The organism is Pseudomonas simiae, assembly GCF_900111895.1.
Taxonomy (GTDB): Bacteria; Pseudomonadota; Gammaproteobacteria; order Pseudomonadales; family Pseudomonadaceae; genus Aquipseudomonas; species Aquipseudomonas simiae.
This window is the reverse complement of the sequence record NZ_FOKB01000013.1, coordinates 57672-105725: the sequence shown is the minus strand read 5'-3', so window position 1 is coordinate 105725 and position 48054 is coordinate 57672. Positions and strand designations below refer to the sequence as shown.

Below are 48054 nucleotides of genomic sequence, written 5' to 3'. Positions count from 1 at the left end.
GCGGTCAGCTATTACAAGCTCGAAGTCGCCGGTCGGCTGATGTACGAGATCGATCCGGTCAACTGCGTCCGGGTCATCAACGGTGTCGATCAACTTGCCAGCGTCCGTCGCGACCTGGGTCTGTAACGGAAAGGTATCTCATGAAAAAGCTGAAACAACTTCCATCCTGGCTCACGGTCACCTCCGATAGTGCAACGGTCGTCCTCACTCGTCCAGCCGATATCAACGGCGAGAGGCTCGAGCAGTTGAGCCTACGCGCACCGACTTTGCGGGAAGTACGCGCCTCGGACGCGATAGGCGGCGATGACGCGGTATTGCGTGAAGTGACCTTGTTCGCCTCGCTGACTAATGCGGGCACCAAGGACATTGATGGTCTCACGTTGGTTGACTACGGACGGGTGCAGTCGGCCTATTCCCGCATACTTCAGGACAGTGGTATTCCTGAGAGGAAGGATGAAACACCTGGCTGGTTGGCCGTTGATCTTGAGCGGGCGGTGGTGACGTTGTCCAAACCCTGCGAGATCAAAGAGGTGAAGGTAGACCGCCTGATTCTGCGCGCACCCACGGTTCGCGACGTGCGCGCTGCAGCTTCCGCCTCTAATGGCGATGACGAACAGCGCGAGACCATCCTCCTGGCCAACCTTACTGAAACCGACATCAAGGATCTGGAGGGGCTCAAGCTGACGGACTACCAGCGGCTACAAGCCGCCTACTTTCGCCTGGTGCAGGATGACGGGGTTTAACGCCTCCCTGCAGAAGCGGGCCGCGAAACGCCTGGCTGCGGAGTTCTCCTTCGCGGCCAGCGAAATCGAGACCATGCCCTTTTCCACGATGATCTGGTGGCTCACGGACTGAGCCCCGCATCCCTGCCCGGAGTAATCCCATGGCAAACAACCTGGCGCTCGGCCTGGTCATCGGCGGCGCCGTCAGCTCCACAGTCGGCGCCGCCTTCAAGGACGTTGAAGGCCGTATCAAGAAACTCGGCGAAACCGGCACCAAGGCCCGCGTGCTGCAGAGCACCATCGGCGACACTATCCGCCTGCGGGACGAATGGAAAAAGGCCCACGACACCGGCGCCGCGTCAGCTGACGGCCTGCTGCGAAAGCTGGAAGGCAACCTCAAAACCCTGAAAGAGCAAGGTATTGAAGTTGGCAAACTGCGCAAGGAATACCAAGCCCTCGGCCAGGTAGCGCGTGGCGCGGAACTCAAGGCGCTGGGCCATACACAGATCCAGCAAGGCAAAGAGGGGATGAAGAACTCCCTCGGCAAAGCTGCGGCATTGACGGCATCGCTGGCGATTCCGACCAAGGTCTCCGGCGATTACCAGGCGCAGATCCGCCAGATGTCGTTGTGGGCCCACACCGCCGGTACCGACGATGAGGCCGAACTGGCAGCGAGCATCAGCAAGGTCGCGGCGGAGAAGGGCATGAGCCAGCAACTGCTGGCGAAGTCGGTCGGCGCCTTGATCGAAAAGGGCGTGGATTGGGATGTGGCCACCGCCTATGCGGGGCAGATCGCCGACCTGATCGACGGCCAGGGCATGGAGCCTGAAACCATCGCGACCCTGATCAACTCCTTCAAGGAGGCGGGGGTCAAGCAGGGGGATATGGCGGCGATGTTGGGCCAGGTTGCAGCGGCCGGTGACATTGGCGCGTTCGGTCCCAAGGAGATGGCGCGGTATCTGCCGTCCATGCTCGGCAACATCAAGCGCCTGGGCATGGAGGGCCCTGAGGCGGTGCGCTTCCTCGGTGCCAGCCTGCAGTCGCAGTTCTCGCAAACCCAGGATGCGGCGGCGGCGGCCACCAATATGGACAACTTGCTCAACGCCGTGATCAGCAGTACCAGCCAGGAACGGTTTGCCAAGGAAGGTTACGACCTGGCCGGCTCGATTCTCGCCGCGACCAAAAGCGGTAAGGCGGCGAACCCGGTTGATGCTTTTATCATGCTCAGCGAGCAGTTGATCAGAAAGCAGGACCCGGCCAAGGCCAAGAAAATCGAGGTGCTCAAGGCCAAGATCAAGGCCTCGGCGGATGGCAGTGCCGAAGAGGAGCAGGCCATGATCGCCCTGACCGAAGCTGCCGGGTTGGCGAACATCGTCAGCGATCAAAGCGCCAGTGCGGGTCTGCTCGCGCAGATCAAATATGGCGACAAAATCAAAGCGGATATGTCGACCATCAAGGACACGGATGGCAAGGCCAAGATCGAGGCAGACGCGGCGAAAGCGCGAGAAACGTCCAACCGGAAGTGGGCCTCCGCGACTGCCGGCATTGAATCATCGATGACGCGTATCGGTGATGCGGTGCGGCCGCTGACGGACATTGCGGCAGACGGTCTGGCGAAAGTGGCGTATTGGCTTGGGGAGTTGGCAGGGAAGTTTCCGACCGTGATCAGCGGGGCTACGGTGCTGGCGGCTGGTGTTATCAGCCTCGGTGCTGCGATCAATGCGATCAAGATCGGTAAAGGTCTGCTCAACGTAGGGCGTGGCTCGCTGATGGGCAACCCCAATGTGATCCAGCGGGTGTTCGTCACCAACCCATCCAGCGGCACGGGCGGAGTTGATGTCGGCGATGGGAAGCGTCGCCGTGGCAAGGGTAAGCGTGGTCGCGGTGGTCGAGGTCCTATCCCCGGCCCGGTACCCGCAACCCCGGTCGGAGCCGTCGCCAGTCGATTCGCGCCAAATGCCATGATGGGTAAGGGTCTTGGGTTCGCCAAGGTCGGCGCACCCATGGCGCTGATCGAGGCTGGATTGATTGCTGCGGACACTTATCAGAACGCCGAGACCCGCGACGAAAAAGCCGATGGCTACGGCAACGCCGCCGGTACCTTGGCTGGCACACTGGCCGGTGCTGCAGCTGGGGCCGCGATTGGTTCGGTGGTCCCGGTGATCGGCACGGTGGTTGGCGGACTGATCGGCGGATTCCTCGGGAGTTGGGGCGGCGGTGAACTAGGCAGTGCTGTGGGCAAGGCTGCGTTTGGTGGGCCTGATACGCCGATAGAACGCTTGGCTCAGCCTTCGCCGTTGCTGCTGCCGAAACCAAGCGGGCCGGGTATCTCCCGACTCGCGCAATTGGCGCCGACTCCTAACTCCGGCCCACTTATGGGAGATGTCGCTCGCTCGCTAGTGACGGCTCCCCCTGCAGCGGCAGTGCCCGCATTGCTCAGTGCCGGCGCAGCAGCAAAACCGGACCCGGCTCGCGTCGAGCAGGCCTGGACGTTCGCTCCAACCATGCCGGTGACCGTGCAGGGCGACGTCAAGGATCCACGGCAACTGGCGCAGGAAATGATGCCGTACATGCGTCAGCTGTTCGAGGAGTTCAGCCGGGAGCAGGCGCGGCGCAATCTGTTCGATGCCCCTCACGTTTAAGGAATAGCCATGGCTTATATGGAGCAACTGCAATCCGGCTTCAAATCCCTGGTCCAGGCCGGGGAGGCGGGCCGGCATAGCATCGACGGCATGATCGGCCCGGTGAACGGCGCCATTGGCGAAATTACCGGCGCGGCTGATGAGCTGTCCAGCATTCCTGGTGTGCCGCCGGCCGTTGGCGAAAAGTTGCAGCGGGTGATGCGCGGGATCGATGCGGCGCAGTCCAAGGTCGGCGCGGTCTTGTCGACCTACAGCAAAACGACCCGTGCGATATCGGCCATTGATGAACGCCTGGGCACTTTGAAGGAACAAGCCGCTCGAGCCAGCACGGCAATCAACCAGATCGCCGGCAAGGTCAGTCCGAGCCTGGCGAACATCTTACCCACCAGCGCCCTGGCGCCGAATGCCACGCCCTTGGCGGAGGCGGTCAAACCGTTCCCGCACCTGCTGATCCTGCAACCGCTGCAAACCAATGCCCAGCCGTTCTACTTCAACCTGGATACGGCGGCCTTCGACGAACTGCGCCGACAGACGGAATTCCGCTGGGCCTCGCAAGAGCGCCTTAGTCGTCGGCCGGCGCAGCAAGCCGTTGGGATGGGGGAGGAGAAACTCAGCCTTAAGGGGGCGATTTTTCCCACATTCAAGGGCGGCCTCAAGCAGTTGGACACCCTGCGTTCCATTGGTGCCCAACTGCTGCCGTTGAACCTGACCACGGGCTACGGTGTAGTCCTTGGCACCTGGTGCTTGCGCAGCCTGGAGGAGGAGCAGGGCGCTTTGCTGGCTGGCGGGATCCCGCGTAAGCAAACCTTTAGTTTGGAGTTCACACGTTATGGCGATGATATGCAGAGCGTCTGACGGCGACCTGCTGGATACGTTGTGCTACCAGCATTACGGGCACCTCAATGGCACGGTCGAGGCGGTGCTCGCGGCCAATCGATTGTTGGCGGATGAGCCGCAGCCTTTGCGTACGGGGCTGCTGATCACCTTCCCAGATCTCCCTGAGCCTTTGGGCGAGCAGGTGCAGTTGTGGGATTGAACCTCGGAGAGTATCCATGAAACCCATCTTTCGAATTGTGGCTGATGGGGCAGACATCACTGCCCTGATCAATGACCGCCTTTTGCTGCTGCGTACATTGGATAAGCCCGGCATGGAGTCGGACGAGTTCGAGTTGCGCATTGATGACCGCGACGGCGCCGTGTCCCTCCCCAAAAAAGGGGCAGCGATACAGATCTACTTGGGGTACGACAGCAAAGCACTGACCCGTCAGGGCCGCTACACGGTCGATGACATCGAGGTTTCCGGCCCGCCTGATACCCTGGTCATTCGCGGCAAGGCCAGCGACATGCGAGGCAGCGGCAAGACCACTCGTAGTGGTAGTTGGGAAAATATGCCGTTGTCCAGAATCGTCAGCGACATTGCCGCTCGCAACGGCTGGAAGCCTGAATGCCCGGTTGCTACGGTGGTGCCTCGGGCTGATCAGTTGAACGAGTCAGACTTCAACTTCATCACCCGGCTCGCCAAGGATCACGACTGCACGGCTAAGGTCGCCGACAGCAAGCTGCTGGTGCTGCCTCGCCAAAGTGGACAGACCGCCAGTGGCAAGAACCTGCCGGCGATAACTATCCGACGCAGTGACGTCAGCCGCTGGCAATTTCGCTTTACTGATCGCACCACGCAGAAAGCCGTAAAGGCCAGGTACCAGGATAAGAAAACCGGCGAGCTGGTCAATCTGACCCTGGACAACGACGACGTGCCTGCAGGGCTGCCACCCATTCATACCGACCGGCATATCCACCCGAACAAATCCGCTGCAGAGCAGGCTGCCAAGGCTCGACTCGCGGCGTTCAACCGCTCGACCGCCGAGGTTCGCCTGGAGATGGTAGGGCGCACCGATCTGTTTGCTGAGCGGCAGATCAACGCGCAGGGCTTCAAGGAAGGTTTGGACGGCGAGTTTCTTGTCGACTCGGTGGAACAGGTATTCACCCAGTCCGGCTGGAGCACCACAGCGGAATGCAACGCAGGGAAGAAGGGTAAGGCCAAGGCGGCCGGTAAGAAAACGAAGAAGTCCAAGGAGGTCAAAGTCCTGGAGCTGTAATTGGCCGTACCTACTTCATCACCCGCCGCCTTTGAGCGGTCTTTTTTTGCCTGGGGAAAAGCGATGTCCATTACCGAGCAACAACTCCAACGCATCATGCCCAACGCCCGCCGCCAAGCGGGCGTTTTTGTATCCGCGCTAAATGCAGCCATGACCAATCGCAAGATCGATACGCCAAAGCGTCAGGCAGCATTCCTCGCCCAGGTCGGTCACGAGTCCGGCCAACTGCAGTACGTGCGTGAACTGGGGAGCGATCAATACTTCAGCAAGTACGATACCGGCCCACTGGCTGCAAAGCTGGGGAACACGCCTGCTGCTGATGGTGACGGGCAGCGTTATCGCGGCCGTGGGCTGATCCAGATTACCGGCCACGACAACTATCTGCGTTGCAGCCTGGCGCTGTTCGGCGATGAGCGATTGCTGCGCACGCCGGAGCTGCTCGAACTACCGCAATGGGCCGCCGAGTCGGCCGCGTGGTTCTGGTCTATTAACGGATTAAACGCGCTCGCGGATCAAGAGCAATTCAACACCATCACCCGGCGGATCAACGGCGGGCTCAACGGCCTGGAGGATCGGCTGCAACTCTGGGCCAGGGCGAGGGCGGTGTTATGCGTCTCTTCGACCTGATTCCCGCGCAATACCGGATTGCGGCGGTCGGCCTGCTGCTGGTGATGTTGACCGCCGGATCTGCTGCCCTGGCCTGGACCGCTCAAGACTGGCGCTATGGTAAGCAGCTGGAGCACCAGGCCCGGCTCCATGCCGACACCCTCGCCGAGTTATCCCAAGCCGCTGCCGCCCTGCAGCGCAAAGAGCAGGACAAGCGATTTGCCCTGGAGCAGCGCCTGCACAACAACGACGAAACCCACCACAAGGAATTGACCGATGAGCAAACGAAGCAGGCTCGTCTGCGTGATCGCCTGGCTACTGCTGATCTGCGGCTGTCAGTCGTTCTCGCCGCCACCGAAACCACCGGCAACTGTGCAGTGCAAACCACCACCGCCACCGCCCGCGTGGTTCATGGCCCCACAAGAGCCCAACTTGACCCAGCGCATGCTCAACGAATTATCGGAATCACCGATGCCGGCGACCAAGGATTGATCGCCCTGCGGGCCTGTCAGGCCTACGCAAAAGAAGTCTCTACATCGAAGTAAAAGGAGCGGCCGGGCAGGATGCGTCAACATCCAACCCGGCCACCTTCCCCGCAGATCGACCCTGCAAGTCCAGCCAAGGCTCCTGCTTCGTGCACAAAGCGGAGCGAGCCTAGCACTGTTTATCCATACAGCAAAGGTCTTGCTTATACATGTCCACACCCATCATCCCTTGGATGGGCGGCAAACGCCGTCTGGCCGACCGCCTTATTCCGCTCTTCCCACCCCACGAATGCTACGTCGAAGTCTTTGCCGGCGGCGCCGCGCTTTATTTCATGCGTCCCCAGGCTGCACCGGTTGAAGTCCTCAACGACATCAACGGCGACCTGGTGACGCTATACCGCGTCGTGCAAAACCATCTGGAGGAGTTCGTGCGCCAGTTCAAATGGGCGCTCAGCTCCCGCCAGGTATTCGAGTGGCAGAAGATGACCCGCCCTGAAACCCTCACCGACATCCAGCGCGCCGCCCGGTTTTTCTATCTGCAGCACCATGCTTTTGCTGGCAAAGTCACTGGGCAGACGTTTGGTACCGCGACCACAGGCCCGGCCATCAACCTGCTGCGGATCGAGGAGAACCTTTCTGCAGCTTGGCAGCGGTTGTCCGGCACCTATGTGGAGAACCTGCCGTGGCTGGACTGCGCTGAGCGCTATGACCGTGCACACACTTTCCACTACATGGATCCGCCTTACTGGCAGACGGCGGGTTATGGTGTGGATTTCCCCTTTGAAAACTACGAGCGCATGGCCGACTTCATGCGACGGTGTAAAGGAAAGGTGATGGTCAGCATCAACGACCACCCGGATATCCGTCGCGTGTTTGAAGGCTTTCACTTCGAGACGGTAGATATTCGATACAGCACAGCTAACCAGCGCCAAGGCAAAGCCGAGATCAGCGGTGAGTTGGTAATCATGAATTGGGAGCCGGCAGCGTTGGGTGGGCTGTTCTGACAGGTACCGCCGTTATGAACGGTGGCGCGTTGCCCTCACTGAACTAAAGTTGCCCCTGTAGCTCGTATTGCAGTCTTTTAACCTCACATTGGGTAGCAGATGGATAAGCAACTCGCGGGTCTTTCATTTCTGCTTACCCTGGTGTGGATATCCGCAGTCGCCTTCGTGATGTGGTATCTGAGCTGATCTATCAGGCTCAATCAGTTCAGGCCCCTGATTTCTTACATTCCCTACGGCCTTGCCTACGGGATACCATTCAAACTCTTCCGTGCGTTGGCACAATTCCTTTGCAATTTCCTCCGCTCGCGATGGGGTTATGCCGGGATCAAGCCACTCGTTGGCATGCTCTGGCGTCAGCACCAAGGGGCGCCGATCATGGATATCGACCATGCCCTGATCGCTTGCGGCGGTGATAATGACAAAACCATCGCCCTCATGAGGCTCCAGTCCTGGATTGACCTGGGCAAGCGCTCCGAAGAACATAGGACGCCGGCTCTTCAGCCGGATGAAGTAGGGCTGCTTCTTCTTGGGGTCATCTGGGTCCTTGACCCATTCATACCAGCCTTCACTGGGCACAATGGCCCGGCCATTCGGCCAGAGCTGTTTGAAGAACTTCCCCGTGGTGACTGTCTCGACCCTAGCGTTAATCGGATCCGGACGTTTTCCCTTCGCCCAGAACGGCGCCCATCCCCATTTCACTGCATCGATATGCAGCCCATCCTCTAACGTGTGTAGAACTTGCACCCGCGTCGACGGTGCTACGTTGTAGCGATCAATAGGCTGAGCGTCATACCCGCTGAACAGCTCTATCTGCGGGCTCAGCTCTTCAATGAAGATCGCCATCCCTTCGTATTGCACGAATCGCCCACACATACTCACCTCTCCGCTTGTCGAAATCCCCTACAGAAAAATTGACCGCAAGCATCTTACAAAGTTAACTGTACATACATACAGTAATTGTAAAAGGCCGCATCATGAGCTTCACCATTCTAGGTCCCATCGCTGAGGTCGGCGCGAAGTTGCCGTTGTGCTCGTTCCAGGTTCCGGCCGGTTTTCCGTCGCCGGCAGCGGACCATATCGAGCAGCACATCTCATTGGATGAGGTCCTGAATATCCGTGCGCCCCACGTGTACCTGGTGGCAATCACCGGTGAGAGCATGCAAGGCGTCGGGATCTTCGATGGTGACTTGGCCGTGGTGGATCGTGCCATCGAGCCGATCCATGGGCACGTGGTTGTGGCGCTGCTCAACAACGAGCCTGTGTGCAAGCGCCTATGCAAGCGCGGCCGGGAGGTGGTCCTGCTTTCCGAAAACCCCAAATTCCCGGCACGCTACGTTCTCGAAGGCGACGAACTGTCGATCTGGGGCGTGATCACCAGCACCGTGCGCAGCCATGTCTAAGCAGCAGCCAACCTTTTCCCTGATCGACTGCAACAGCTTCTATGCCAGTTGCGAGCGGGTATTCCGGCCCGACCTGGCGAAGGTGCCCATCGTGGTACTGAGCAATAACGACGGCTGTGTTATCGCCCGGAGCTACGACGCCAAACCCTTTATCAAGATGGGCGAGCCGTATTTCCAGATCAAGCATAAGCTCAAGCAGCACGGCATCGTCCCGTTCTCCTCCAACTATGCACTTTACGGCGACATGAGCGAGCGCGTGATGAGCCTGATCGAGGCGATGGTGCCGGCAGTGGAGGTGTACAGCATCGACGAGGCGTTCGCCGACCTGACTGGTATCGGTGAGCTGGATGTATTAGGCCGACAGATTCGCGCTCAGGTGCTTCGCTGCACGGGTATCCCTGTCGGCGTTGGTATCGCTCACACAAAGACTCTGGCGAAGCTGGCAAACCACACCGCGAAGCGTCTGCAGGCCCAAACTGGTGGAGTGGTCAACATCACCGATTCGGTTAAGCGTGACTGGGTGCTACGCAATACTGACGTGGCGGAGGTGTGGGGTGTCGGTCGCAAGATGAAACTCCATCTTGATGCCATGGGTATCAAGTCGGCTATGGATCTGGCTAAGGCCGATCCGTGGACGCTCCGTAAGAAGTTCAGCGTTGTGATCGAGAAGACCGCCAGGGAGTTGGGCGGCACGCCTTGCCTGGAGCTGGATGAGCCAGATCCGCCAAAGCAGGAGATCTGCTGCAGCCGCATGTTCGGCACGCGGCTGACCGAGCTGTCGCCCATCAAGGAGGCGGTGGCCACCTACATGATGCGCGCGTCTGAGAAGCTCCGCGCTCAGGGCTCGCTGTGCAAGAAGGTGCGGGTGTGCATCCGCACTGGCATGTTCAACCCAGATGAGGCGAAGTATACCAACGGGGTTGTGGTGGATATGCCGTACCCCACTGATGATGTGCGGCTGCTTACTCAAGCAGCGGTAGGAGCGCTTGATCGGATATTTCGACCGGGCTTTAAATACAGCAAAGCTGAGGTGATATTGCTCAATCTATGCCAGCCTGGTGAATACACCGACGATTTGTTCGCTATATCACAGCCTGCTGAGGCGACTCGAGTGATGACAGTCATGGACCAGATCAATGCGCGATGGGGTAGGGGAACGCTGCGCTCGGCTTGTGTGCCTGCAGATCCTGATTGGGGCATGCGCCGCGATATGATGAGCCAAAGTTATACGACGAAGCTTGATCAGCTCTGGTCTGTCGCCTGTAGGTAGCGGCGGCTTTCGGCCAAAAGCTACCATTCCAACTTACCAAAGAGTCAGAGGCGCAATTATAAAGAACTACATGCATTGTTCGAGGGCTAAATCTCAAACAAAGCGGTGAGTTGCTTTTTTATCGATTCTTTTGAATCACCGACAACTAGAAAAACTTTTTGTTCGTCTGTTAATTTATTATGCTCGGCAAATAATTCTTTTGCTCTCTGGGTAGCCCCGGAAGATACGATTAACACCCCCCCTCTACCGGATGCGGCAACTTTATTTAGAAAGTCTCGCGCGGTGCTTAAACCAAGCATTTTTCGGTATTTCTTTACCTCAACAATAAACTCTTTACTTTTGCTCGCCACTAAAAAGTCATAGCCAGTATCGAAGGATTCAGTATTGTTTAGCTTTAAAACTCCAATATCGGAAAGAATATCACCCACCATACGCTCAAACTCCAACGCTGCAAATGTCATTGAGCCGCCACGTTCACTGGCGACTATATCGCCCATTATTATATCCAGCTCTGTCTCTTGATCTGATTTCAACTTCTTAGCAAGACTAATCGCGCCAATAAAAGCTATAAAAGCTCCAAGCGCTGAGAACAGCCATGAAATATTTTTTGACCAGTCGTAATCTGCTTTATCATTCGACTTAATAGGTGTGAATTCAGACCTGACCTTATCAATCGCGTTAAATATTTCCTCCCTCTTCTCTAAGGGAATGAACTTATTCCCAACAAAACGCTCTTGTACCTGTATAAGTAGTTGATCGGATGTATAAGGGTAAGAGACGCCCTGGCTTAATTCCTTGCCATGAATAAGTGTCTCTACATACTTAAGGGAAAACGATTTTTGATTAAACGCTACTTCCTGAATGTCACTCATTAAACTCTCATGAATGACATTGATTTTCCCAGTTGCAATCTGACTCACGTAATCAGGAACATACATTAATGAAAAGTAAAATGTCCCGACCACTCCTAGAGCACCAAATAAATTCCATGCGTTCTTAAGGGCCCAGTTTAATAGTGCTTTCAAAAATTGACTCCAGTGATTGGTTGGCCTCTATGATCAAAAGATGTCGCTTGATCACATGTGAAATCGGAAATTTGCAGTGTTCCGTCTGAAGCTTCCGGAGAAAAGCATTTGAGGGGCCGCAATCGATACGGCCTATCTGGTCTACTCTTCCGCCAATACGTCGCCCGCAATTTTCCGTTGAAGAAACTCAAGAATTGTACTAGGCGCTAACCCTCGCCCCTCCAGCAAGGCCATCGCACGTGCCCGCCAATCCAAATCACCTTCTCGTAGCAGGCTACCCCGAATCTCTCTAATTGCGCCCAATGCACTAGATGCGAATATCCTTAATTCGTCAGGAGTGAGATGAAAAACATCTCTGAGATGTTCTTTCCCACCTGGAGCCACTTTGGTTACAGGCGTGACAAGTACCTTGATTATAATTGCACCGGACTCTAGTCCCGATACATTTTCCCTAATCCAATTATCGTGACAGAACGCCTGCCGCGCCTTTTCGACTGACAAAATGTTAGCGGTTGCATTGGTGTGATCCTCGAAGACAACGCATGTCTTTTTATCGATTAGCCACCAAGGGTCTGGAGCCGCTCGGCGCTCGCTATTGTCGCTTTCGAAGCCGAGCATATGCCCTAGACTTACCTGCCCACGCTCAAAAACTTTAGCCTCTGCAGAGGCTAAATCTTGAACAATGCTGGTGTATTCCATATTAAACTTTTTGTTATTCTTGACGCCAAGGCCAAGCAAGTGCGCCTCAATCTTTTCCACCATTGAAGGAAGATTGGGGTCTTGAGGGGAGGCGCTTATAAGATTTGCACCTGCACTTTTGGCAAGATCAACAAGCCAAGTAATTGCTATCGTGGACTTCATAGCTTCAGCATAGAATTCTTTGCTTCCATCTTCACCAATTTGCCCTGCTTGATGAGCTAAGGTAACAGCAGCCCCTGCCAAGTAGTTCCATAAAGCTCTATAACCTTTCAGGCTAGGACTGATAATGATTGCCAGAACATTACGACAGTGGTCGAAAGCCGTCGTGTAATCTCCACGCCACATTGCTTGAAGATACTTAAGCTCATGGATTACCGAAAGCTCCAATTCAACCATTTCTGTCGGAGTTTTTTTTATTTTTTCAGACCTGAACTCTACAATTTCGTTATTCGCTTCAACCCAATCTGCTGACTGGCTTATGAATATCTTTAGGTTTTCAATAATATCAGCAGCATTCGTATCTGACTGTCGCTCTCCGAAATCAATTTCTGCTTGGATTTCTGGGTCTAGGTATTGCGTGTTGTCATGAGTAAGCAAGTAATCCAACCACTCATTTCCCTTTACAATAACTGCAGCGTAGTCGCTGTTCGCCCGTGTGCAACGGCCCACAGCCTGTACAATCCGCGTTTGTATCCGATCATTCAAAAGAATGCTGCATCCCATTTTAGAGAGTAGAAACCTTTCTTGGAGGTTTGCGGCCTTGGGCAAACCTTCCAATATCAACAAGCGGCACTCATCATGAGGAAAGTCCATTCCATCATATCGGTTGGCGATAACTGCAGCTGCATTTGGCCTGGAGGTGAAATCTCGCTTGGAAACTTCGATTTCAATAGCCTTGAATACATGATGTGTTTTGAGTGCCTCAATCTTTTCTTTGCGCTCATTCGCATCTTTGTCACTTGGTGTAATAAATAACGCGCGACCAAAGATTTGCAGTGCATTTTCAATCAGCTGCTCCGTCTCCTGCTCATCGAGCGCGACCTCCGGAAATACAAAAAGGCGCCGTCCAATGCCTTGGTCGTCAGTCATCGAGGCAGGCTTCAATCTGTGAATTTTTGGACGCCCAGTTATCCGCTCAAGATCACCGCCGTTACCTAATGTGGCAGACATATAAATACGTTGCTTAGCGTTGTGAAAAGGAGCATGGGTATGGATCGGGGGGAGCAATGGCCGAATAAGAATCTGCCCAGTAGATATATATAAATGGCAAGCTTGAAGGTGCCCTCTAATTAACGACCATGGAAAATAAAGTTGAGTGTTATTCGTTCCAGCATCCAGGATAGGAGTTAATAGCTCTCTGACTTTCATGAAACTAGCAGATGGTAGCTTTTCCATCCAGGAGTGAGAGTGCAAACTCACAGCCTCACTTGCTTTGCCAAGATTCACCTCAGGAATATTATCTTCCAAAAGTGAAACGACAGTCTCGTACAAGCCTTTGTACGTACGACGATCGATTACTAAAGAATACATCGAGGCAATATAGTTTTCCGTTGAGTGTGCGTCATCAAGAATTACAATATCCGGATTATCGAAGTACGGGTGAGTATTAAATAATGCACTATAAGAAGTAACGGCGATTTTTTCCCTACGGCGGTAGGCGTTCTGCTCATCAAGCGCATATTCCGACTTAGCGCCGGTGAAGGACGCTACGTCAATACCGTACTGATTTCGCGCCTGCTCTACGACCTGATGCACCAACTGGTTCGTAGGGCATAGATATACGACCCTCTCGTCAAACTTCCTTCGACGCCACTCTCCCAATACAATCCCTACAAGAGTTTTACCACTCCCGGTCGGGAGGCGGATAGCGACGTCCGGCATCTCAAGTGCAGTATCAACATATTCCCTCCAGACATCAGCCTGCCTTGCTAACGGCCCCTCTATTTTTTTTGTTCGGATATCGTGGAGCATCGACTCCGGCGTACTTACAGATAGGGTGGGCCGTACGATTTTCTTGAAGGCCATGCGATCAGTCCTTGATATGTTGAAAGACGAGTTGCGAGAATGTTTATCACAGAAGCTCCACACGCGCAGCAGAGAGATATCAACTGTTTTTCAAAGATATCTAAGATTCTGGGGAGAGCTCGGCCTAAAAATTGAACATCTGCAGGTGACCCCGGAAATAGATGAAGAGCTTGCTACCTATATAGTGACTCATTACCGTCATTCCGAAAGGCTCCACGGGGTTGGCAGCGGTTGCTAACAAACGTCCGCTTTTGGCCGAAAGCAGTCTGTCATACCAGTTTATATTGAGCATCGCCTGGCTCGCCCGCTGCGATTCTGAAAGGACATAGAAGTGGCTTAGCCGGCACCCAAACCCTTGAGCTTGGCTAGGCCCTGTTTGATGTGGCCAGCGTTTTCACCAATCGTTTGCAGTGCTCCGCGGATATTATCCCCCACGTCTGACTCCTCCTGCTGTTCGACATGTAGTGTCAGCTCCATCAAGGCGGCCTCAAGGGCCAACTGGTTGGTGTACATCCTCTCCAGTACATCTGACAGGGAATAATTACCTGGCATGGCGTCGACTCTTTTCAAGAAAAGTACAAGCATAGTACCGGTAGTATCTTTGTCAGGCAGGAATCGCGTATTGCTTAGAAATTGCTACAAAGCAGAGAGACTACGGCGGGTTAGCCCAGTTGGCTGGTGCGTTCGAGGAGGGCTACGCCCAATCCATCATAGGTGCAACGCTAAAGCGCCGAGACAGTGCGGGGCTTGATTCTGCTGGGCTAAAGCTCTGTTTATCTAGCATTTTACTCAACGTGTTCTTGGCGAGTTTTAGGGCGTTTTCAGGCGTTTTTAGGCTCGGTGGTACGATGTACCACCTCAAAACTGACGCGTACCACTTTCAAAATGGCAACTATCAGGGCAAGAAAACTGGCGGATGGGACTGTGAGCTACACGGCTCAAATCCGCATCAAACGCGACGGAGTGCAAGTCTACCAAGAGAGCCAGACCTTCGCCCGTAAACAGGCTGCCCAGGCGTGGACGCGCAAGCGCGAATCGGAGCTGGACCAGCCAGGTGCGATCGAGCGGGCCAGCCGGTAGGGCGTCACCGTCAAAGACATGATCGACCAGTACCTGTTGGAAGTGGGAAAGGCCAGGCCGTTGGGCAAAACCAAGAAGGCCACGCTTGAAGCCATCGGCAAGATGGACATCGGCCAACTGAACGATATCGACGTCACCACCCAATGCCTGGTCGACTTTGCACTCTTCCGAATGAGCCGCGAGGGCGGCGGCGTTCAGCCACAAACTGCCGGCAACGACCTGACGCACCTCGGCGCCGTTCTGGCGATCGCCAAAGATGCTTGGGGTTACCAGGTCGATCCGCTCGCCATGGGCGGCGCCCGCCGAGTACTGCGCAAGCTGGGCTACAACCTAAAAAGCCGCGAGCGTGAAGCGGCGGGAGAGGGGAGCGGTTTGTAGGGGTATTGGGGTGTCTGAGCCAACGAGGCGAATGGGGCGCAGTTTATCAGGGATGGGTCTAGGGTGTGGGAGAGGCTTGTGCGCTTCTCACCACCTCGCGTTGCACATTGCTACGTGTGGAATGTGCCGGATCGGAGGGAGGCCAGTACGTTAGATATCGTGGTCTGACCCCGATATCCCCCGTTTGCCAGTCTGGATATGCATAAATGCATATTTTTTGTTGCGGTCTTTGCTGTGTATGCATACAGTGTGTGTGCGGCATGATGAAGAGTGCAGCAGACGGGGATTTTTGTTCGTTGAGCTTCTCAGAAACAGAGAGCTTCAGAGCCGAAGCCGTTCATCAGAGGGTAGTAAGGTGATGGGGTAATCAGCCGTTCACTTTACTGAAATATGAGAGCTATCGTACTGAATATAGCGAAAAGGAAATTCACTATGCCTATGATTGGCGACACGCTTTATCTTCCAGAAATTAAAATCAACGATATTAATAATATATGAACCACAGACATTCGGAGGCGGAGGTGGTGACAGTGATTTCTCACATAGTCACACTGGACAGCTAATTAACGTTGCAACGCGTACTTATATACTTAGCACATACCCCCCTCCCCCATTATTTCCAAAAATGTTAAGGATCAAGAGGCGAGCTTTGCAACGAATCTTCAGTTGATGCCCGAATCTATTGCAAAAAGCATTACTGCAATAGAACAAAATGACGGCGGTCCCGCGGGCGAAGTCGAGAAAATCGAACAGCATATTCGTTCGGTAGATACGCTAATCACTCAAAAATCACAGGCTGCTGCTGCTCAAAAAGCGATTGCTGATAAGTACTACTATGGAGATTTCTTTCGTTTCCCGACTATGCAATTTATTAAAGATGCAATCAGCGGGAGCAAGACAAACTACCCTCCAGATAAAAATTATAAAGAATGGTACACCTCACTTGAGGCTGCGTATGCTGCAAAATATATCAATCGGGAGATCGATTATTTAAATGTCCTGAAGCAGAATCTTCAAGCACAGGCTAACCAAGCACGTGCAGACGCTGAGGCCAAACGTTTTGCCGATGAGGCGGCAGCAGCTGAGGCTGCTAGGGTAGCTGCTGAAGCCGCAGCACTTAAAGCAGCTCACACGTTCAGGCTTCCCGCAGCCGGTGCTATGCAACTGAGTACGGCTGCAGGCTCTATTGCCGTCACGGCAGGTTCAGGCGTTACGTTGGAGGCGGCGATTCAAGCGGCTAAGGTAGCGCTGAGTACAGTTGTGAGTGCGGCCACGGCAGTCGGTATTGGAGCTTTGACGTATTCAGAGTCCCTTGGCAACGGGGAGCTGCCCGCGACAATGCTGGATCTGCCCGCTAAGGAACTGGCGCCTAGCCTGCCTGATAATCTTCTCGAGGTAGCGGCGGCTGGTGGGACGGTTGATGTGCTATATCGGCTTTATGGTGATCAATCGAAGTATTCGGTAGTGGCCACCCAGGTCACTGGTGGACTAGCCCCAACTGTTCCGGTAAGGGCATTGGTGCTTGATCCTGTGGCCAACGCCTATACGTTTACTACAACCGATACACCGCCGATCACCCTGGCATTCCCTATTGCAGTACCAGGAAATAGCTCAACGGCAACTCCGGTACAGCCCGTGGAGACTCCGGTATACACAGGCATCACTCTGACCCTAATTGACGTCAAAGCTGAGCCGTTTCCGATTGCCAGCCAATTGAGCATCCGAGACGCTATTTACGTTTACCCCGCGGATTCGGGTTTGCCACCGATTTATGCGGTATTTAATAGTCCGTACGACGGTGCTACCACTAAAGGTGTACACAGCGGACGGATGTACAATCCTGATAAAGCCGGAGGTCCAATCCAAGATCTTGATTGGGCAACGGCAACGGTGACTCAGGAAGGTATTGATCTGGTTAAATTGCATACGTCACGATTCGTACCTTCTGATGCTAATAAGATTATGATTGAACGGCTAGAAAAGATACTAAGTGGTCAGATCCCTGTTACGGATGTTGATAAACGATTTTACACCCATGAAATTCGAGAGTTAGAACGTTACAGGGCGCTCGGGGTAGCTGATGGGGTAGAAGGAAATGTTTGGAATAATGCTCATGCTGCAACCTTAGAAGACTATAAGCTGAGGGATGCTGACGATTTGTTCTATACGCCTGAAGCCATTGCTGCAGAAATTAAACAAGTATATGGGGAGTAAAATGAGTAACATTAATGACGTGGTAGTCGCTGAAGCACCAAGGGATGTAGTTCTTTTTATTGTAAGAAACAAACCAATTTCGTATCCAATGCTGGATCGACTCTACAGCAGGAATGGGTGGGCCAATATTTCAAATAACTTGGAGCTTTTGAAGCTTATTGAAAATATGGAGCTCGAAGGGGTGGTTGAACATGTTGATGGAGGAATAAGAAAAGGTCCAAACTGGAGTGCGCCAGCATTCATGATTGAGAATAAGTATACGTTGAGTGATATTTAGGTCTGCAAAAAAACCCAGCTCAAGCTGGGTTTTTTTTGCTTGGATTTTGAAAAGTTATTCCTCTCCGTATTCTGGATACTCTTGATGCTTGTGCTTTTTAGGTATACCCAAATGGGTCATGGATACCCACACAGCGTCAGATGTTGACGTTTGAAGGGGAGGTTGGGATTGGAGCGACAGGCATTGGCGATAAGCACCGTGCCTTACGGATGTGGTTTTGTCGGCCAGGCGAGGGCTATTTCAGGAGGGGAGTGGTACGAAAGTGGTACGGGGTTTTTATCGTGCGCTACAGGGCACGTATTACAATGTCTGTAGAATTAGCAGTTCAAATCCATCATGGGAGCTACGGAGAAGCGGCGGGAGAGGGTGGCGGTTTGTAGGGGCATTTGGGGTCTGAGTCAACGAGGCGAATATCGCGCAGTTTATCAGGGATGCATCTTGGCTGTCCGAGAGCACTGTTTCGCGCATTCAACACTTCGAACGGGAACGGTAGCCGCCTGTGGATTTTCGAGTCCGATATAGTTTGCTTCGTCTTCCAGATGCTTGAGTGCGCTTTCAAGCCACTCAACTCGCATGCCGACGCCAGCTCTGAACGCGCCTAGTTGCCATATGGTCATCGGTGGCGAATTTGCCTAGCTCGGCTTCTTTCACTGCCAACTCGATCTGAGCTGTCGGCGTTTTTTCGTGCTCGATGTCGTCGTGCAGAACCTCCATCGCCAGGTCACTCAGAGTCTGGCCGTTGGTTTTGACCAGGTCGGCAAGACCCCAAGGCGGCAACCTGAACCCACGCTGTCCCCCTGCAAAGTTTCATAATTCCCTGCGCCGTTGAGGACTACGCTCCTGCTTAAGAGAGGACCTCCGCGCCTCCCGTCCACAGGGAACTGAAGATATGATCTCCAACTTCGTCAAAGTCGCGATGATTGCTGGCACGTTGCTGTTAGCCGCTTGTTCGTCGGGCTCATCAGGCTTGAACAGCGATCCGTGCTTTTCAGGCGGATGCCAGGCGTTTGGGGACCGCAGCCCCAGCAAGGCCGCCAAGATGAATTTTGGCGGCAGTGGGCTGGGGAGTAGTTATGGGGAGTATGGGGCGGGGTTGTTGCATGATGATTGATGGGGGCGGGCAGTCATTATGTATTGAACTGGCCCACCGCTATCGCGGGCAAGCACGCTCCCACATCAGAGTGCCCACATTAGGGCTGTGGTGGTCTGGGAAGTGTCAGTGCCCGCCTTTCATGCGGCGGGCTATCAGGTAGATGCCCAAGCCAACCAGCGCTGTCGCGGCGCCGATGTAGCCGGTGCTGGTCCAGCCGTACCCGGCCGTAATCGCCATGCCGCCGAACCATGGCCCCAGTGCGTTTGCCAGGTTGAACGCCGCGTGGTTGGACGCTGCCGCCAGGCTCGGGGCTTCGTGGGCAATATCCATCAGGCGGATTTGCAGCGGTGCGGCCAGGGCCACCATGGTGCCGACCAGACCCATGCTCAGCAGCACGCCCCATAGCGACGATACCGCGAAGGGGAAGAACAGCAGCACGGCCATCGACCACACCAGGATCAAGCCCACTGCACGGAACTGCATGCGATCGAACAGTTTGCCACCGGCAATGTTGCCGATGATGCCGCCCACGCCAAACGCCGCCAGGCCGAAGGGAATCCACTGCGGCGACACTTTGGTCACTTCCAGCATCGTCGGCGCCAGGTAGCTGAACACGCAGAACATCCCGGCAAACCCAATCGCACCAATCGACAAGGCCATCCACACTTGAGGCTTGGTGAAAGCGCGCATCTCCTTGCGTGGGTCGCTGCGTTGTTCGTCGTGGCGATGGGGCACGTACTGCCAGACGAGCGCGATGGTGCACAGGGCAATCACGCTGACCAGCGCAAATGCCGAGCGCCAGCCAAGGTGCTGGCCAAGGAAGGTGGCGATGGGGTTGCCGAGCAGCATGGCCAGGGTCAAGCCCATCATCACGCGGGCCACGGCGCCGGCGCGTTTGTCGTTGGGTACCATGCTGGACGCGACGACGGCAGCGATGCCGAAGTAGGCGCCGTGGGGCAGGCCGCTGATGAAGCGAAAGGCCACCAGCGAACCGAAGGTCGGGGTGAACGCAGTGGCCAGGTTGCCGAGGGCGTACAGGCCCATCAGCAACAGCAGCATGTGTTTACGCAGCAGCTTGGCACCGAGGATGGCCAGCAGCGGGGCACCAACCATGACGCCCAGGGCGTAGGCGCTGATGGCGTGGCCGACCTGGGGTTCGCTCAAACCCAGGTTTTGGGCGATGTCGGGCATCAACCCCATGATGGCAAATTCGCCAGTACCGATCGCGAAGGCGCCCACGGCCATGGCCGCTTCCATTTTGGCGGCGCTGCGCGCGGGCAGCACGTGCCCGGGTGTTTGCTGGATAGTCATGGGTAACTCTATTGGGATGGATTGCACGAAGGAGAGCCGCCGATGCTACGCAAGCAGCGGCAAAGGTGTCTAGAACAGCCTTTTGCGTGAGAGTTCCAGGCCTGTGACCTCAGGTCGCGCCTGCCACGCTTGACATCGACGGGTTAAAACCCGCGATTTAGAGCTGTCAATTGGCCAAACAGCGCATAACGGCCTTTTGCCGTGATATTCTGCGCGCCGTCTTGGTCTAGTCTTTCTCTGGTGCGTACATCCGTATACGTCCCAGCGATTGGCTCTCGCCCAGGTAGCTGAAGCCAATAATGATAAGAAGTCAGCGCAGAAGGGACATAAACAGTGAGGTCGATACGTCGGCCTTGTGTGCCCACCCTGCGGCTCTCTCGTGAATGTGCAAACCCCGCGGTGCGTTGCCTGGCGCAGCGTGATAGAGGGTTGCCCATGATCAGGGGCGGTAGGGCGGATGGCGTTTTATCATAGGTGCTACTGATGTTTAAAAAAGTAAACACTGCCCTGCTGGGGCTGGCTTTGTCGCTGGGGATCAGCTCCGTTCACGCGGAAGAGGCAAAGAAAGTCGATGTGCTGCTGATCGGCGGCGGCATTATGAGTGCGACCCTGGGTGTATGGCTCAATGAGCTGGAGCCGGGTTGGTCGATGGAAATGGTCGAGCGCCTCGACGGCGTCGCCGAAGAAAGCTCCAACGGCTGGAACAACGCCGGTACCGGTCACTCGGCCCTGGCTGAGCTGAACTACACCCCTGAAGACAAGAACGGCAACGTTGAGATCCCGAAAGCGGTCGAGATCAACGAAGCGTTCCAGATCTCCCGTCAGTTCTGGGCCTGGCAGGTCCGTCAGGGCGTGCTGAAGGACCCGCGTTCGTTCATCAACACCACACCGCACATGAGTTTTGTGTGGGGCGATGACAACATCAAGTTCCTGAAAAAACGCTACGAAGCCCTGAAAGCCAGCCCGCTGTTCGCCGGCATGCAGTACTCCGAAGACCCGGCGCAGATCGCCAAGTGGGTTCCGCTGATGATGGAAGGGCGTGACCCGAACCAGAAAATCGCGGCCACCTGGAGCCCGCTGGGTACCGACATGAACTTCGGCGAGATCACCCGCCAGTTCGTCGCTCACCTGCAAACCACCCCTAAGTTCGACCTGAAACTGTCGAGCGAAGTGCAGGACATCACCAAGAACGCCGACGGTTCGTGGCGTGTGAGCTACAAAAACCTGAAAGACGGCACCAAGACCGAGACCGACGCCAAGTTTGTGTTCATCGGCGCGGGCGGCGGTGCACTGCACTTGCTGCAAAAGTCGGGCATTCCTGAAGCCAAGGAATACGCTGGCTTCCCGGTAGGCGGCTCGTTCCTAGTGACCGATAACCCAACCGTGGCCGAGCAACACCTGGCCAAGGCCTACGGTAAAGCTTCGGTTGGCGCACCGCCGATGTCGGTTCCGCACCTGGATACCCGTGTTCTGGATGGCAAGCGCGTGATCCTGTTTGGCCCATTCGCCACCTTCTCGACCAAGTTCTTGAAAGAAGGCTCGTACCTGGACCTGCTGACCAGCACCACCACCCACAACATCTGGCCAATGACCAAAGTCGGTATTCGCGAATACCCACTGGTCGAGTACCTCGCCGGCCAACTGATGCTGTCGGACGACGACCGCTTCAAGGCGCTGCAAGAGTACTTCCCGAACGCCAAGCAATCCGACTGGCGCCTGTGGCAAGCCGGTCAGCGCGTGCAGATCATCAAGCGTGACGAAGAGCAGGGCGGCGTGCTGAAACTCGGCACCGAAGTCGTCAGCTCCGCCGACAACACCATTGCCGGCCTGTTGGGCGCATCGCCAGGCGCGTCCACCGCGGCTCCGATCATGCTGACCGTGCTGCAGAAAGTGTTCAAGGACAAGGTGGCGACCCCTGAGTGGCAGACCAAGCTGCACCAGATCGTACCGAGCTACGGCACCAAGCTGAACGACAGCCCTGAAGCGGTCGCCAAGGAATGGGCCTACACCGCCGAGATCCTGCAACTGCCTACACCGCCTGTGATTCCGCAAGTGGCTGCACCAAAGGCCACCGAGGCTGCCAAGCCTGCGGCTGAGCCGAGCAAGCCGGCGTCTGACCTGGCGCTGTAAGCCAAGCCTGATGTTAAAAAGCCCGCTGACCGGTAACGGTCAGCGGGCTTTTTTAGGCGTGCCGTTCAGACCTTGAAATGCCTGACTTGCTCGTGCAAGTGCAACGCCAGCGCATTACCGGTATCGCACAGCAGGTACAGATGCTGCGCCGGCAGAGGCGGCAGCTCTGTCATGTGCATCAGCCCTTCGCCCATACGGCTTTCTTCCATCAGGCCCACCGCCACGCCACTGCGCACGCAGGCTTCGACCGCTGATGAGTTGGGGCTTTCCAGCAGCACACGGTGGAAAATCCCATGGTCTTTCAACGCCTGCAAGGCCGCCGCACGATACGGGCAGCCGACGACAGGCACGGTGATCGGCAGCGCCGCGTTCGGCGGATAACTGAAATGCTCGGCCGCCACCCACAGCGGCTGAACCGGCCCCAGGCGCTCGCCCTGTGCCAGTGGTTGGGCACTGACGGTGATAGCTAGGTCGAGCTGGTTGGCCATAAACAAATTCAACAGTTCACCGCTGGTACGCGCTTCGACTTCCAGCTCCAGCAACGGGTTGTCAGCGATCAACTGCGGCAGCAAATCCTGCATAAACGCCGGTGCGTAGGTGTCGGGAATGCCCAAGCGAATTTTTCCCTGCATGCGCTGTGGCATCAGCGAGATCAGCAGGCGGTCATGACTCTTGAGGAATTCGGTGGTTTCGACCAGCAGTTTCCTGCCGTACAGGGTCAGCTCAACGCCTTGATTGCTACGGCTGAACAGGCGTTGGCCGACCTGATCCTCCAACTTTTGTATCTGTGTCGTCACGGTGGAGGCACTGCGGTGCACATGCTCGGCTGCTTCGTTGAACCGCCCAAAGCGCGCCACGGCATGGAACGTTCGCAACAGGTCGATATTCAGTTGTTTGGCCATGATTCCACTATTGCGAATTGATAGTGCAGTTTATTCAAATATACAGAAGCATGTGCTGCCCTTAGCCTTTCAGTCAACTTGGACTGACGGGCAGGCTTCATGACGCGACCAACCTTAAAGCGGCTGTTGTTGCAGGTGGCATTTGTACTTTCATGGAGCTCTGGCTATATCGGCGCCAAACTGGGTACGCAAGGCGGCGGTGCCTTCAATCTGCTGTTCTGGCGCTTCCTGCTGGTCTCGCTGTGCCTGGGGCTGTTATTGAACGTCAGGTTACTGAAGGTTTCTTGGGTGCAGGTTCGCCATTACGCCGTCATCGGATTTCTCTCGCAGTTCCTGTACCTGAGTTGCCTCTACGTCGCGATCCAGAATGGTTTGTCTCCCGGCATCGCTGCAATCATCGCGGCGACGCAACCGTTAATGACGGCGGCGCTGTCGAGTGGCAGCGCGGCTGAACGCAGTGGCGGCTGGCAGTGGACGGGGCTGATGATCAGCTTCGTAGGCGTATCCATCGTGATCGCTGGGCAGTACGGCGGTGGTGGGGAGGGCGTCGGCCTGGTCATGTACCTGTTGCCCCTGGCCGCCGCGTTGGGGCTGACGCTGGCTACCCTGTATGAGCGCCGCACCGTTCAACGCCAGGACGCAGGCTTGGTGCTGCCGCTGTTCATCCAGTCGTTGCTGACCTTGATCGGTTTTACCGGCGCCGTGCTCTACACCGATACGCTAAGTATTCCCCACGACCCTGACGTGTTGATCTCAATTGTCTGGCTCACCCTGTTCTCCACCTTCGTCGCCTATTTGAGCCTGTGGATGCTGCTGCGCGTGATGACCGCGACCCAGGTGGCGGCGCTGGTCTACCTGGAACCGCCGGTCACCCTGGTATGGGCGGCGCTGATGTTTGGCGACGTGATCCAGGTCTCGACCTACGCCGGCATTGCCGTGGTCGTCGGCGGGCTGTTGTTGATACGCCGCAAGCGACCGACCGTCGCCTGCGCCTCTTGAGGACTGCGGGTTCAGCAAGCTGACAGACATCACCTGTTAAAAATACTCAGGGCCGAGCAGGAGCGAGGTTGAAACAAGGGGGCATTTTTTAACGGTGCAGGTAGTGGGCGTCAACGCCCGAGGGTTTTTTATGTTGCTACGTTATGCAGCATTGGTAGCCATGGTCGTCGCGGCATCCGGGTGTGTGCAAGAGCGCGTCGTGCACGAGCGCAGGCCGGTGCAACGTGAGTATGTCGAAGTCGTCGCGCCGCAACCGCCGCCAGTGCAAGTGATCGAAGTCGAGCCGCCGGTGCGCTACGGCTATATATGGTCGCGCGGTTACTGGCGTTGGGAAGGCGGACGCTATGTCGCGGTGCATGGCCACTGGGAGCCGGTGCGCGAGGGGTACCGCTACGTGCATCCGCATTGGGTGCAGCGTAATGATGGGTATCACTGGCAGGGTGGGGGCTGGGTTCGCTGAGTCAGGCTAAATCGGCTTTTGGGTGCCCAGGAGCCGAACCTCCCGCAGCAGTGCAGCACCGAGTTGATCGCTGCCCAGTTCCTGGTAGCCCACTATCCTGGTCGCGCCGTTCTCTTCAGCCTGGATGATGATCACCGGCGTTTCCTTGCCGGTGGCCTCGTCTACGTGCAGGGCGTACTGCGGGACATCCACGTTGATCGGTGTTCCCGCCGGTTTGCCTTGCACATTGATCAGGAACGCCGCGCAGCCGCTGTCGATATCTGCACTTGTGGCGGCGCGCCCGCTGACGAAGCAGGTTTTGGGCAAGTCGGGCCAGGCGATGGTGTCGGCCAGGGCGAGGGTTGGCGCCAGGGCCATGGCGGCGAGAAGCAGCGTGCGCACGTTGGTCGTTCTCTTGATCGGAGTAGAGGCGTTTTTTACCAAAGCCCGGAACTCCCCGCAACGCGGAGGCTTCAGGCGAGGCGTTTCATGCCCGTTCCCTTGGCCGCGTCGAGGTCAAAGGTGGCGGTGTACTCACAGCCTGCCGCATGGGCGCAGCGTTCGATCAGGTAGTCGGCGAAATCGGCTTTACCGGCCGTGAATCGGCGCAGCGCCTGCCAGATGATTTCGGCATGCTCAACGGTCAGCTCACGGGTACGCAGCAGCGTTTCCAGCACCGTCACCACGTCGCTTTTGGTCGATTGATAGCAGCTTTGCAGCACCCAGACCAACTCCACCACGGACACCAGGCTGACGAAGCCCGGTGAAACGGTGGTCAGCGATTCGATCAAGGCAGAGGCCTTGGGTGATTGCACGGGGTCATCCTGGGTGACGTAACGCACCAGCACATTGGTATCGAGCCCAATCATCCGGCCTTGGCTCCCTGCACGGCGATGGCGCGGTTCATGTCTGCGATCGATACGGCCTGTGCGGGCTTGCGGATAAGCCCCTTGAGATCCTGGACGGTTCTGCTCGCGGCAATAATGGAAAACGTGCCGTCTTCCGTTTCGACAAATTCAACCCGGTCGCCCGTTTCCAGGCCAAGTGCGGTGCGCACTTTTACAGGGATGGTGATTTGCCCTTTTGAGGTCAGTGTGGCGGTCGACATCGTGAAAATCTCCATCGTGATATTCCTTACCCTAAGGTAAGGATTTATGAAGGGCAAGATCCGTTGGTCCATAGGTCGCTCGCTGGTGTGAGTAGGTGGGAACAGGTAAAACCCTAGCTCGAACGTTGCACGCTCACACGCCCGCCTCAGGCCCAAAGAGATACAAGCTATGACCGACCGCCATCTGATCATTCCTTCCACCATGCAACCCATTGTCGAGCGCGCCGGCTACGTGCCAGCGGTAAAGGTTGGCAACACTCTTTACTGCGCGGGCCAGGTCGGCCGCACTCCGCAACTGGCCGTGATCGAAGATCCCGAGGCGCAATTCATCGCCGCCTGGGGAAACCTGCGGGAAGTATTGGAGGAGGGTGGTTGCCGCTTCGAAGACGTGGTGGACATGACGACCTACCACGTCAACATGAGCCAGCACATGGCAGTTTTCCGTGACGTGAAAAACAGCCTGTTCCCACGCGGGCATTGCGCCTGGACCACCATCGGGGTGTCCGAACTGGCACACCCCGGTCTGCTGGTGGAAATCAAATGCGTGGCGGTGCAGCGCTAGCTTACTGAACCACTCGATAACACGGCACATACGCCGCGCCGCCTGGCAGCTTCATGCGGTGCTGGGCGACAAACGCCTGTAGCAGCTCGTCCAGCGGTTTCATGATGGCCGGGTCACCGTGGATTTCGTAAGGACCGTTCTGCTCGATCAGGCGGATGCCTTTGTCCTTTACGTTACCGGCCACGATCCCGGAGAACGCACGGCGCAAGTTGGCGGCGAGTTCGTGGGGCGGCAATGCGTGGCTCAGTTGCAGGCTCGCCATGTTCTCGTGGGTCGGGTCGAACGGGCGCTGGAAGCCTTCGTCGATCTTCAGTAGCCAGTTGAAGTGGAACGCGTCGTTGCGCTCGCGGCGGAACTGCTTCACGGCCTTGAGGCCGACGGTCATCTGGCGCGCCACTTCGGCCGGGTCATCGATGATGATCTGGTAGTGCGCTTGCGCCGCTTCGCCCAGGGTGGCACCGACGAATGCGTGCAACTGTTGCAGGTACGGCGCGGCATGTTTCGGCCCGGTGAGGATGACCGGGAAGGGCAGGTCGCGGTTGTCCGGGTGCATCAGGATACCCAGCAGGTACAGGAACTCTTCGGCCGTGCCCGCACCGCCCGGGAAGATGATGATGCCGTGGCCGACGCGAACGAAGGCTTCCAGGCGTTTTTCGATGTCCGGCAGGATCACCAGCTCATTGACGATCGGGTTCGGCGCTTCGGCGGCGATGATGCCCGGCTCGGTCAGGCCAAGGTAGCGCCCGCCGGTAATGCGTTGCTTGGCGTGGGAAATGGTCGCGCCTTTCATAGGACCTTTCATCACGCCGGGGCCGCAGCCCGTGCACACGTCGAGGCTGCGCAGGCCCAGTTCGTGGCCGACTTTCTTGGTGTATTTGTATTCTTCGGTATTGATCGAGTGCCCGCCCCAGCACACCACGATTTTCGGCTCGACACCGGGGCGTAGCGTACGGGCGTTGCGCAGCAGGTGGAACACATAGTCTGTGATGCCCTGGGAGTTGCTCAGGTCGATGCGCTGGCTGTCCAACTCGTTTTCGGTGTAGACGATGTCACGCAGGGCGCTGAACAGCATTTCGCGGGTGCTGGCGATCATTTCGCCATCGACGAAGGCATCGGCGGGGGCGTTCAGCAATTCCAGGCGCACGCCACGGTCCTGTTGATGAATGCGCACTTCGAAGTCTTTGTAGGCGTCGAGAATGGTCTTGGCGTTGTCGATGTGCGCGCCGGTGTTGAGGATCGCCAGGGCGCACTGGCGGAATAGGGTGTAGATGCTGCCGGTACCGGCTTCGCTCAGTTGCTGGACTTCACGTTGGGACAGGGTTTCGAGGCTGCCTTTGGGGCTGACGGACGCATTGATGACTTGACGTTGGGGCATTCTGATTCCTTGAAAGCGCAGCCACCGCACCCACGAGGGGCCGCGATGGCTTGAGAATGATGGGCGCCGAATTCGGTCGCTCGAGACGGATATTTACCTCAGGCGCAAGGCAGAGCGCAAACACCGTCCAACACCATCATGCCGCAGAACTTACTGAATCAGCTTCCAGTTTTTGTAGAAAACCCGACGCAGGGTAAAGGCCATGCCGGCAAACCCCGCGATCACGGCGTTGAGAACCTGGGGCACCGGTGTCGGTCGCACGATATCGATAAACAGGCAGTAACGCTTGGCATCATTTTTGTTGAAAGAGGCGTGCATCAGGGTGTCATCGAAAATAAACAGCGGGTCGTCGTGCCAGTAATGCTTGTGCCTGCCCACCTGGATGTAGACGCCCTCGTGATGGGGCGCCGGTGCCATGTTGTAGAGCACGCGGAACATCATGCGCAGGGGGCCGAAATGAAATGAGGTGGAGCGGTTTTCATTGAATACCGACACGCCAATGGTTTTCACGAACGGTAGTTTTCTGCGCAGTCTCGGAATGTCGAGGGTGGTCTCGATGGGTTGGCCATACCACTGGAAAAACAACATGCCGCGCTTCTTCTCGGCCATGCGTTCGTCCAGGTAACCAATGATTTCGTCCTTGTGGGCCATGGCGTCTTCGATCACCTGTTGCAGCTCTTCACGCCAGGCTGGCGGTAGGTCGGCCATGGTGTAAACGTGTCGGTTACGCGAGCTCAACAGGTCGAACAGGGTATTGAACGGCGCCAGCAGCCAGGTGTTGCGGCCGCTGCCGATAAAATATTTCTTGATGGTGGGCGCGTCGTACAGGCCATTGCGCAGGAAGTCGTAAATACCGCAGATCACCACCAGCCCGAGAAATACCAATGTGGTTTCGGGGAACATATCAATAATCAGCAGGACGCCGAGTACCCAGGCGACCGATGCCGCTTTTTTACGCAAAGCAGGCTTGTTCATGACACTCAGCTCCAGCAGGACGCCATTCGACAGGTCCGGATCCGTGGCCGCGAGTGGTGGGGTTTTGAAACATATTGAAACAACTGCGTCATGATAAGGCGTTCGGCGCTGGAGAGGCGTTTTAAATATTGCAAAATTGTGAAGGCTCTACACAGTTTTTAACGCTGGCTGCGTTGAGCGGATTGGATTTTGTAAACAGAAGATTTGCGACTATCGTGACGCTTCGGTTTTTTGGACGTCATAGACCGGTACGATTGAAGTTGAATGGCCACCACTGGCCTTCGGCACCTTGGAAGAGGCAGAAATTTTATGATCATCAAACCGCGGGTTCGTGGCTTCATCTGTGTGACCGCTCACCCTGTTGGCTGTGAAGCGAACGTCAAAGAGCAGATCGACTACGTCACTCAGCACGGCGTCATCGAAGGCGGCCCGAAAAAGGTCCTGGTCCTCGGTGCATCCACCGGTTACGGCCTGGCCGCGCGCATCAGCGCTGCGTTTGGCTGCGGCGCCGATACCCTGGGCGTGTTTTTTGAGAAAGAAGGCGAAGAAGGCAAGCTGAGTTCCGCCGGCTGGTACAACAGCGCCGCATTCGAGAAATTTGCAGTCGAGAAAGGCCTTTACGCCAAGAGCATCAACGGCGACGCGTTCTCTGACGAGATCAAGCGCCTGACCATCGAAACCATCAAGAAAGACCTGGGCAAGATCGACCTGGTCGTCTACAGCCTGGCCGCGCCACGCCGTACCGACCCGCAAGGCGTGGTGCACAATTCCACCCTTAAGCCGATCGGCAAAGCTGTGACCCTGCGTGGTATCAACACCGACAAGGGCGTTGTGGTCGACACCACCCTGGAGCCTGCAACCCAGGAAGAAATCGACGGCACCGTCAAAGTGATGGGCGGCGAAGATTGGCAGCTGTGGATCGACGCCCTGCGTGACGCCGACGTGCTGGCCGAAGGCGCCAAGACCACCGCGTTCACCTACCTTGGCGAGAAGCTGACCCAGGACATCTACTGGAACGGCTCCATCGGCGAAGCCAAGAAAGACCTCGACAAGAAAGTCCTGACCCTGCGCGACAACCTCGCTGCACTCAAGGGCGATGCCCGTGTATCGGTGCTCAAGGCCGTGGTCACCCAGGCCAGCTCGGCCATCCCGATCATGCCGCTGTACCTGTCTCTGCTGTTCAAAGTGATGAAAGAGCAGGGCACCCACGAAGGTTGCATCGAGCAGGTCTACGGCCTGTTCAAGGACAGCCTGTACGGCAGCCAGCCGAAACTCGACGCCGACGGCCGCCTGCGTGCCGACCTGGCCGAGCTGGAACCGAAGGTCCAGGACGCCGTGGCAGCCCTGTGGAACCAGGTCACCGACGACAACGTCAACGAGATCAGCGATTTTGCCGGCTACAAGGCTGAATTCCTGCGCTTGTTCGGTTTTGAAATCGATGGCGTGGACTACGATGCTGACGTGAACCCGACCGTGAAGATCAACGGTCTCATCTCGGCATAATCGCTGGGGTCGACAGCAGCCTCGATAAATCTGTTATCAGGCTGCTGTCTGGTTTGCGCCCAAGGTGCTCAATCTTGGCGAAAGGTCGACGCCAGCCGCTCCTGCGCATGGGTGAAACCAGAGCGTTTGATGCCAGTTACTTCTTTCTCCCAAAGCGGATTAACAGCAACGTGATAGCCGCTGTCTTTGGCTGTTGTTATCAGTTCCGCCATTTCCTTGCTGTTGTTGATGATGCTGACCTCGTCAAAGCGCCCAAGCTTTGTGGGTAGAAAGAAGGTTGCCGGGTAGTTGGCGGCGACTTCCGTCGCGGGGCTACCGGAGTCCGCATTGTGGTGTACCACCCGCTCTCCATTGCCGACCAAACGGTGATTGATCAGCTCAATCATTTGCTTTATCCGTGGCGTGGCATTGCCCAGATCGGGGTCTTCCTTTTGATAGAAGTGTGCGGCGCTTTCATAGTCTGCGCGTAACGCTTGCGGCACTTGAAAGGTGCTGGGGTCAGGTCGTTGCTGCCTGTAGCGATCGATTCGGTGAGTGAAAACACTGTGCGCTATGTCGGGCACCGGGATTCTGTCCTGTGGGCCAAAATCGCTGAGGTGGGGCGCGACCATGTGCAGGTCATAATCGGCCGTCAGTGCCTTGCCTCCTTCGCGTTTTGCCAGCACTTCAATGGGTTTGCCTTCGTGGAAGATCAGATAGCTATCTTCTGAGGGCGATGTGCGTTTGCCTTCGAATGCATACATCTGCTGGCTGGGGCCTTGGGCACTGAAACGCAGCGTGTCGCTGTGTGTCTTTGTTGTCAGGTCGGTGATCTGGCCGAGTTTCATCAGTTCGCCGAGGCGGTGGCTCGAAATACTCAGAGGCACTGCGACGGCATGTCCATCGCGGATGCACTCCTGGATTTGTTCGTTGGCGCGAGTCACTTTTGCGGGCGCGTCCTCCTTGAGTTTTTCAAGCTTGCTGAACGCTTGGTTCGTACAGATCAGGCCAGCCTGCGGTCCCCAGTTGGCACTTTTTCCCTTGATGTGAAAATCCTTGGTGGGGTGGCCGGCCTCTATCAACCCGGTAGCCACGGTTTCTACGGGACGTACACCGATGATGGAGTTGGTATCCACCGCGATATTTTGCAAGGGCGCAAGATGGCTCGGCACTATTCCGGTCTGCCCCCTGACGCGTTCAAGTGCGAGATTTACCGAGTTGTTCGTCTCTTGGGCGATGCCAGTCGACCGACTGGCTTGAGCGCTCAGTACTACGTGCAGGCTGAGTGCGGAAGGTGAAATAGCAGGGGAGATGATGTCTCTCATTGAATGTCTCCAAGTCATGTTTCATCGGCATGTTGGATGATCCCTTCCAGACCCGAGCATTCCCTCGATTGCAGGGCAGACACTAGAGCCATTTTTTAGGGGCGGGGCGAAAAAAGTATGTCTGGCTGTACGGCGCCGAATCGACGAAAGACGGTGCAAGTCTCGAATGCCGGGGGTTACAGCGCTGCTGGTAGTGCGCGTTCCATGACATTATCGGAAGGGGCCTACAGTTGATTGCTTGCCGCCGCGTGTCATTGCTGTAGGAGACTGTCGCAGCACATTAGTTAATTGGGAGGCGCATATGACCGTGCGTGCAGTGGTTTTTGATTTCGGCGGGGTTCTGTTCGATTGGAGCCCGCAGCACCTTTACCGCACGCTGATTGCCGATGATGGCGAACGGCAGTGGTTTCTCGAGAATATCTGTACCCAGGCGTGGAACACCGAGCAGGATGCCGGTCGCTCCCTGACCGAAGGCACCCGCAGCCTGATCGAGCAACACCCGCATCATGAACGCCTGATCCAAGCCTATTACGATCGCTGGCACGAAATGCTGCGTGGCCCGTTGACGGAAGGCGTGGCGATCCTCGAGGCGCTGCACCAGGCCGATATGCCGCTGTTCGGGCTCACCAACTGGTCGGCTGAGACCTTCCCGTATGCGCGGGCCAACTACCCCTTCCTCCAATTTTTTCGCGATATCGTGGTGTCCGGCGAGTTGAAACTCATCAAGCCTGACGCAGCGATCTACGACGCCAGCCTCAGCCAGGTACGGGCCCACCTGCCAGATATCCAGGCGGCGGAAGTGGTGTTTATCGATGATGTTGCCGGCAACATCGAAGCAGCCATCGCCCTCGGTTGGCGGGGGATTCATCATGTGTCCGCCGAGCGCACTGCCGCTCAATTGCGAGAATGGGGCGTGGGCTTTTAGCGCGCCCATTTTTCCATGGCGAAATCCACGAAGGCGCGCAGCTTGGGCAGCCGATAACGGTCCTGGCCGTAGAGCAGATGCATGGGGCGGCTGGGGAGTCGATAGGTGGTGAGCAAGGCCACCAGCTTGCCGCTCTCCAGATCCGGCTGCACCAGGGCATCGGCCAGCATGATGATGCCCATGCCGTTGACGGCCGCCTGGCGTAGGCCTTGCGAGCTGTTGATGGTCAAAGAGCCGGATACTGGAACCTCCACCTCGCCGCTCTCGCCGGTCATGCGCCACAGTTTGTCGGCGTCGCGCCAGTTGTCACTCGCCGGGTAGGCGAACGCCAGGCAGTCGTGGTGCTGCAGGTCATCGGGGGTCTGAGGTGTACCACGTCGCGCCAGGTAATCAGGTGACGCGCAGAGGGTGAGGGTGTAGGCCTGCATTGGCCTGGCGATCAGACTGGATGTTTCCAGTTCGCCAAGGCGAATCGCCGCGTCGAAGCCGCTGTCGACCAAGTCCATCCGCTCATTGCTCAGTACCACGTACAGATTGATCAATGGGTAGCGTCGGGAAAATTCGCTCAAGGCCGGTGTAAGGCGTTCGGTGCCGAACACGGGGGGCGCGGTGATGCGCAGGGTGCCTTTGGGGACATCACTGTGGGCTTGCTCGGCAAGCTGTTCGGAGTCGGCTACCAGCCCCAGTACTTCCAGGCAACGCTGGTAATACTGGCCACCAAATTCAGTGAGACTTTGTTTGCGTGTGGTGCGTTTGAGCAGGCTGACGCCCAGCCGCTGCTCCAGCGCACGTAGGTGGTTGCCGACCATGGTGGTAGACATCCCGCAGGCTTGGGCTGCCGCCGTCATGCTGCCGGTCTCGACCACTTTCACGTACACCGACATTGCCTGGAACAGATCCATTATCAAGCCCTGGTTTAAAGTCATTGCAGGAATGCGCAGTTTATCCAGCTCAGGTGGCTAACGATACTGCAGTCATCACTACGATGCACTGGAGCCCGCACCATGACCGCCGCCTGCCTGATGACCACTTATCAACCCTTGGCCCTGAGCTTTACCCGCGGCTTGGGTACGCGCCTATGGGACCAGCAAGGTCGCGAATACCTGGATGCGGTGGCCGGTGTGGCGGTGACCAATGTCGGCCATTCGCACCCCAGGCTGGTGGCGGCTATCAGCGAGCAGGCGGGCTTGCTGTTGCACACGTCCAATCTTTACAGCATCGACTGGCAACAACGGCTGGCCCAGCGCCTCACTCAGTTGTCAGGCCTGGATCGCGCGTTCTTCAATAATTCCGGCGCCGAGGCCAACGAAACCGCGCTTAAGCTGGCGCGCCTGCATGGCTGGAAAAAGGGCATTGAAGCGCCGTTGGTGGTGGTGATGGAGAACGCCTTTCATGGCCGAACCCTCGGCACCCTGGCCGCGAGCGATGGCCCCTCGGTCCGCCTGGGCTTCCAACAGTTACCGGGGGATTTTCTCAAGGTACGCTTTGGTGATCTGGCGGCACTGGAAGCGATCACCAAGGCATTTGGTCCGCGCATCACCGCGGTGCTGCTGGAACCGATCCAGGGTGAAAGTGGTGTGCTGCCGGCACCGTCGGGTTACCTGCAAGCCTTGCGCGATCACTGCACACGCCAGGGCTGGCTGATGATGCTTGACGAGATCCAGACCGGCATCGGCCGCACCGGCACCTGGTTCGCCTTCCAGCATGAAGGCATCGTCCCGGACGTGATGACCCTGGCCAAAGGCCTGGGCAATGGCGTGCCGATCGGCGCGTGCCTGGCTCGGGCCGCGGTGGCCCAATTGTTTACACCGGGCAGTCATGGCAGCACGTTCGGCGGCAATCCGCTGGCGTGTCGGGTCGGATGCACCGTGCTGGACATCATCGAAGAACAAGGCTTGCTGCAGAACGCAGCACAACAGGGCGAACGCCTGTTGGCCCGGTTACGCGTGGAATTGAATGAGCATGCGCAGGTCGTGGCGATTCGTGGCCAGGGGCTGATGATCGGTATCGAGTTGGCCAGCCCCTGCCGGGACCTGGCTCAGCGCGCCGCCCAGGAGCACGGGTTGCTGATCAACGTCACGCGGGGCAAGATCATTCGCCTGCTGCCGCCGCTGACCCTGGATACTCAGGAGGTCGAGATGATCGTGCGGGCCATTACCCGGTTACTGGCGTAGGGCCGTTAAGCCACTCCTGGTTCAGGGTCTCGGTATCGCCCAGGTACTCCAGCAGCCAAGCCATGGCCGGGGACAGCTTGTTCTGTGCCCACGCCACGCAAGACGGGCTGGCCGGAAACGGCCGGCTCAATTGCAGCGCCACCAGCTCACCGCGTTCGATCCACGGCAACACCTGATGCGCCGGCGCCATGCCTACACACAGACCGTCGCGCAAGCAATCGATCGCGGATGCCCAATTCGGCACCACCAGCCGACGCTGGTTATCCAGTGTCCAGGTGTCACGCTTGGGTAGGTTGCGCGAGGTGTCGGTCATGCACAGGGAGGCAAAGGGACGCAGCTGATCGTCGCTCAATAATCCTTCGACGCTGGCCAGCGGGTGTCGCGCGCTGACCACGCACAGCCAATTCAACAAACCCATATCGCGGAAGGTGAAGTGGCTGGCCACCGGCACCGCGCTGGTCGCGCCGATCACAATGTCGGTGCGTTCATCTGCCAGGGCATCCCACACGCCGTTGTACACTTCGTACTCCAGCAGCAACTCGACCTCGGGAAACTGTCGATAGAAGTCCAGCACCAGCTGCCGACAGCGTTGGGGTTTGACGATGGAGTCCACCGCGACCTTCAACTGGCCACTCCAGCCATTGGCGACCTGCTGACACAGGCGCCGGGTGCCGAGCATTTTCTTCATCACGCCACGGGCTTCGTCGATAAACAAGCGGCCGGCGGGCGTCAGTTCCACGTCTCGGTGGCGTCGCACGAACAAGGGCACCGCTAGCCACTCTTCCAGCTGGCGCACGGTATAGCTGACGGCCGACGGCACTCGATGCAGTTCCTGGGCTGCGGCGCTGAAGCTGCCATGGCGTGCCACGGCGTCAACCACATCCAGGGAATATTCGGACCACATGCTGACTGCCTTCAAATTTATTGATAAGAGTGTCCAATTATTATCGCTTCACAGAGAATCTGTCAGCTTCATAATGGGCGCCAGTCAGCAAATAGTTTGATGGCAGAATGAACAAGGCTTCAATGAAAAACTCTTTTGGCTTCACTTGGTATCTGGCGGGACTGAGCATGCTCGGTTACCTCGCCATGGACATGTACTTGCCGGCATTTGGTGCCATGGGCGAGCAGTTGCAGATTGGCGCTGGCGCAGTGGGTGCCAGCTTGAGTATTTTCCTCGCCGGCTTTGCGGTGGGGCAGTTGTTGTGGGGGCCGTTGTCCGACCGCTTGGGGCGAAAACCCATCCTGCTCGCCGGCCTGAGCCTGTTTGTGTTGGGCTGCGCGGGGATGTTCTGGGTCGAGACCGCGCCGCAATTGCTGGCGCTGCGCTTTATCCAGGCGATTGGTGTGTGTTCCGCCGCCGTGAGTTGGCAGGCACTGGTGATTGATCGCTACCCGGCCGACAAGGCCCATCGCGTGTTCGCCAGCATCATGCCGCTGATGTCGTTGTCGCCAGCGCTGGCGCCGCTGTTGGGCGCGATGGTGCTGAATCACTTCGGTTGGCAGGCGATCTTCGGCGTGTTGCTGGGGGTGTCGGTGCTGTTGCTGCTGCCGACCGTATTCCTGCGTGGCATGCCGAAACGCCCGACGGAGGGGCGCGAGCCGGTGCGCCTCGGTTATGGACAGTTGCTCACGTCCCGCGTATTTACGGGGAATGTGATGATTTTTGCCGCCTGCTCGGCCAGCTTCTTCGCCTGGCTGACGGCGTCGCCCTTCATCCTCGGCGGCATGGGCTACAGCCCGAATGATATTGGCCTGAGTTACGTATTGCCTACGTTGGCGTTCCTGGTCGGTGGCTACAGTTGCCGCAGCGCCTTGCAGCGCTTCCAGGGCAAGACGCTGTTGCCCTGGTTGCTGCTGGCGTACTGCATCAGCATGGTGGCGCTGTACCTGGTCGCCACCTTGACGGTGCCAACCCTCACCACCTTGTTGATTCCGTTCTGCCTGATGGCGCTGTGCAACGGTGCCAGTTACCCCATCGTGGTGGCGAATGCGCTGATGCCGTTTTCGGAAAATTCCGGCAAGGCGGCGGCATTGCAAAACACCCTGCAACTGGGCCTGTGTTTTCTCAGCAGCCTGGTGGTGTCGTCGATGCTTGACCAGCCGCTGCTGATTACCGCGATCGTGATGCTGGCGACCGCGCCGCTGGCCGTGCTGGGCTACTGGCTGGCGCGGCCGAAAGCCGACAATTCAGCCCTGGCACCGAATCTGAAGTAACAACGCGGTCAACACTGTGGGGGCTGGCTTGCCTGCAATAGCATCGGCTCGGTGTACCTGACACACCCAGTCGCCCGCATCGCAGGCAAACCAGCTCCCACGGTTTGATCGGGCTTCTTCAGTTAAAACGTCACTTCCAGGTTCACCGTCGGCGTCGATGTGCGGCTACCCCGGCCGCCATCCACGCCAAACTTGTTATGCCAATACTCGTAACCCACCCCAAGGTACAGGTTCGGCTTGACGCTTTTGCCCGGTCGCACCGCCACCATTAGCGCGGTGCGCATCAGGGCCTCCGGCGCGGTGTCGCGGCCGTGGTAGTCGTCGCCTTTTTCCCCGACGTAATTGATAAACCCCTGGAATTTCGCCGCATGGCTGGCGATTTCGAATGGGCGCATCCACGTCAAGTTGAGCAGGTAAGTGTCGTCGAAGGTGTGGTTCGACTCCTGCGCGCCGGGGATGCCAGTGTGGTTCCTTTCCTTGTAGTACATCAGGCTCAGGTCGAGTACGCCGACAGTGTTGAACTTCAACGTCGGGCCGATCACCAGCGCGCGTTTTTTGGCTGAGGCGAAGTTGTTGTTGCGGTTGGCGTCAAAACCCAGCGTCAGCGCGTAGTCCTTGACCAGGCCGGTGCCGAGCGGCACATCGAATACCCGCGACGCATACAGCTGGTGGCGGTACACCGCATACACCTCACTCCCGCCATGATCGGTGCCCTTGCGCGGGTCGCGGCTGTCGGACAGAAACACATCGAGGTTGAGGAAATTGCTGCCGTACTGGTAGCCGCTTGCGTGAGTGAAGCTGTAGATGCGCTTGCTGAATTCGTCGGGGTTATTCGGATTGGTGAACTGCTGGCCGTAGCGAAATCCTACGCTGTTGTTCATCCACTCTACTGCGACGGCCTCCCCGCCGCCGAGAAGGGTAAGCGCGACGGTGGCGCCCTGTAGTGCCTTTTTCATTGTTATGGGTCCTTTGGCGTTCTGGCTCATCACGGTCGGATTGTTTTTGTAACGCCGTTGGAGGGTAACTTGTCTGATTGATTGTATACAACTCTATGGACATCCACTCCAAACATTGCATACAGTGGCCGCACAACAAAAACAGAGAACCCCTCACCATGACTATCCCGAAGGCGTCACCGCAGCGGCCAGAAGATGAGAATCTCGGCGTCGCCGCCAACATGGCTTACGGTCTGCAACATGTACTCACGATGTACGGCGGAATCGTTGCGGTCCCCCTGATTGTCGGCCAGGCGGCCGGGTTGTCCCCGGCGGATATCGGCCTGCTGATCGCTGCGTCGCTGTTTGCCGGCGGCCTGGCCACGCTGCTGCAGACCTTGGGTCTACCGTTTTTTGGCTGTCAATTGCCGCTGGTGCAGGGCGTGTCGTTTGCCGGCGTGGCAACCATGGTGGCGATTGTCGGCAGTGATGGCGCCGGCGGTGTGCCGGCGATTCTTGGGGCGGTGATGGCCGCGTCGTTTATCGGGTTATTGATAACCCCCGTTTTTTCACGGATCACCAAGTTTTTCCCGCCGTTGGTCACTGGCATTGTGATCACGACCATCGGCCTGACCCTGATGCCCGTTGCGGCGCGCTGGGCCATGGGCGGCAACAGTCGCGCGGCGGATTTCGGCAGCATGTCCAACATCGGCCTTGCGGCGTTGACCCTGGTGCTGGTGTTGCTGCTGAGCAAAATCGGCAGCGCAACCATCTCGCGCTTGTCGATCCTGCTGGCGATGGTTATCGGCACGGTGATTGCGGTGTTCCTTGGCATGGCCGACTTCTCCGGCGTGACTCAGGGGCCGATGTTCGGTTTCCCAGCGCCATTCCATTTCGGCATGCCAACCTTCCACGTTGCTGCGATCATCTCCATGTGCATCGTGGTGATGGTGACCCTGGTCGAGACCTCGGCGGACATCCTGGCGGTGGGCGAGATCATCGACACCAAGGTCGATTCCAAACGCCTGGGTAACGGCCTGCGCGCCGATATGCTGTCGAGCATGTTTGCACCGATCTTCGGTTCGTTTACCCAGAGTGCGTTCGCCCAGAACGTCGGGCTGGTGGCGGTTACCGGGGTCAAGAGCCGCTTTGTGGTGGCCACCGGTGGGCTGTTTCTGGTGATTCTTGGGCTGCTGCCCTTCATGGGCAGGGTGATCGCGGCGGTGCCGACCTCCGTGTTGGGCGGTGCTGGGATAGTGCTGTTCGGCACCGTGGCGGCCAGTGGTATCCGCACGCTGTCGAAGGTGGATTACCGCAACAACATGAACTTGATTATCGTGGCCACTTCCATCGGTTTTGGCATGATCCCAATTGCGGCACCGAGCTTCTATGATCACTTCCCGAGCTGGTTCGCGACCATTTTCCATTCGGGTATCAGCTCGTCGGCGATCATGGCGATCCTGTTGAACCTGGCGTTCAACCACTTCACCGCCGGTAATTCGGACCAGCAGTCAGTGTTTGTGGCGGGAACCGAGCGCAGTCTGTGCTTCCGAGATGTGTCGGAACTGCGTGATGGGGATTACTTCAAGGGCGGCAAGTTGTTTGATGCCGAAGGGAGAGAGATTCCGTTGGTGGCGGATGTGTCGAGGAAAGCGCACAAGGCAGAGACCACCGAGGTCTGACGCCGAACAGGGGCGCAGTGTGGGAGCTGACTTGCCTGCGATAGCAAGGGCGAATTCACCGCCGTCATCGCAGACAAGCCAGCTCCCATATTGGAAACTATCCGGCCTTGTGTTCTTTGTAATGCACAGAACACACCTCATCCAGAAACTTCACCACGGTGCCCATGCACGCCTGGCGCTCCTCCACATGGGGCATGTGGCTGGAGTCTTCAAACAGTGCCCAGCGCACATCGGCGATTTCATCCAGGAACGGTTTGACCACCCGTGGCGTGGCTTCGTCGTGTCGGCCGGAGATCACCAGCGTGGGCACGTTAATCGCCGACAGACGGCCAATGGAAGTCCAGTCTTTCAAGCTGCCTATCACGTGGAATTCGGTCGGGCCGCTCATGGCGTGGTACACCGTCGGGTCTGAATCGACCGCGGCGAACGTGCGCGCCACTTCCTCCGGCCACGGGATGACTCGGCACACGTGCTGGTCATAAAACACCCTTGAGGCGGCGAGGTATTCCGGGTCCAGGTAAGTGCCGGTGGCCTCGTGCTTGAGCAGGGTTTCATGCACACCTTCCGGCAACAATTTGCGCAGTCGGTTGGCTTCGCTGACCCAAGTGCGCATGCAGGTCGGCGAGTTGGCCGGGATGAACGCGCGCAAGCCCTTGGGCTGCAGGATCGCGTGTTCACTGCCGAGCATGCCGCCCCAGGATTGGCCGAGAATCGCGTAGTTATCGCTGATCTGCAGGTGGTCCAGCAGGTTGTTGAGTTCTTCGAGGAACAGGCCCACGGTCCAGAAGGACGGATCTTTTTCGGGTAGATGAGTAGAGCGGCCGTTGCCCAACTGGTCGTAGTGGATCACGGCGTGGCCGCTGGCGGCGACGTCCTTGAACGCGTCAACGTAATCATGGGTGCAACCGGGGCCGCCGTGGATAACCACCAGGGGAGTGCGACCGCTCGACAAGTCACCGGTGACGCGGTACCAGGTCTGGTAGGCGCCAAACGCCGCATACCCTTCGCGGATTTTTTCGATGAATTCCATTTCGTACCCTGCTCTGAAAAAAGGCTCAGGGACACGATAATGCGTGGGCGAAATTTAAGTAACTAGCAAAACAGCTAGGTTTTGCCGGTGGTCAGTCGTCTAGCAGGCGGTAATGGGTGGCGCGCACCACCGCCTGCACGCGGTTCTTGGCCCCCAGCTTGTGCATCGCCGAGGCCAGGTGCAAGGTGACCACCGCCAGAGAGCGGCTCAATTGCGTGGCGATTTCGGCAGCGGTCAGGCCATCGGCGGCCCATTTGAGGCACTCGCGTTCGCGTTTGGTCAGGTGGATATGCGGATAAGTGCGCAGTTCCTTGCTAAACAGCGGGTACGCTGCTTCCTGCAAGGCATGGGAAATCAGGCTGAAATCCGACAAGGTCTGCTGCACATCCTGCAGCACGCTGCGGGCCTTGCCCGTTCGTAGTCCGGTCAGCGACGCGAAGCCGCCCCGAGGCAGGTGGATCGGTACGCTGACGCCGCAGGTCAATTCCTGGTCGTGCAAGTAGGACGACACCGGCGCATGGCAGGGATCGATGATCTTTTGCAGCGGGGTATCGACCTTGACGTCGTAGGACCATACGAACGGTGACACCGTACTCAGGGCCAGATGTTGCACCGGGTCGATCTGGTAGAACCCTTCGCTGCACCACAAGGCGTGCCAGTCGGGCGGCGTATTGCGCAGTGCGAGCACCGAGGGTGTGATCAATGCGCCATCCTGATCGATCGGCACGGGGGTGTAGTCATACACCAATGCATCGAAGCCCAGTTGCTGGGCGAGGATAAACGTATTGTCCATCTGCTCATCCAGGCTCCTGCCCGGCATCAGACGGTGATTTAACGCAGTCAGCTTGGCCAGCATCCGTTCTGCTCCCGAATTCATTTGAATCTCGACTTGCTGCAAGTAGAATGCCACGCCCCGGCGAAGGACTGCCAGGCTAAACCTATAAGAAATACTAGGTTATGGCCGCACGACATCCTAGGTAGTGTTGGGCTGATCAACGGCCGCTGCCTGCCAGCCCGACACTAGACAAGGAATGTATGCATGTGGCGTGAAATTGCCCCCGACCAGCAGTACAACGTGCAAGTCGACGGCCATAACCTCGTGGTTTACAGCTTTGGCGAAGGCGATGAGGTGCTGTTGTGCCTCAACGGCGGGCCAGGCTTGCCGTGTGACTACTTGCGAGACGCCCATGGCTGGCTCAAAGACCATAACCTGCGAGTGGTTGCATTCGACCAGCTTGGCACGGGCGCATCAGCCAGGCCCACCGACGTTTCTCTGTGGGAAATCCGCCGTTATGTCGAAGAAGTCGAAACCGTGCGCCAGGCCCTGGATCTCGGTCGCGTGCACCTGCTCGGGCATTCCTGGGGCGGCTGGCTCGGTATCGAATATGCCATCCATTATCCCGACGCGCTGAAAAGCCTGATCCTGGAAAATACCGTTGGCGACATTCCGCACCTGTCCCAAGAGCTGGAACGCCTGCGCGGCGCCCTTGGCAGCGAGACGGTAGCCATGATGCAACGCCACGAAGCCATGGGCACCCTGGACCACCCGCAGTACCAGGCCGCGATCACCTTGCTCAACTATCGTCACGTGTGCCGCCTGGACGAGTGGCCCGCACCGGTCAAACGCTCCCTTGACGACTGGAACATGGGCCCCTACGAAACCATGCAAGGCCCCAACGAATTCCTCTACATCGGCAACCTCAAGGACTGGAACCGCATCCCTGAGATGGCCGATTTCAAGATGCCGATCCTGATCACCACCGGCCAGCATGACGAACTCACCCCAGCCTGCGCCATGCGCATGAAACTGGCGGCCCGACACGCCGAACTGCACGTGTTCCCCAACAGCAGCCATATGCCTTTCTATGAGGAGCCCCATGCGTATTTTCCGGTGTTGCTGGACTTCCTTGCGCGTCATCGGGGCTGACGGATGAACCTGGCGCGCTACCGTTTTGTCTTGTACCGGCCGCTGCAATTGCTGCCGGTGCTGTTTGGCATCAGCCTGATCACCTTTGTGCTGGTGCGCTCGATTCCCGGCGACCCGGCGCGTGCTTTGCTGGGTTCGCGCAGCACGCCGGACGCTTTGCTGAAAATCCGCGCCCAGTACGGCCTCGACCAGCCGTTGTGGCTGCAATATTTCTACTTTCTGAAGAACCTGCTCAAGGGCGACCTTGGCCAATCGCTGCTGTACAAGGTCGATGCGCTCAAGCTGATCGTCACGCGTATTGAACCCACCCTGGTACTGGTGCTCGGCAGTGTGGTGCTGGCGCTGCTGATCGCCGTGCCGTTGGCGACCTTCGCCGCACGCAACAAGGGTGGCTGGGCGGATAACCTGATTCGCGTGTTCACCACGGTTGGCCTTGGCATGCCGGCGTTCTGGCTGGGCTTGATGCTGATCCTGTTGCTGAGTGTGCAGTGGGGCCTGTTTCCGGTATCCGGTTACGGCCGGACCTGGTTGGATAAAGCGCATCACATGGTGCTGCCATGCCTGACGATTGCCCTGGCGTTGTCGGCGGTGCTGGTGCGCAACTTGCGGGCGAGCATGTTGATGGAACTACAGGCCGACCACGTGACCGCCGCCCGGGCGCGTGGGTTGTTGGAAGCCGCAGTGTTTCGCCGTCATGTGCTACCCAATTCCCTGGTGCCGGCGGTCAATCTGCTGGCGGTGAACATCGGTTGGCTGATCAGCGGCACGGTGGTGATCGAAAGCCTGTTCGCCATCCCCGGCATCGGCCAATTGTTGGTACGCGGGATCTTCACCCGCGATTACATGGTGGTGCAGGGCGTGGCCATGGTGCTAGCTTGCGCGACGGTGATCGTCAACTTCATCGCTGACGTCGTGACCGTGGCCCTCGACCCGCGAGTGAAGATGCAATGAGCAGTCGTCCGTTGATTGCCCCTTGGCGCTTGCGCCTGCGCTTTGGTTTGCGCAATGGCCGGCTGACGGCTGCGTGGGGTTTGTTGATTCTGCTGGCATGGCTGGTGCTTGCGCTGTTTGCACCGTGGATCGCGCCATATGACCCGATTGCGCAGAACACCGATTTCAGTTTGCTCGGCCCCAGCCTTGCTCATCCATTTGGCACCGATAACTACGGAAGGGACATTCTTTCGAGGGTTATCTGGGGCGCGCGTATAGACCTCCAGTTAGCCATCGTCGGGGTGATCTTCCCGTTCATGATCGGCACCTTCATCGGCGCGGTCTCCGGTTACATCGGCGGGCGTTTCGACAGTGTCTGCATGCGTGTGATCGATGTGATCCTGGCCTTCCCGTTCCTGGTGCTGATGCTGGCGATCATGGCCATTCTCGGCCCAGGCTTGAAGAGCTTCTACATCGCCATGGCCTTGGTGGGCTGGGTGTCCTACGCGCGGCTTATCCGCTCGCAGATCCTGGTGCTCAAGGAAAGCGACTTTGCCCTGGCCGCCAAAAGCCTGGGCTTTGGCCATGGGCGGATTCTGTTCCGGCACCTGCTGCCCAATGCGATGTTCGGCTCCATCGTGTTTTCCATGTCGGACGCGGTGTTGGTGCTGCTCAATGGCGCCGCCGTGAGTTACCTGGGCCTGGGCGTGCAACCGCCGACCGCCGAATGGGGCACGATGGTGGCCGAAGGACAGGCCTTCATCACCACTGCCTGGTGGATCTGCACCTTTCCGGGGCTGGCCATCGTGACCTTGGCCATGGGGTTCAGCCTGCTCGCCGATGGCGTGGCGCAAGTGTTGGGGGATCGCTCATGAGCCTGTTGCAAGTGCGCGACCTCAGTGTGATTGCCAACAACGCAGGGCGTGATGTGACCTTGGTCGATCGCGTGTCTTTCGATTTGGCCGAGGGTGAGATCCTCGGGCTGGTGGGGGAAAGCGGCTCGGGCAAGACCATGGCCTGTCGCGGTTTGATGCGCCTGCTGCCATCGCCCAACCTGCGCGTGCAAGGCGGTGCGGTCCGGCTGGGCGGCCAGGACCTGCTGTCATTGGATGACGCTGGCATGCGGGCGGTGCGTGGCGGTCAGTTGGGCATGATTTTCCAGAACCCCAGCAGCCACCTCGACCCGCTGATGCGCATCGGCGAGCAGATTGCCGAGGGCATCCGCCTGCATCAAGGTGCGTCGAAAAAAGACGCGCGCCTGCAGGCCATCGAGGTACTGCGCCAAGTGGGCATCCCCGATCCCCAGGCGCGGGTCGACAACTACCCCCAAGAGTTTTCCGGCGGCATGCGCCAGCGCGCGATGATCGCAGTCGCCTTGGGCTGCAACCCGAAAGTGCTGATCGCTGACGAGCCGACCACGGCGCTGGATGTGACGGTGCAGGCGCAAATCCTGCGGCTGTTGCTGGAACTGCGCGACCAGCGTGGCCTGTCGATCATCATGATTACCCACGACCTTGGCGTGGTTGCGCAAACCTGTGACGCCATCGCCGTGATGTACGCGGGGTGCCTGTGCGAGCACGGCAGCAAATACGATGTGCTGGCGCAACCGCAGCACCCGTACACCGCCGGCTTGATCGACTGCCAACCTGCTCACAGCAGCGGCCACGCTTTGCTGCGCACGATTCCCGGGCAGCCGCCGCTGCTGGACGCCTTGCCTGCCGGCTGCCGGTTCAACCCGCGCTGCCCGCAAGTCGGGGCCTTGTGCACCGAAGTGCTGCCGGAAGGCCAGCGAGTCGCCTGTCATTACCCGTTGGGAGCGCAGCCATGAGCCTGTTGCAGATCAAGGACCTTGAGGTGAAGTTCGCCGCGTCCGGCACCGGCTTGTTCGGCTTGAACAAACAGTGGGTGAGGGCGGTGAACGGTGTATCGCTGAGCTTGGCGGCGGGTGAAACCCTCGGGTTGGTCGGTGAGTCCGGCAGCGGTAAAAGCACCTTGGGCCGCGCCATTTTGCACCTCAACCCGATCAGCGCCGGACAGGTGCTGTTTGATGGCATCGACATGGCCCACGGCAGCGCCATCGACATCACCCGGCTGCGCCATGAAACCGCAATGATCTTCCAGGACCCGTACGCCGCACTGAACCCGCGGCATACCATCGGCGAAACGATTGCCGAAGTACTACGCGTGCAACGCAAGGTTGCGCCGGAGCGGATATCAGATCGCGTCAATGAACTACTCGATCTGGTCGGCCTGCGGCCCGAATTGGCCAGTCGTAAACCCGGCTCACTCAGCGGCGGTCAGTGCCAGCGCGTCGGCATCGCCCGGGCCTTGGCGGTGGAGCCGCGCCTGATCATCGCCGACGAGTGCGTGGCGGCGCTGGACGTGTCGATCCAGGGCCAGATCATCAATCTGTTGCTGGAACTGCAGCAGCGCATGCACCTGGCGATCCTGTTCATCGCCCATGACCTGGCTATCGTGCGTCGCCTGTGCGATCGCGTGGCGGTGATGTACCTGGGCAAGATCGTTGAGGAGGGGCCGGTGGAGTCGGTCTTCACGGCGCCACGCCATCCGTACACGGCGGCGTTGATCCAGGCGATTCCCGAGATCGATCCGCATCGGCCGTTGCCGACAGAGCCCTTGCCGGGTGAGCCCCCGAGCCCGCTGAACTTGCCTACAGGCTGCGCCTTTCACCCACGTTGTCGGCATGCCCGGACCATGTGTTCCGTGGTGTTGCCGCCGACGCATTTCCTGCACGAGCATCGGTACAGTTGCGTGCTTGAAGAACCTTTGCTTTAACCCTCTGCCATTCATTAACAAGGAGTTGTGATATGCAATCGCGCCACTTGAAGTTGCTCGCCGCCGCTACATTGACCGCATGGTCCCTGACTGCCGGCCTGGCGCAAGCCGCCGGTGTACTGACCATCGGCTGCCGTGAGGACAGCACCACGTTCGACCCGATCAAAAGCGCGCAAAACCGCGACACCTGGGTCTTCGCCAACGTCTACGACACCCTGGTGCGCGTCGATAACCTGGGCACCAAGATGGAGCCGGGCCTGGCAGAAAGCTGGGACATTTCCAAGGATGGCCTGACCTACACCTTCAAGCTGCGTGATGCGAAGTTCTCCGACGGTTCGGCGATCACCGCCGACGATGCAGCGTTCAGCCTGCTGCGCATCCGCGACAACAAAGCCTCGCTGTGGGCAGACCCTTTCAACCTGATCAACACGGCCAAGGCGTCAGATCCGAAAACCCTGGTGGTCACCCTGAAGACCCCGGCTGTGGCCTTTCTCTCGCAACTGGCGTCGCCGACGGTGTCGATCCTGTCGGAAAAAGCCATGACCAAGATGGGCGAAGACGCCTACTCGGAAAACCCCGTGACCTCCGGCGCGTTTACCGTGGACGAGTGGCGCAAGGGTGATCGCGTCATCCTGAAAAAGAACCCGAACTTCTGGCAGGCCAAGAACGTGAGCCTGGATGGCGTGGAGTGGGTCTCCGTCACCGACGACAATACGCGCATGCGCATGGTGCAGAACAACGAGCTGGACACGGCGATCTTCGTACCGTTCTCGCGGGTTGAAGAGCTGAAGAAAGACAAGAACGTGGTGATCCATGCCGACCCGTCCACCCGTGAAGATCACCTGCTGATCAACCACGAGCATGGCCTGCTGGCCAAGCCAGAAGTACGTCAGGCACTGGACATGGCCATCGACAAACAATCGCTGGTGAAGACCGCCACTTACGGTCAAGGCACCGTGGCTTATTCCTACATTCCAAAGGGCTCGCTGTACCACTACGCCAACAACCTGCAACGCCCGTACGACCCGACCGCCGCCAAGAAGCTGCTGGAGCAGGCCGGTGCCAAGGACTTGAAGCTCAACTACGTGGTCAATGCCGGCAACGAAGCCGACGAGCAGATTGCGGTGATCATCAAGGATCAATTGGCGAAGGTCGGCGTGACTGCCAACCTGCAAAAGGTCGACCCGACCCAGAGCTGGCAGATGCTGGTGGACGGTGAGTACGATATTTCGGTGATGTACTGGACCAACGACATCCTCGACCCGGACCAGAAGACCACCTTCGTGCTGGGCCACGACACCAACCAGAACTACATGACCCGTTACAAGAACGACAAGGTCAAGGCACTGGTGGCGCAAGCACGCATCGAGGCTGACCCGGTCAAGCGTGAGCAGATGTATGTGGAACTGCAGAAACTGGCGAAACAGGATGTGAACTGGATCGACCTGTACTACAGCCCCTACATCAACATCTCACGCAAGAACGTGAGCAACTTCCTGCAGAACCCGTTGGGGCGCTTCACCCTTGAGGAAGTAGTGAAGAACTAAGAGCCAGAGAACACCGCAATACAAATGTGGGAGGGGGCTTGCCCCCGATAGCGGTGGGTCAATCACAGATACAGTGACTGACACCCTGCAATCGGGGGCAAGCCCCCTCCCACATTTAGTTCCGGTTGTGTCAGTTGTTACTGCGCGTCAAACGCCTGCCCATTGATGCCGGTACTGTCCGGCCCCATCAGGTACAGGTACACCGGCATGATCTCTTCCGGCGCCGGCCTTTCCATCGGGTTTTCCCCCGGATACGCCTGGGCCCGC

The 48054-nt window shown here is 57.8% G+C and carries 48 protein-coding genes and 2 pseudogenes (1 of these 50 cut by a window edge); 31 read left to right on the top strand and 19 right to left on the bottom strand.

Annotated features, from left to right (window positions below; translation table 11 throughout):
* The 10 genes and pseudogenes from BMZ57_RS27395 to BMZ57_RS27355 all read left to right on the top strand — a co-directional run.
* On the top strand, positions 1 to 126 hold a 126-nt coding region (locus BMZ57_RS27395), incomplete at its 5' end, for a phage major tail tube protein (RefSeq protein ID WP_175497156.1).
* Positions 127 to 140: 14 nt separating this feature from the next.
* Positions 141 to 413, top strand: a pseudogene (locus tag BMZ57_RS29910) (phage tail assembly protein); the annotation flags it as partial.
* A gap of 24 nt (positions 414 to 437) precedes the next feature.
* The gene (locus tag BMZ57_RS29905; RefSeq protein ID WP_254668497.1) at positions 438 to 743 is read left to right on the top strand and encodes a phage tail assembly protein; all 306 of its coding nucleotides are present in this window, start codon (positions 438 to 440) and stop codon (positions 741 to 743) included.
* A gap of 140 nt (positions 744 to 883) precedes the next feature.
* A complete protein-coding gene (locus BMZ57_RS27385) occupies positions 884 to 3364 on the top strand; it encodes a phage tail tape measure protein (protein ID WP_074900735.1) in 2481 nt (826 codons plus the stop codon).
* A gap of 9 nt (positions 3365 to 3373) precedes the next feature.
* On the top strand, positions 3374 to 4219 hold the full coding sequence (locus tag BMZ57_RS27380; RefSeq protein ID WP_074900732.1) for a phage tail protein: 846 nt from the start codon (positions 3374 to 3376) through the stop codon (positions 4217 to 4219).
* Positions 4194 to 4400 carry a tail protein X gene (locus BMZ57_RS27375; RefSeq protein ID WP_074900729.1) on the top strand — a complete coding sequence of 69 codons (207 nt, stop codon included), beginning with the start codon at positions 4194 to 4196 and terminating at the stop codon, positions 4398 to 4400. The genes BMZ57_RS27380 and BMZ57_RS27375 overlap by 26 nt, the downstream gene beginning before the upstream one ends.
* Positions 4401 to 4416: 16 nt before the next feature.
* Positions 4417 to 5460: a phage late control D family protein gene (locus BMZ57_RS27370; protein WP_074900727.1), complete on the top strand. Its 1044-nt coding sequence runs from the start codon at positions 4417 to 4419 to the stop codon at positions 5458 to 5460.
* A gap of 63 nt (positions 5461 to 5523) precedes the next feature.
* Positions 5524 to 6087, top strand: a complete 564-nt coding sequence (locus tag BMZ57_RS27365) for a glycoside hydrolase family 19 protein (RefSeq protein WP_069673320.1) — start codon at positions 5524 to 5526, stop codon at positions 6085 to 6087.
* Positions 6069 to 6611 carry a lysis system spanin subunit gene (locus BMZ57_RS27360; RefSeq protein WP_069673321.1) on the top strand — a complete coding sequence of 181 codons (543 nt, stop codon included), beginning with the start codon at positions 6069 to 6071 and terminating at the stop codon, positions 6609 to 6611. Before BMZ57_RS27365 ends, BMZ57_RS27360 begins: the two co-directional genes overlap by 19 nt.
* Positions 6612 to 6760: 149 nt before the next feature.
* Positions 6761 to 7555 carry a DNA adenine methylase gene (locus tag BMZ57_RS27355; RefSeq protein WP_044286811.1) on the top strand — a complete coding sequence of 265 codons (795 nt, stop codon included), beginning with the start codon at positions 6761 to 6763 and terminating at the stop codon, positions 7553 to 7555.
* Positions 7556 to 7678: 123 nt separating this feature from the next.
* Here the strand turns inward: BMZ57_RS27355 and BMZ57_RS27350 are convergent, their stop codons facing one another.
* Complete coding sequence (locus BMZ57_RS27350; RefSeq protein ID WP_069673322.1) at positions 7679 to 8428, bottom strand: SOS response-associated peptidase family protein; 750 nt, start codon at positions 8426 to 8428, stop codon at positions 7679 to 7681.
* Positions 8429 to 8529: 101 nt separating this feature from the next.
* Here BMZ57_RS27350 and BMZ57_RS27345 point away from each other — a divergent pair, with 101 nt between their 5' ends.
* Entirely contained in the window at positions 8530 to 8955 is a 426-nt protein-coding gene (locus BMZ57_RS27345) for a LexA family protein (protein WP_044286813.1), read from the top strand.
* Complete coding sequence (gene umuC / locus BMZ57_RS27340) at positions 8948 to 10225, top strand: translesion error-prone DNA polymerase V subunit UmuC (RefSeq protein ID WP_069673323.1); 1278 nt, start codon at positions 8948 to 8950, stop codon at positions 10223 to 10225. Before BMZ57_RS27345 ends, umuC begins: the two co-directional genes overlap by 8 nt.
* Positions 10226 to 10311: 86 nt before the next feature.
* On the opposite strand, the gene BMZ57_RS27335 is transcribed toward umuC, so the two are convergent.
* The 3 genes from BMZ57_RS27335 to BMZ57_RS27325 all read right to left on the bottom strand — a co-directional run bounded on the left by BMZ57_RS27335 (position 10312) and on the right by BMZ57_RS27325 (position 14526).
* Entirely contained in the window at positions 10312 to 11250 is a 939-nt protein-coding gene (locus BMZ57_RS27335) for a restriction endonuclease (RefSeq protein ID WP_139136487.1), read from the bottom strand.
* Positions 11251 to 11391: 141 nt separating this feature from the next.
* Positions 11392 to 13974: a DEAD/DEAH box helicase gene (locus BMZ57_RS27330; RefSeq protein WP_069673325.1), complete on the bottom strand. Its 2583-nt coding sequence runs from the start codon at positions 13972 to 13974 to the stop codon at positions 11392 to 11394.
* A 336-nt stretch (positions 13975 to 14310) separates the two neighbouring features.
* A complete protein-coding gene (locus tag BMZ57_RS27325) occupies positions 14311 to 14526 on the bottom strand; it encodes a hypothetical protein (RefSeq protein WP_069673348.1) in 216 nt (71 codons plus the stop codon).
* Between the two features lie 333 nt (positions 14527 to 14859).
* On the opposite strand from BMZ57_RS27325, the pseudogene BMZ57_RS27320 reads away from it, so the two are divergent.
* The 3 genes and pseudogenes from BMZ57_RS27320 to BMZ57_RS27310 all read left to right on the top strand — a co-directional run.
* Positions 14860 to 15405: pseudogene (locus BMZ57_RS27320) on the top strand (site-specific integrase); the annotation flags it as partial.
* 696 nt (positions 15406 to 16101) lie between these two features.
* On the top strand, positions 16102 to 17646 hold the full coding sequence (locus BMZ57_RS27315; RefSeq protein ID WP_010212017.1) for an S-type pyocin domain-containing protein: 1545 nt from the start codon (positions 16102 to 16104) through the stop codon (positions 17644 to 17646).
* Between the two features lies 1 nt (position 17647).
* The gene (locus BMZ57_RS27310) at positions 17648 to 17923 is read left to right on the top strand and encodes a hypothetical protein (protein ID WP_010212016.1); all 276 of its coding nucleotides are present in this window, start codon (positions 17648 to 17650) and stop codon (positions 17921 to 17923) included.
* Between the two features lie 564 nt (positions 17924 to 18487).
* On the opposite strand, the gene BMZ57_RS29900 is transcribed toward BMZ57_RS27310, so the two are convergent.
* Positions 18488 to 18700, bottom strand: coding sequence for a hypothetical protein (locus BMZ57_RS29900; protein WP_021490976.1), 213 nt, complete (start codon positions 18698 to 18700; stop codon positions 18488 to 18490).
* 112 nt (positions 18701 to 18812) lie between these two features.
* Here BMZ57_RS29900 and BMZ57_RS27300 point away from each other — a divergent pair, with 112 nt between their 5' ends.
* Entirely contained in the window at positions 18813 to 19034 is a 222-nt protein-coding gene (locus BMZ57_RS27300) for a hypothetical protein (RefSeq protein WP_021490975.1), read from the top strand.
* A gap of 105 nt (positions 19035 to 19139) precedes the next feature.
* Here the strand turns inward: BMZ57_RS27300 and BMZ57_RS27295 are convergent, their stop codons facing one another.
* On the bottom strand, positions 19140 to 20327 hold the full coding sequence (locus BMZ57_RS27295; RefSeq protein WP_038452963.1) for an MFS transporter: 1188 nt from the start codon (positions 20325 to 20327) through the stop codon (positions 19140 to 19142).
* Between the two features lie 483 nt (positions 20328 to 20810).
* Here BMZ57_RS27295 and mqo point away from each other — a divergent pair, with 483 nt between their 5' ends.
* Positions 20811 to 22457 carry a malate dehydrogenase (quinone) gene (gene mqo / locus BMZ57_RS27290; RefSeq protein WP_010212011.1) on the top strand — a complete coding sequence of 549 codons (1647 nt, stop codon included), beginning with the start codon at positions 20811 to 20813 and terminating at the stop codon, positions 22455 to 22457.
* Positions 22458 to 22522: 65 nt separating this feature from the next.
* Here the strand turns inward: mqo and BMZ57_RS27285 are convergent, their stop codons facing one another.
* Positions 22523 to 23359 carry a LysR substrate-binding domain-containing protein gene (locus tag BMZ57_RS27285; protein ID WP_010212009.1) on the bottom strand — a complete coding sequence of 279 codons (837 nt, stop codon included), beginning with the start codon at positions 23357 to 23359 and terminating at the stop codon, positions 22523 to 22525.
* A gap of 99 nt (positions 23360 to 23458) precedes the next feature.
* Here BMZ57_RS27285 and BMZ57_RS27280 point away from each other — a divergent pair, with 99 nt between their 5' ends.
* Together BMZ57_RS27280 and BMZ57_RS27275 are read left to right on the top strand one after the other, a co-directional pair.
* A complete protein-coding gene (locus BMZ57_RS27280) occupies positions 23459 to 24358 on the top strand; it encodes a DMT family transporter (protein WP_010212007.1) in 900 nt (299 codons plus the stop codon).
* A 130-nt stretch (positions 24359 to 24488) separates the two neighbouring features.
* On the top strand, positions 24489 to 24818 hold the full coding sequence (locus tag BMZ57_RS27275; protein ID WP_010212005.1) for a YXWGXW repeat-containing protein: 330 nt from the start codon (positions 24489 to 24491) through the stop codon (positions 24816 to 24818).
* 6 nt (positions 24819 to 24824) lie between these two features.
* On the opposite strand, the gene BMZ57_RS27270 is transcribed toward BMZ57_RS27275, so the two are convergent.
* From BMZ57_RS27270 to BMZ57_RS27260, 3 genes are all read right to left on the bottom strand, one after another.
* Positions 24825 to 25199 (bottom strand): hypothetical protein, encoded by a 375-nt coding sequence (locus BMZ57_RS27270; protein WP_010212004.1) that lies wholly within the window; start codon positions 25197 to 25199, stop codon positions 24825 to 24827.
* Positions 25200 to 25270: 71 nt separating this feature from the next.
* Positions 25271 to 25666, bottom strand: coding sequence for a type II toxin-antitoxin system VapC family toxin (locus BMZ57_RS27265; RefSeq protein WP_010212003.1), 396 nt, complete (start codon positions 25664 to 25666; stop codon positions 25271 to 25273).
* Complete coding sequence (locus BMZ57_RS27260; protein ID WP_042570752.1) at positions 25663 to 25920, bottom strand: AbrB/MazE/SpoVT family DNA-binding domain-containing protein; 258 nt, start codon at positions 25918 to 25920, stop codon at positions 25663 to 25665. Before BMZ57_RS27260 ends, BMZ57_RS27265 begins: the two co-directional genes overlap by 4 nt.
* Before the next feature lie 154 nt (positions 25921 to 26074).
* Between BMZ57_RS27260 and BMZ57_RS27255 the strand changes: the two genes are divergently transcribed.
* Positions 26075 to 26467, top strand: a complete 393-nt coding sequence (locus tag BMZ57_RS27255) for a RidA family protein (protein WP_069673326.1) — start codon at positions 26075 to 26077, stop codon at positions 26465 to 26467.
* Between the two features lies 1 nt (position 26468).
* Here BMZ57_RS27255 and ppnN read toward each other — a convergent pair whose 3' ends face one another.
* Both ppnN and BMZ57_RS27245 read right to left on the bottom strand, forming a co-directional pair.
* Positions 26469 to 27842 (bottom strand): nucleotide 5'-monophosphate nucleosidase PpnN, encoded by a 1374-nt coding sequence (ppnN, locus tag BMZ57_RS27250; protein WP_010212000.1) that lies wholly within the window; start codon positions 27840 to 27842, stop codon positions 26469 to 26471.
* Between the two features lie 150 nt (positions 27843 to 27992).
* On the bottom strand, positions 27993 to 28817 hold the full coding sequence (locus tag BMZ57_RS27245) for an aspartyl/asparaginyl beta-hydroxylase domain-containing protein (protein ID WP_010211999.1): 825 nt from the start codon (positions 28815 to 28817) through the stop codon (positions 27993 to 27995).
* Between the two features lie 309 nt (positions 28818 to 29126).
* On the opposite strand from BMZ57_RS27245, the gene fabV reads away from it, so the two are divergent.
* Positions 29127 to 30320 (top strand): enoyl-ACP reductase FabV, encoded by a 1194-nt coding sequence (gene fabV, locus BMZ57_RS27240; RefSeq protein WP_010211998.1) that lies wholly within the window; start codon positions 29127 to 29129, stop codon positions 30318 to 30320.
* Positions 30321 to 30388: 68 nt separating this feature from the next.
* On the opposite strand, the gene BMZ57_RS27235 is transcribed toward fabV, so the two are convergent.
* Complete coding sequence (locus BMZ57_RS27235) at positions 30389 to 31624, bottom strand: anthrax toxin-like adenylyl cyclase domain-containing protein (RefSeq protein WP_010211997.1); 1236 nt, start codon at positions 31622 to 31624, stop codon at positions 30389 to 30391.
* Between the two features lie 301 nt (positions 31625 to 31925).
* Between BMZ57_RS27235 and BMZ57_RS27230 the strand changes: the two genes are divergently transcribed.
* Complete coding sequence (locus BMZ57_RS27230) at positions 31926 to 32549, top strand: HAD family hydrolase (protein ID WP_010211995.1); 624 nt, start codon at positions 31926 to 31928, stop codon at positions 32547 to 32549.
* Here BMZ57_RS27230 and BMZ57_RS27225 read toward each other — a convergent pair.
* Positions 32546 to 33451 carry a LysR family transcriptional regulator gene (locus BMZ57_RS27225; RefSeq protein WP_010211994.1) on the bottom strand — a complete coding sequence of 302 codons (906 nt, stop codon included), beginning with the start codon at positions 33449 to 33451 and terminating at the stop codon, positions 32546 to 32548. The genes BMZ57_RS27230 and BMZ57_RS27225 overlap by 4 nt on opposite strands.
* Before the next feature lie 102 nt (positions 33452 to 33553).
* Here BMZ57_RS27225 and BMZ57_RS27220 point away from each other — a divergent pair, with 102 nt between their 5' ends.
* Positions 33554 to 34723 carry an aspartate aminotransferase family protein gene (locus BMZ57_RS27220; RefSeq protein ID WP_010211993.1) on the top strand — a complete coding sequence of 390 codons (1170 nt, stop codon included), beginning with the start codon at positions 33554 to 33556 and terminating at the stop codon, positions 34721 to 34723.
* On the opposite strand, the gene punR is transcribed toward BMZ57_RS27220, so the two are convergent.
* Complete coding sequence (gene punR, locus BMZ57_RS27215) at positions 34704 to 35627, bottom strand: DNA-binding transcriptional activator PunR (RefSeq protein ID WP_044286841.1); 924 nt, start codon at positions 35625 to 35627, stop codon at positions 34704 to 34706. The genes BMZ57_RS27220 and punR overlap by 20 nt on opposite strands.
* A gap of 122 nt (positions 35628 to 35749) precedes the next feature.
* Here punR and punC point away from each other — a divergent pair, with 122 nt between their 5' ends.
* Positions 35750 to 36940, top strand: a complete 1191-nt coding sequence (gene punC, locus BMZ57_RS27210) for a purine nucleoside transporter PunC (RefSeq protein WP_044286842.1) — start codon at positions 35750 to 35752, stop codon at positions 36938 to 36940.
* Between the two features lie 122 nt (positions 36941 to 37062).
* Here the strand turns inward: punC and BMZ57_RS27205 are convergent, their stop codons facing one another.
* Positions 37063 to 37896, bottom strand: coding sequence for a hypothetical protein (locus tag BMZ57_RS27205; protein ID WP_044286843.1), 834 nt, complete (start codon positions 37894 to 37896; stop codon positions 37063 to 37065).
* Positions 37897 to 38054: 158 nt separating this feature from the next.
* On the opposite strand from BMZ57_RS27205, the gene BMZ57_RS27200 reads away from it, so the two are divergent.
* Positions 38055 to 39557 carry a nucleobase:cation symporter-2 family protein gene (locus BMZ57_RS27200; protein WP_010211987.1) on the top strand — a complete coding sequence of 501 codons (1503 nt, stop codon included), beginning with the start codon at positions 38055 to 38057 and terminating at the stop codon, positions 39555 to 39557.
* Positions 39558 to 39654: 97 nt separating this feature from the next.
* On the opposite strand, the gene BMZ57_RS27195 is transcribed toward BMZ57_RS27200, so the two are convergent.
* Together BMZ57_RS27195 and BMZ57_RS27190 are read right to left on the bottom strand one after the other, a co-directional pair.
* Positions 39655 to 40587, bottom strand: a complete 933-nt coding sequence (locus BMZ57_RS27195) for a proline iminopeptidase-family hydrolase (RefSeq protein WP_010211986.1) — start codon at positions 40585 to 40587, stop codon at positions 39655 to 39657.
* A gap of 91 nt (positions 40588 to 40678) precedes the next feature.
* Positions 40679 to 41443, bottom strand: coding sequence for a LuxR family transcriptional regulator (locus tag BMZ57_RS27190; RefSeq protein ID WP_010211985.1), 765 nt, complete (start codon positions 41441 to 41443; stop codon positions 40679 to 40681).
* Positions 41444 to 41626: 183 nt separating this feature from the next.
* On the opposite strand from BMZ57_RS27190, the gene BMZ57_RS27185 reads away from it, so the two are divergent.
* Genes BMZ57_RS27185 through BMZ57_RS27160 form a run of 6 tightly spaced genes read left to right on the top strand, consistent with a single transcriptional unit; the run spans position 41627 to position 47787 of the window.
* Positions 41627 to 42514, top strand: a complete 888-nt coding sequence (locus BMZ57_RS27185; protein WP_010211983.1) for a proline iminopeptidase-family hydrolase — start codon at positions 41627 to 41629, stop codon at positions 42512 to 42514.
* 3 nt (positions 42515 to 42517) lie between these two features.
* Positions 42518 to 43465, top strand: coding sequence for an ABC transporter permease (locus BMZ57_RS27180; protein WP_010211982.1), 948 nt, complete (start codon positions 42518 to 42520; stop codon positions 43463 to 43465).
* Positions 43462 to 44319, top strand: a complete 858-nt coding sequence (locus BMZ57_RS27175) for an ABC transporter permease (protein ID WP_021490954.1) — start codon at positions 43462 to 43464, stop codon at positions 44317 to 44319. Before BMZ57_RS27180 ends, BMZ57_RS27175 begins: the two co-directional genes overlap by 4 nt.
* Entirely contained in the window at positions 44316 to 45272 is a 957-nt protein-coding gene (locus tag BMZ57_RS27170; RefSeq protein ID WP_010211978.1) for an ABC transporter ATP-binding protein, read from the top strand. Before BMZ57_RS27175 ends, BMZ57_RS27170 begins: the two co-directional genes overlap by 4 nt.
* Positions 45269 to 46240 carry an ABC transporter ATP-binding protein gene (locus BMZ57_RS27165; protein WP_010211976.1) on the top strand — a complete coding sequence of 324 codons (972 nt, stop codon included), beginning with the start codon at positions 45269 to 45271 and terminating at the stop codon, positions 46238 to 46240. The genes BMZ57_RS27170 and BMZ57_RS27165 overlap by 4 nt, the downstream gene beginning before the upstream one ends.
* 32 nt (positions 46241 to 46272) lie before the next feature.
* Positions 46273 to 47787: an ABC transporter substrate-binding protein gene (locus BMZ57_RS27160; RefSeq protein WP_010211974.1), complete on the top strand. Its 1515-nt coding sequence runs from the start codon at positions 46273 to 46275 to the stop codon at positions 47785 to 47787.
* 137 nt (positions 47788 to 47924) lie between these two features.
* Here the strand turns inward: BMZ57_RS27160 and BMZ57_RS27155 are convergent, their stop codons facing one another.
* On the bottom strand, positions 47925 to 48054 hold the 3' portion of the coding sequence (locus BMZ57_RS27155) for a YciK family oxidoreductase (protein WP_010211973.1). It continues 611 nt past the right edge of the window; the window shows 130 of its 741 coding nt (coding positions 612-741); its start codon lies beyond the right edge, outside the window; the stop codon is at positions 47925 to 47927.

Bases quoted from the DNA above. Each gene is read 5' to 3' on its own strand.
- BMZ57_RS27285 (WP_010212009.1), bottom strand. From the start codon at position 23,359: ATGGCCAAACAACTGAATATCGACCTGTTGCGAACGTTCCATGCCGTG.
- BMZ57_RS27175 (WP_021490954.1), top strand. From the start codon at position 43,462: ATGAGCAGTCGTCCGTTGATTGCCCCTTGGCGCTTGCGCCTGCGCTTT.
- BMZ57_RS27360 (WP_069673321.1), top strand. From the start codon at position 6,069: ATGCGTCTCTTCGACCTGATTCCCGCGCAATACCGGATTGCGGCGGTC.
- BMZ57_RS27220 (WP_010211993.1), top strand. From the start codon at position 33,554: ATGACCGCCGCCTGCCTGATGACCACTTATCAACCCTTGGCCCTGAGC.
- BMZ57_RS27355 (WP_044286811.1), top strand. From the start codon at position 6,761: ATGTCCACACCCATCATCCCTTGGATGGGCGGCAAACGCCGTCTGGCC.
- BMZ57_RS27380 (WP_074900732.1), top strand. From the start codon at position 3,374: ATGGCTTATATGGAGCAACTGCAATCCGGCTTCAAATCCCTGGTCCAG.
- BMZ57_RS27325 (WP_069673348.1), bottom strand. From the start codon at position 14,526: ATGCCAGGTAATTATTCCCTGTCAGATGTACTGGAGAGGATGTACACC.
- BMZ57_RS27280 (WP_010212007.1), top strand. From the start codon at position 23,459: ATGACGCGACCAACCTTAAAGCGGCTGTTGTTGCAGGTGGCATTTGTA.
- BMZ57_RS27225 (WP_010211994.1), bottom strand. From the start codon at position 33,451: ATGGATCTGTTCCAGGCAATGTCGGTGTACGTGAAAGTGGTCGAGACC.
- BMZ57_RS27185 (WP_010211983.1), top strand. From the start codon at position 41,627: ATGTGGCGTGAAATTGCCCCCGACCAGCAGTACAACGTGCAAGTCGAC.
- punC (WP_044286842.1), top strand. From the start codon at position 35,750: ATGAAAAACTCTTTTGGCTTCACTTGGTATCTGGCGGGACTGAGCATG.
- ppnN (WP_010212000.1), bottom strand. From the start codon at position 27,842: ATGCCCCAACGTCAAGTCATCAATGCGTCCGTCAGCCCCAAAGGCAGC.
- BMZ57_RS27315 (WP_010212017.1), top strand. From the start codon at position 16,102: ATGCCCGAATCTATTGCAAAAAGCATTACTGCAATAGAACAAAATGAC.
- BMZ57_RS27245 (WP_010211999.1), bottom strand. From the start codon at position 28,817: ATGAACAAGCCTGCTTTGCGTAAAAAAGCGGCATCGGTCGCCTGGGTA.
- BMZ57_RS27195 (WP_010211986.1), bottom strand. From the start codon at position 40,587: ATGGAATTCATCGAAAAAATCCGCGAAGGGTATGCGGCGTTTGGCGCC.
- BMZ57_RS27265 (WP_010212003.1), bottom strand. From the start codon at position 25,666: ATGATTGGGCTCGATACCAATGTGCTGGTGCGTTACGTCACCCAGGAT.
- BMZ57_RS27230 (WP_010211995.1), top strand. From the start codon at position 31,926: ATGACCGTGCGTGCAGTGGTTTTTGATTTCGGCGGGGTTCTGTTCGAT.
- BMZ57_RS27330 (WP_069673325.1), bottom strand. From the start codon at position 13,974: ATGGCCTTCAAGAAAATCGTACGGCCCACCCTATCTGTAAGTACGCCG.
- BMZ57_RS27160 (WP_010211974.1), top strand. From the start codon at position 46,273: ATGCAATCGCGCCACTTGAAGTTGCTCGCCGCCGCTACATTGACCGCA.
- BMZ57_RS27375 (WP_074900729.1), top strand. From the start codon at position 4,194: ATGGCGATGATATGCAGAGCGTCTGACGGCGACCTGCTGGATACGTTG.
- BMZ57_RS27205 (WP_044286843.1), bottom strand. From the start codon at position 37,896: ATGAAAAAGGCACTACAGGGCGCCACCGTCGCGCTTACCCTTCTCGGC.
- BMZ57_RS27235 (WP_010211997.1), bottom strand. From the start codon at position 31,624: ATGAGAGACATCATCTCCCCTGCTATTTCACCTTCCGCACTCAGCCTG.
- BMZ57_RS27170 (WP_010211978.1), top strand. From the start codon at position 44,316: ATGAGCCTGTTGCAAGTGCGCGACCTCAGTGTGATTGCCAACAACGCA.
- BMZ57_RS27200 (WP_010211987.1), top strand. From the start codon at position 38,055: ATGACTATCCCGAAGGCGTCACCGCAGCGGCCAGAAGATGAGAATCTC.
- BMZ57_RS27365 (WP_069673320.1), top strand. From the start codon at position 5,524: ATGTCCATTACCGAGCAACAACTCCAACGCATCATGCCCAACGCCCGC.
- BMZ57_RS27190 (WP_010211985.1), bottom strand. From the start codon at position 41,443: ATGCTGGCCAAGCTGACTGCGTTAAATCACCGTCTGATGCCGGGCAGG.
- BMZ57_RS27260 (WP_042570752.1), bottom strand. From the start codon at position 25,920: ATGGAGATTTTCACGATGTCGACCGCCACACTGACCTCAAAAGGGCAA.
- BMZ57_RS27345 (WP_044286813.1), top strand. From the start codon at position 8,530: ATGAGCTTCACCATTCTAGGTCCCATCGCTGAGGTCGGCGCGAAGTTG.
- BMZ57_RS27385 (WP_074900735.1), top strand. From the start codon at position 884: ATGGCAAACAACCTGGCGCTCGGCCTGGTCATCGGCGGCGCCGTCAGC.
- umuC (WP_069673323.1), top strand. From the start codon at position 8,948: ATGTCTAAGCAGCAGCCAACCTTTTCCCTGATCGACTGCAACAGCTTC.
- BMZ57_RS27275 (WP_010212005.1), top strand. From the start codon at position 24,489: ATGTTGCTACGTTATGCAGCATTGGTAGCCATGGTCGTCGCGGCATCC.
- BMZ57_RS27295 (WP_038452963.1), bottom strand. From the start codon at position 20,327: ATGACTATCCAGCAAACACCCGGGCACGTGCTGCCCGCGCGCAGCGCC.
- punR (WP_044286841.1), bottom strand. From the start codon at position 35,627: ATGTGGTCCGAATATTCCCTGGATGTGGTTGACGCCGTGGCACGCCAT.
- BMZ57_RS27255 (WP_069673326.1), top strand. From the start codon at position 26,075: ATGACCGACCGCCATCTGATCATTCCTTCCACCATGCAACCCATTGTC.
- BMZ57_RS27310 (WP_010212016.1), top strand. From the start codon at position 17,648: ATGAGTAACATTAATGACGTGGTAGTCGCTGAAGCACCAAGGGATGTA.
- fabV (WP_010211998.1), top strand. From the start codon at position 29,127: ATGATCATCAAACCGCGGGTTCGTGGCTTCATCTGTGTGACCGCTCAC.
- BMZ57_RS27350 (WP_069673322.1), bottom strand. From the start codon at position 8,428: ATGTGTGGGCGATTCGTGCAATACGAAGGGATGGCGATCTTCATTGAA.
- BMZ57_RS27165 (WP_010211976.1), top strand. From the start codon at position 45,269: ATGAGCCTGTTGCAGATCAAGGACCTTGAGGTGAAGTTCGCCGCGTCC.
- BMZ57_RS27300 (WP_021490975.1), top strand. From the start codon at position 18,813: ATGATCTCCAACTTCGTCAAAGTCGCGATGATTGCTGGCACGTTGCTG.
- mqo (WP_010212011.1), top strand. From the start codon at position 20,811: ATGTTTAAAAAAGTAAACACTGCCCTGCTGGGGCTGGCTTTGTCGCTG.
- BMZ57_RS27370 (WP_074900727.1), top strand. From the start codon at position 4,417: ATGAAACCCATCTTTCGAATTGTGGCTGATGGGGCAGACATCACTGCC.
- BMZ57_RS27180 (WP_010211982.1), top strand. From the start codon at position 42,518: ATGAACCTGGCGCGCTACCGTTTTGTCTTGTACCGGCCGCTGCAATTG.